The sequence below is a fragment of the Klebsiella sp. YJ genome, assembly GCF_002108615.1.
Classification (GTDB): Bacteria; Pseudomonadota; Gammaproteobacteria; order Enterobacterales; family Enterobacteriaceae; genus Klebsiella; species Klebsiella planticola.
The window spans coordinates 56767-112321 of the sequence record NZ_MTEG01000021.1 but is presented as its reverse complement, the minus strand read 5'-3'; the positions used below and the strand labels follow the sequence as shown (position 1 = coordinate 112321).

The 55555-nt window shown below is 57.2% G+C and carries 55 protein-coding genes, 5 tRNA genes and 2 pseudogenes (1 of these 62 cut by a window edge); 29 read left to right on the top strand and 33 right to left on the bottom strand.

The window, feature by feature from the left end; translation table 11 throughout:
• Positions 1 to 639: 639 nt before the first annotated feature.
• Positions 640 to 2064, bottom strand: coding sequence for a 6-phospho-beta-glucosidase (locus BV390_RS21080; protein WP_032696777.1), 1425 nt, complete (start codon positions 2062 to 2064; stop codon positions 640 to 642).
• A gap of 29 nt (positions 2065 to 2093) precedes the next feature.
• Positions 2094 to 3536, bottom strand: a complete 1443-nt coding sequence (ascF, locus tag BV390_RS21075; protein ID WP_085397310.1) for a PTS cellobiose/arbutin/salicin transporter subunit IIBC — start codon at positions 3534 to 3536, stop codon at positions 2094 to 2096.
• 266 nt (positions 3537 to 3802) lie between these two features.
• Here ascF and BV390_RS21070 point away from each other — a divergent pair, with 266 nt between their 5' ends.
• The 4 genes from BV390_RS21070 to BV390_RS21055 all read left to right on the top strand — a co-directional run bounded on the left by BV390_RS21070 (position 3803) and on the right by BV390_RS21055 (position 8745).
• Positions 3803 to 4816, top strand: a complete 1014-nt coding sequence (locus tag BV390_RS21070) for a LacI family DNA-binding transcriptional regulator (RefSeq protein WP_047663408.1) — start codon at positions 3803 to 3805, stop codon at positions 4814 to 4816.
• Between the two features lie 147 nt (positions 4817 to 4963).
• Complete coding sequence (gene hydN, locus BV390_RS21065; protein ID WP_032690996.1) at positions 4964 to 5491, top strand: electron transport protein HydN; 528 nt, start codon at positions 4964 to 4966, stop codon at positions 5489 to 5491.
• Between the two features lie 9 nt (positions 5492 to 5500).
• Positions 5501 to 7735 (top strand): carbamoyltransferase HypF, encoded by a 2235-nt coding sequence (gene hypF, locus BV390_RS21060; protein ID WP_085397309.1) that lies wholly within the window; start codon positions 5501 to 5503, stop codon positions 7733 to 7735.
• Positions 7732 to 8745 (top strand): HoxN/HupN/NixA family nickel/cobalt transporter, encoded by a 1014-nt coding sequence (locus BV390_RS21055; protein WP_085397308.1) that lies wholly within the window; start codon positions 7732 to 7734, stop codon positions 8743 to 8745. The genes hypF and BV390_RS21055 overlap by 4 nt, the downstream gene beginning before the upstream one ends.
• Positions 8746 to 8963: 218 nt before the next feature.
• Here BV390_RS21055 and BV390_RS31965 read toward each other — a convergent pair.
• The 3 genes and pseudogenes from BV390_RS31965 to norV all read right to left on the bottom strand — a co-directional run.
• Positions 8964 to 9038, bottom strand: a pseudogene (locus BV390_RS31965) (hypothetical protein); the annotation flags it as partial.
• A 161-nt stretch (positions 9039 to 9199) separates the two neighbouring features.
• Entirely contained in the window at positions 9200 to 10333 is a 1134-nt protein-coding gene (norW, locus tag BV390_RS21050; protein ID WP_085397307.1) for an NADH:flavorubredoxin reductase NorW, read from the bottom strand.
• Positions 10330 to 11778 carry an anaerobic nitric oxide reductase flavorubredoxin gene (gene norV, locus BV390_RS21045; RefSeq protein WP_047663404.1) on the bottom strand — a complete coding sequence of 483 codons (1449 nt, stop codon included), beginning with the start codon at positions 11776 to 11778 and terminating at the stop codon, positions 10330 to 10332. The genes norW and norV overlap by 4 nt, the downstream gene beginning before the upstream one ends.
• A 187-nt stretch (positions 11779 to 11965) precedes the next feature.
• Here norV and norR point away from each other — a divergent pair, with 187 nt between their 5' ends.
• Positions 11966 to 13510, top strand: coding sequence for a nitric oxide reductase transcriptional regulator NorR (norR, locus tag BV390_RS21035; RefSeq protein WP_085397306.1), 1545 nt, complete (start codon positions 11966 to 11968; stop codon positions 13508 to 13510).
• On the opposite strand, the gene gutQ is transcribed toward norR, so the two are convergent.
• The 7 genes from gutQ to srlA form a co-directional block, all read right to left on the bottom strand.
• On the bottom strand, positions 13473 to 14438 hold the full coding sequence (gene gutQ, locus BV390_RS21030) for an arabinose-5-phosphate isomerase GutQ (protein ID WP_015585883.1): 966 nt from the start codon (positions 14436 to 14438) through the stop codon (positions 13473 to 13475). The genes norR and gutQ overlap by 38 nt on opposite strands.
• A complete protein-coding gene (gene srlR, locus BV390_RS21025) occupies positions 14431 to 15204 on the bottom strand; it encodes a glucitol operon DNA-binding transcriptional repressor SrlR (protein WP_032691003.1) in 774 nt (257 codons plus the stop codon). The genes gutQ and srlR overlap by 8 nt, the downstream gene beginning before the upstream one ends.
• 71 nt (positions 15205 to 15275) lie before the next feature.
• Positions 15276 to 15635 carry a transcriptional regulator GutM gene (gutM, locus tag BV390_RS21020; protein ID WP_032691004.1) on the bottom strand — a complete coding sequence of 120 codons (360 nt, stop codon included), beginning with the start codon at positions 15633 to 15635 and terminating at the stop codon, positions 15276 to 15278.
• Positions 15636 to 15791: 156 nt separating this feature from the next.
• Entirely contained in the window at positions 15792 to 16571 is a 780-nt protein-coding gene (srlD, locus tag BV390_RS21015; protein ID WP_032691005.1) for a sorbitol-6-phosphate dehydrogenase, read from the bottom strand.
• Between the two features lie 17 nt (positions 16572 to 16588).
• Positions 16589 to 16951 (bottom strand): PTS glucitol/sorbitol transporter subunit IIA, encoded by a 363-nt coding sequence (srlB, locus tag BV390_RS21010; RefSeq protein WP_085397305.1) that lies wholly within the window; start codon positions 16949 to 16951, stop codon positions 16589 to 16591.
• A gap of 13 nt (positions 16952 to 16964) precedes the next feature.
• On the bottom strand, positions 16965 to 17942 hold the full coding sequence (gene srlE / locus BV390_RS21005) for a PTS glucitol/sorbitol transporter subunit IIB (protein WP_032691007.1): 978 nt from the start codon (positions 17940 to 17942) through the stop codon (positions 16965 to 16967).
• The gene (srlA, locus tag BV390_RS21000) at positions 17939 to 18502 is read right to left on the bottom strand and encodes a PTS glucitol/sorbitol transporter subunit IIC (RefSeq protein WP_085397304.1); all 564 of its coding nucleotides are present in this window, start codon (positions 18500 to 18502) and stop codon (positions 17939 to 17941) included. Before srlA ends, srlE begins: the two co-directional genes overlap by 4 nt.
• A gap of 298 nt (positions 18503 to 18800) precedes the next feature.
• Between srlA and mltB the strand changes: the two genes are divergently transcribed.
• The 20 genes from mltB to BV390_RS20895 all read left to right on the top strand — a co-directional run bounded on the left by mltB (position 18801) and on the right by BV390_RS20895 (position 34510).
• A complete protein-coding gene (mltB, locus tag BV390_RS20995; RefSeq protein WP_004866842.1) occupies positions 18801 to 19874 on the top strand; it encodes a lytic murein transglycosylase B in 1074 nt (357 codons plus the stop codon).
• A gap of 201 nt (positions 19875 to 20075) precedes the next feature.
• Positions 20076 to 20786, top strand: coding sequence for a metal ABC transporter ATP-binding protein (locus BV390_RS20990; RefSeq protein WP_163922884.1), 711 nt, complete (start codon positions 20076 to 20078; stop codon positions 20784 to 20786).
• Positions 20783 to 21646 (top strand): metal ABC transporter permease, encoded by an 864-nt coding sequence (locus BV390_RS20985; RefSeq protein ID WP_032696784.1) that lies wholly within the window; start codon positions 20783 to 20785, stop codon positions 21644 to 21646. The genes BV390_RS20990 and BV390_RS20985 overlap by 4 nt, the downstream gene beginning before the upstream one ends.
• Positions 21647 to 21655: 9 nt before the next feature.
• Positions 21656 to 22534, top strand: a complete 879-nt coding sequence (locus BV390_RS20980) for a metal ABC transporter substrate-binding protein (RefSeq protein ID WP_032691011.1) — start codon at positions 21656 to 21658, stop codon at positions 22532 to 22534.
• A gap of 138 nt (positions 22535 to 22672) precedes the next feature.
• The gene (pncC, locus tag BV390_RS20975; RefSeq protein ID WP_032691012.1) at positions 22673 to 23170 is read left to right on the top strand and encodes a nicotinamide-nucleotide amidase; all 498 of its coding nucleotides are present in this window, start codon (positions 22673 to 22675) and stop codon (positions 23168 to 23170) included.
• A gap of 80 nt (positions 23171 to 23250) precedes the next feature.
• Positions 23251 to 24315 carry a recombinase RecA gene (recA, locus tag BV390_RS20970; RefSeq protein ID WP_032691013.1) on the top strand — a complete coding sequence of 355 codons (1065 nt, stop codon included), beginning with the start codon at positions 23251 to 23253 and terminating at the stop codon, positions 24313 to 24315.
• A gap of 68 nt (positions 24316 to 24383) precedes the next feature.
• Positions 24384 to 24884: a recombination regulator RecX gene (recX, locus tag BV390_RS20965; protein ID WP_032691082.1), complete on the top strand. Its 501-nt coding sequence runs from the start codon at positions 24384 to 24386 to the stop codon at positions 24882 to 24884.
• 254 nt (positions 24885 to 25138) lie between these two features.
• Positions 25139 to 27766 (top strand): alanine--tRNA ligase, encoded by a 2628-nt coding sequence (gene alaS, locus BV390_RS20960; protein WP_032691014.1) that lies wholly within the window; start codon positions 25139 to 25141, stop codon positions 27764 to 27766.
• Between the two features lie 238 nt (positions 27767 to 28004).
• Positions 28005 to 28190 (top strand): carbon storage regulator CsrA, encoded by a 186-nt coding sequence (gene csrA / locus BV390_RS20955; RefSeq protein WP_000906486.1) that lies wholly within the window; start codon positions 28005 to 28007, stop codon positions 28188 to 28190.
• A gap of 325 nt (positions 28191 to 28515) precedes the next feature.
• Positions 28516 to 28608, top strand: a tRNA-Ser gene (locus BV390_RS20950).
• Positions 28609 to 28612: 4 nt separating this feature from the next.
• Positions 28613 to 28689, top strand: a tRNA-Arg gene (locus BV390_RS20945).
• Between the two features lie 198 nt (positions 28690 to 28887).
• Positions 28888 to 28964: transfer RNA gene (locus tag BV390_RS20940), tRNA-Arg, on the top strand.
• A 94-nt stretch (positions 28965 to 29058) separates the two neighbouring features.
• Positions 29059 to 29135, top strand: a tRNA-Arg gene (locus tag BV390_RS20935).
• A 225-nt stretch (positions 29136 to 29360) separates the two neighbouring features.
• Positions 29361 to 29437: transfer RNA gene (locus BV390_RS20930), tRNA-Arg, on the top strand.
• Between the two features lie 392 nt (positions 29438 to 29829).
• A complete protein-coding gene (locus BV390_RS20920; protein ID WP_004866826.1) occupies positions 29830 to 30144 on the top strand; it encodes a BON domain-containing protein in 315 nt (104 codons plus the stop codon).
• Positions 30145 to 30265: 121 nt separating this feature from the next.
• Complete coding sequence (yqaB, locus tag BV390_RS20915; RefSeq protein ID WP_032691016.1) at positions 30266 to 30832, top strand: fructose-1-phosphate/6-phosphogluconate phosphatase; 567 nt, start codon at positions 30266 to 30268, stop codon at positions 30830 to 30832.
• A complete protein-coding gene (locus tag BV390_RS20910; RefSeq protein ID WP_004866820.1) occupies positions 30829 to 31257 on the top strand; it encodes a YqaA family protein in 429 nt (142 codons plus the stop codon). The genes yqaB and BV390_RS20910 overlap by 4 nt, the downstream gene beginning before the upstream one ends.
• Before the next feature lie 198 nt (positions 31258 to 31455).
• Positions 31456 to 33012, top strand: a complete 1557-nt coding sequence (gshA, locus tag BV390_RS20905; RefSeq protein ID WP_032691083.1) for a glutamate--cysteine ligase — start codon at positions 31456 to 31458, stop codon at positions 33010 to 33012.
• A 163-nt stretch (positions 33013 to 33175) separates the two neighbouring features.
• The gene (gene luxS, locus BV390_RS20900; RefSeq protein ID WP_004866815.1) at positions 33176 to 33691 is read left to right on the top strand and encodes an S-ribosylhomocysteine lyase; all 516 of its coding nucleotides are present in this window, start codon (positions 33176 to 33178) and stop codon (positions 33689 to 33691) included.
• Between the two features lie 51 nt (positions 33692 to 33742).
• Positions 33743 to 34510, top strand: a complete 768-nt coding sequence (locus BV390_RS20895; protein ID WP_032696786.1) for an AraC family transcriptional regulator — start codon at positions 33743 to 33745, stop codon at positions 34508 to 34510.
• On the opposite strand, the gene leuA is transcribed toward BV390_RS20895, so the two are convergent.
• The 14 genes from leuA to BV390_RS20825 form a co-directional block, all read right to left on the bottom strand.
• Positions 34489 to 36165, bottom strand: a complete 1677-nt coding sequence (leuA, locus tag BV390_RS20890; RefSeq protein ID WP_032691018.1) for a 2-isopropylmalate synthase — start codon at positions 36163 to 36165, stop codon at positions 34489 to 34491. The genes BV390_RS20895 and leuA overlap by 22 nt on opposite strands.
• Positions 36166 to 36311: 146 nt before the next feature.
• Positions 36312 to 37850: a multidrug efflux MFS transporter permease subunit EmrB gene (gene emrB, locus BV390_RS20885; protein ID WP_032691019.1), complete on the bottom strand. Its 1539-nt coding sequence runs from the start codon at positions 37848 to 37850 to the stop codon at positions 36312 to 36314.
• Between the two features lie 15 nt (positions 37851 to 37865).
• On the bottom strand, positions 37866 to 39038 hold the full coding sequence (gene emrA / locus BV390_RS20880; protein ID WP_032691020.1) for a multidrug efflux MFS transporter periplasmic adaptor subunit EmrA: 1173 nt from the start codon (positions 39036 to 39038) through the stop codon (positions 37866 to 37868).
• A 130-nt stretch (positions 39039 to 39168) separates the two neighbouring features.
• Entirely contained in the window at positions 39169 to 39699 is a 531-nt protein-coding gene (gene mprA, locus BV390_RS20875) for a transcriptional repressor MprA (RefSeq protein ID WP_004866799.1), read from the bottom strand.
• 84 nt (positions 39700 to 39783) lie between these two features.
• Positions 39784 to 40125: an L-valine transporter subunit YgaH gene (gene ygaH / locus BV390_RS20870; RefSeq protein ID WP_032696787.1), complete on the bottom strand. Its 342-nt coding sequence runs from the start codon at positions 40123 to 40125 to the stop codon at positions 39784 to 39786.
• Positions 40115 to 40843 (bottom strand): AzlC family ABC transporter permease, encoded by a 729-nt coding sequence (locus BV390_RS20865; RefSeq protein ID WP_085397302.1) that lies wholly within the window; start codon positions 40841 to 40843, stop codon positions 40115 to 40117. The genes ygaH and BV390_RS20865 overlap by 11 nt, the downstream gene beginning before the upstream one ends.
• 209 nt (positions 40844 to 41052) lie before the next feature.
• The gene (gene proX, locus BV390_RS20860; RefSeq protein ID WP_032698963.1) at positions 41053 to 42051 is read right to left on the bottom strand and encodes a glycine betaine/L-proline ABC transporter substrate-binding protein ProX; all 999 of its coding nucleotides are present in this window, start codon (positions 42049 to 42051) and stop codon (positions 41053 to 41055) included.
• A gap of 71 nt (positions 42052 to 42122) precedes the next feature.
• Positions 42123 to 43187, bottom strand: a complete 1065-nt coding sequence (proW, locus tag BV390_RS20855; RefSeq protein WP_032691023.1) for a glycine betaine/L-proline ABC transporter permease ProW — start codon at positions 43185 to 43187, stop codon at positions 42123 to 42125.
• Positions 43180 to 44382, bottom strand: coding sequence for a glycine betaine/L-proline ABC transporter ATP-binding protein ProV (gene proV / locus BV390_RS20850; RefSeq protein ID WP_004866784.1), 1203 nt, complete (start codon positions 44380 to 44382; stop codon positions 43180 to 43182). Before proV ends, proW begins: the two co-directional genes overlap by 8 nt.
• A 356-nt stretch (positions 44383 to 44738) precedes the next feature.
• On the bottom strand, positions 44739 to 45701 hold the full coding sequence (gene nrdF / locus BV390_RS20845) for a class 1b ribonucleoside-diphosphate reductase subunit beta (protein WP_032691024.1): 963 nt from the start codon (positions 45699 to 45701) through the stop codon (positions 44739 to 44741).
• 10 nt (positions 45702 to 45711) lie between these two features.
• Entirely contained in the window at positions 45712 to 47856 is a 2145-nt protein-coding gene (gene nrdE / locus BV390_RS20840) for a class 1b ribonucleoside-diphosphate reductase subunit alpha (protein ID WP_085397301.1), read from the bottom strand.
• On the bottom strand, positions 47829 to 48239 hold the full coding sequence (nrdI, locus tag BV390_RS20835) for a class Ib ribonucleoside-diphosphate reductase assembly flavoprotein NrdI (RefSeq protein ID WP_032691026.1): 411 nt from the start codon (positions 48237 to 48239) through the stop codon (positions 47829 to 47831). Before nrdI ends, nrdE begins: the two co-directional genes overlap by 28 nt.
• Complete coding sequence (gene nrdH / locus BV390_RS20830; protein ID WP_004866773.1) at positions 48236 to 48478, bottom strand: glutaredoxin-like protein NrdH; 243 nt, start codon at positions 48476 to 48478, stop codon at positions 48236 to 48238. Before nrdH ends, nrdI begins: the two co-directional genes overlap by 4 nt.
• 184 nt (positions 48479 to 48662) lie before the next feature.
• The gene (locus tag BV390_RS20825; RefSeq protein WP_032691027.1) at positions 48663 to 49094 is read right to left on the bottom strand and encodes a carboxymuconolactone decarboxylase family protein; all 432 of its coding nucleotides are present in this window, start codon (positions 49092 to 49094) and stop codon (positions 48663 to 48665) included.
• A 111-nt stretch (positions 49095 to 49205) separates the two neighbouring features.
• Here BV390_RS20825 and pdxR point away from each other — a divergent pair, with 111 nt between their 5' ends.
• Positions 49206 to 50576: a MocR-like pyridoxine biosynthesis transcription factor PdxR gene (gene pdxR, locus BV390_RS20820; protein ID WP_085397300.1), complete on the top strand. Its 1371-nt coding sequence runs from the start codon at positions 49206 to 49208 to the stop codon at positions 50574 to 50576.
• Between the two features lie 124 nt (positions 50577 to 50700).
• On the opposite strand, the gene BV390_RS20815 is transcribed toward pdxR, so the two are convergent.
• Entirely contained in the window at positions 50701 to 51027 is a 327-nt protein-coding gene (locus BV390_RS20815; RefSeq protein ID WP_004866763.1) for a DUF883 family protein, read from the bottom strand.
• Between the two features lie 150 nt (positions 51028 to 51177).
• On the opposite strand from BV390_RS20815, the gene BV390_RS20810 reads away from it, so the two are divergent.
• Positions 51178 to 51540, top strand: a complete 363-nt coding sequence (locus BV390_RS20810; protein ID WP_032691029.1) for a DUF2002 family protein — start codon at positions 51178 to 51180, stop codon at positions 51538 to 51540.
• 86 nt (positions 51541 to 51626) lie between these two features.
• Here the strand turns inward: BV390_RS20810 and alaE are convergent, their stop codons facing one another.
• On the bottom strand, positions 51627 to 52076 hold the full coding sequence (alaE, locus tag BV390_RS20805; protein ID WP_032691030.1) for an L-alanine exporter AlaE: 450 nt from the start codon (positions 52074 to 52076) through the stop codon (positions 51627 to 51629).
• A gap of 715 nt (positions 52077 to 52791) precedes the next feature.
• Between alaE and stpA the strand changes: the two genes are divergently transcribed.
• Entirely contained in the window at positions 52792 to 53193 is a 402-nt protein-coding gene (gene stpA / locus BV390_RS20795; RefSeq protein WP_032696790.1) for a DNA-binding protein StpA, read from the top strand.
• A gap of 84 nt (positions 53194 to 53277) precedes the next feature.
• Here stpA and BV390_RS20790 read toward each other — a convergent pair whose 3' ends face one another.
• From BV390_RS20790 to BV390_RS20775, 4 genes and pseudogenes are all read right to left on the bottom strand, one after another.
• Positions 53278 to 53457 carry a hypothetical protein gene (locus tag BV390_RS20790; protein WP_015585895.1) on the bottom strand — a complete coding sequence of 60 codons (180 nt, stop codon included), beginning with the start codon at positions 53455 to 53457 and terminating at the stop codon, positions 53278 to 53280.
• A 93-nt stretch (positions 53458 to 53550) separates the two neighbouring features.
• On the bottom strand, positions 53551 to 54072 hold the full coding sequence (locus tag BV390_RS20785) for a rhodanese family protein (RefSeq protein WP_032691035.1): 522 nt from the start codon (positions 54070 to 54072) through the stop codon (positions 53551 to 53553).
• A gap of 9 nt (positions 54073 to 54081) precedes the next feature.
• The gene (locus tag BV390_RS20780) at positions 54082 to 54381 is read right to left on the bottom strand and encodes an ArsR/SmtB family transcription factor (protein WP_046853534.1); all 300 of its coding nucleotides are present in this window, start codon (positions 54379 to 54381) and stop codon (positions 54082 to 54084) included.
• Between the two features lie 78 nt (positions 54382 to 54459).
• Positions 54460 to 54744: pseudogene (locus BV390_RS20775) on the bottom strand (NAD(P)H-dependent oxidoreductase); the annotation flags it as partial.
• 202 nt (positions 54745 to 54946) lie between these two features.
• On the opposite strand from BV390_RS20775, the gene BV390_RS20770 reads away from it, so the two are divergent.
• Positions 54947 to 55543 carry an undecaprenyl-diphosphatase gene (locus tag BV390_RS20770; protein WP_032698969.1) on the top strand — a complete coding sequence of 199 codons (597 nt, stop codon included), beginning with the start codon at positions 54947 to 54949 and terminating at the stop codon, positions 55541 to 55543.
• 7 nt (positions 55544 to 55550) lie between these two features.
• Here the strand turns inward: BV390_RS20770 and BV390_RS20765 are convergent, their stop codons facing one another.
• Positions 55551 to 55555: the end of a sigma-54-dependent Fis family transcriptional regulator gene (locus BV390_RS20765; RefSeq protein ID WP_085397299.1), read on the bottom strand. Its footprint extends 1792 nt past the window's final position; the window shows 5 of its 1797 coding nt (coding positions 1793–1797); the start codon falls outside the window, past its right edge; the stop codon is at positions 55551 to 55553.

Sequence of the window (55555 nt, the reverse complement as noted above, 5' to 3'; positions counted from 1 at the left end):
AGGCGGTGGCGCGCATCTGCCCGGGCACTGGCTTACCGGGCCTACGGTCTTGTAGGCCGGTGCAAGCGCAGCGCCGCCCGGCGAGTTCCCGCAGGCGGTGCCGTGCACCTGTCCGGGCTCCTGGCTTACCGGGCCTACGGTCTTGTAGGCTGCTGCAAGCGCAGCGCCCCCGGCGAGTTCCCGCAGGCGGTGCCGCGCACCTGTCCGGGCACTGGCTTACCGGGCCTACGGTCTTGTAGGCCGGAGCAAGCGCAGCGCCGCCCGGCGAGTTCCCGCAGGCGGTGCCGCGCACCTGCCCGGGTACTGGCTTACCGGGTCTACGGTCTTGTAGGCCGGAGCAAGCGCAGCGCCGTCCGGCGAGTTCCCGCAGGCGGTGCCGCGCACCTGCCCGGGCACTGGCTTACCGGGCCTACGGTCTTGTAGGCCGTTGCAAGCGCAGCGCCGTCCGGCGAGTTCCCGCAGGAGGTGCCGCGCACCTGCCCGGGCACTGGCTTACCGAGCCTACGGTCTTGTAGGCTGCTGCAAGCGCAGCGCCCCGGGAATTCCTGCAGGCGGTGCCGCGCACCTGCCGGGCTCCTGGCTTACCGGGCCTACGGTCTTGTAGGCCGGAGCAAGCGCAGCGCCGCCCGGCAATACGCGCTACTCGAGGTCTTCGCCGTTGCTGGCAATCACCTTCTTGTACCACCAGAACGATTTTTTACGCTTGCGCTCAAGCGTGCCGTTGCCGGCATCATCGCGATCGACATAGACAAAGCCGTAGCGCTTGCTCATCTCGCCGGTTGAGGCAGAAACCAGATCGATACAGCCCCAGCTGGTGTAGCCCATTACCGGGATCCCGTCCTCGATAGCATCGCGCATCGCTTTGATATGCTCGCGCAAATAGCTGATGCGATAGTCATCGTGAATCTCGCCGTTGCCATCAATCTCGTCGCGGGCGCCGAGGCCGTTTTCCACCAGGAACAGCGGCTTCTGATAGCGGTCATACATCATATTCATCGTGATGCGCAGGCCGAGCGGGTCAATGCCCCAGCCCCATTCACTGGCCTGAATATGCGGGTTCTTCAGTGATTTAACGATATTGGCAGCGTTGGTGTTATGCGCATTCATCTCTGCTGAGGCACAGCGCGAGGCGTAATAGCTGAAAGAGACAAAATCCACGGTATGCTTGAGAATCTCGTCATCGCCCGGCTCTTTGGCGATCACGACCCCCTTTTCGCGGAATACCCGCGCTGCCCATACCGGGTAGGCGCCGCGCGCCTGAACATCGATAAAGAACAGGTTCTCCCGGTCCTTTTCCAGCGCCATCCACACATCTTCCGGCTTACAGGACCAGGGATAAAAATTGCCGCCCGCCAGCATACAGCCGACCTGGTTGAGCGGGTTAACCTCGTGGGCGATTTGGGTGGCCAGCGCGCTGGCCACCAGCTCGTGGTGAGCCGCCTGGTACTTCACCTGCTCCTGGTTCTCTCCCTCTTCAAACACCAACCCGGCGCCGGAGTAGGGACTATGGAGCATGATGTTGATTTCGTTGAAGGTGAGCCAGTATTTCACCAGCCCGTCGAAGGCTTCAAAGCAGGTGCGGGCGTAGCGGGTAAAGAACTCCACCATTTTACGATTGCGCCATGAACCGTATTCAATGACCAGATGCATCGGCACATCGAAGTGGCAAAGGGTTACCAGCGGCTCAATCCCGTACTTTTTGCACTCTTCAAACAGCGAGCGATAAAAGGCGATCCCTTCTTGATTCGGCTCCAGCTCATCGCCGTTGGGATACAGGCGGCTCCAGGCAATTGAGGTGCGAAAGACGCTAAAGCCCATCTCCGCCATCAGGGCGATATCTTCTTTGTAGCGATGATAAAAATCGATGGCCTCGTGGCTCGGGTAAAATTCATCGTCACGCAGCTGAAAACGCTTCTCCAGCCCGAGCTTAACCGGCATGCGGTTCGCGCCGTGGGGCAGCGTATCCACGGTGGTCAGCCCTTTGCCGCCCTCGAGATACCCCCCTTCAGACTGGTTTGCGGCCAGCGCGCCGCCCCATAAAAACCCGTGTGGAAAAGTCGACATGCGTTACCTCGCTTGCAAAAAAATAGTGTTCAGACGTGTGATGGTCGGGTCGTGGTCTGGCGCGCTCTGGCATCGGCTGCGGCCTTTTCTACCGGGATATCTTCAAAGCCGAGCAGCAGCGTCAGTACGAATGAGAGCACCACCGCCAGCGCCATCACGCCGAAGACCCAGACGATAGACATCGGGTTAGCCGGGTCAAAGAACTGGACGCTGGTGAACAGGCCCGGCGCCGCCATCGAGTGGCTGGCAAGCCCGGCAATACCGGCCACCGCACCGCAGATGAAACCGCTGATCAGGCTGGCGATGAGCGGACGTTTGAGCCGCACCGCGACACCGTACAGCGCCGGTTCGGAGATACCGGCCAGAATGGCGGAGGCCGCGGCCGCCAGCGCAGTCTGGCGCAGCTCCGGATTTTTAGTTTTCCAGGCTACCGCCAGCGATGAGCCGCCCAGCGACAGGTTGGCGCCGATTTCTGACGGCATCACCATCCCTTCTTTACCGGTTTCCGCAATGGTCTGAATAATGGTCGGGGTGAAAACGCGGTGCATCCCGGTCATCACCAGCAGCGGCCACAGGGCGCCCATAATGGCCACCGACAGCCAGCCCAGATAGCTATGAATGGTGTACACCAGCGCGGAGATGGCGCTGCCGATCCAGATCCCGAGCGGCCCTATCAGCAGGATCGCCAGCGGAGCGGCGATCAGCACGATCAGCATCGGCTTGAGGAAGTTTTTCGTCACCGCCGGAGTAATGCGATCGACCCAGCGTTCGATATATGACAGGCACCAGGTCATCACCAGCGCCGGAATGACGGTATAGGTGTATTTCACCGCCGTCACCGGAATAAAGGCGAACTCGACGTGCTCACCCTGGGCCGCTTTTGCCATCAGCTCAATAAAGCTCGGATGGACCAGCACCCCGGCAATGGCAATCGCCAGCGACATATTGGTTTTGAATTTTACCGCCGCAGAGGCGGCGACCATCAGCGGCAGGAAGAAAAAGGCGCCGTCGCCGATAACGGTCAAAATGGTCAGCGTGGGCGAACCTTTAGGCAGGACGCCGCTCATCTCGAGGATCATCGCCAGCAGTTTGACCATCGATCCGCCGATGATGGCAGGGATCAGCGGTGACATGGTGCCGATCAGCGCATCGAGGATCCCGGCGCCGATACGTTTTAACGTCAGCGGCGGTTTTCCCTGAGGTTCCGCGGGGCGCATATTGTCCGGCAGCAGATTGACTACTTCGCGAAACGCCTGCGATACCGTATTGCCGATGATCACCTGACACTGATTGTCGCTGCGCACCACGCCAAGCACGCCTTTCAGGCTTTTCAGCGCGGCGCTGTCCACCCGCGCATCATCTTTGACCACAAAACGCAGACGGGTCATACAGTGGGTGACTGCCGTGATGTTATCCGCCCCGCCTGTTGCCGTCAGAATTTGCTTTGCCAGGGCTGCGTAATTTTTAGACATCGGATTTTATCCTGTTTAATCAATAGGGTACTGGCTGGTTATCGCACCTGAGGATCGTGCGCTATCAGGGATATATAGGAAACCGGTTCCACAAAATCATGATGAGTTTCATTTGTTCTAACAAGATCTAAAAAAATCATTTTTAAGTTTTGTGATTTTGATCGCTATGTGAAATGAAAAAGAATCTGCGCTGCGCGCGAGTCAAAGCTGTAAAACGGCGAGGCGTGCAGTACACTGCGGGCATCTTTTGCAACAGGAAGAACAACATGGCAACGATGCTGGAGGTGGCGAAACGCGCGGGAGTATCGAAGGCGACCGTTTCCCGGGTACTGTCGGGCAACGGCTATGTCAGCCAGGAAACGAAAGATCGCGTATTTCAGGCCGTAGCGGAAAGCGGCTACCGGCCCAATCTGCTGGCGCGTAATCTGGCTACCAAAAAGAGCCAGACGCTGGGGCTGGTGGTAACCAACACCCTTTATCACGGGGTCTATTTTAGCGAGTTGTTGTTTCACGTTGCGCGGATGACGGAAGACAAGGGACGGCAGCTGATTCTGGCCGACGGCAAGCACAGCGCGGAAGAAGAGCGCGAGGCGATCCAGTACCTGCTCGACCTGCGCTGCGATGCCATTATCATCTATCCGCGTTTTCTCAGCGTTGATGAAATGGATGAAATCGTAGAAAACCAGCCGCAGCCGATTATGGTGCTCAACCGCCGACTGCGGCGCAACGCCAGCCACTGCGTCTGGTCCGATCAAAAAGCCTCGGCGTTTACGGCGGTCGAAAAACTGATTGCCCACGGCCATCGTGATATCGCATTTATCACCGGCTCGCTGGATTCGCCTACCGGGATTGAACGCCTTTCCGGCTATAAAGATGCGCTGACGAAACACGGGATTTCGCTGCATAATGATCTGATCGTTGAGGGCAAATGGACCCCGGAAAGCGGCGCTGCTGGCGTAGAGACGCTGCGTCAGCGCGATGCCCGTTACAGTGCGCTGGTGGCGAGCAATGACGACATGGCAATTGGCGCGATGAAGCAGCTACATCAGCAGGGCGTGCGGATTCCGCAACAGGTCTCGGTCATCGGCTTCGATGATATCGTGTTGGCGCCGTATATGGTTCCGGCGCTCTCCAGCGTCAAGATACCGGTGACGGAGATGATCAAGGAGAGCATTAACCGACTGATCTTTATGCTCGACGGCGGTGATTTAAAATATCAGCAAACCTTCCCCGGCGAGCTGCTTGAACGTGACTCTATTGCCCCGGGACCGTTCGCCTGACGTCGTCATCTGTCATCGTCAGATGTGACGATGACAGAATCTGTTCCCCGCCTATATGTGATTCATTTCCTTTATTATCAGTGCGATAAAAGTTGGAACGTATTATGCATACTCCGCCGCGTAACCTTCTTACTGCTGGAGAAATGGATGAACCGTTTCATTATTGCCGACGCGAGCAAATGCATCGGCTGCCGCACCTGTGAAGTGGCCTGCGTGGTCTCTCATCAGGAAAATCAGGACTGCGCCGCGCTGACGCCAAAATCCTTCTTACCGCGTATCCATGTGATCAAAGGCGTCAACGTCTCGACGGCGACCGCCTGCCGCCAATGTGAAGACGCGCCGTGCGCCAACGTCTGTCCGAACGGCGCGATCGCCAGGGATAAAGGCTTTATTCACGTGATGCAGGAGCGCTGCATCGGCTGCAAAACCTGCGTGGTGGCCTGTCCGTACGGCGCGATGGAGGTGGTGGTGCGTCCGGTGATTCGTCATAGCGGTGCCGGGCTGAACGTGATGGCGGAAAAAGCGGAAGCCAATAAATGCGATCTTTGCCATCACCGGGAGGAGGGCCCCGCCTGTATAGAGGCCTGCCCGACGCATGCGCTGATTTGCGTGGACCGCAATAAGCTTGAGCAGATGAATATCGAAAAACGTCGTCGTACGGCGCTGGCCTGGTAAGGCGGCACGATGAACGGGGTGCAGATTCGCATTCGCGGTAAAGTGCAGGGGGTGGGCTTCCGCCCCTTTGTCTGGCAGCTGGCGCAGCAGTCAGCTCGCTGCGGCGACGTATGTAACGACGGTGACGGCGTACTGGTGCGCCTGTTGGGCGATGAGGCGGCGTTTCTCGCCGCGCTGACCCGCCGCTGCCCGCCGCTGGCGCGTATCGACAGCGTGGAAACCCGGCCGTTTCACTGGCGTACGCCGCCGCAGGATTTCGCCATCCGCGAAAGCGGCGGCGGAAGTATGCGTACCCAGATTGTGCCCGATGCGGCCACCTGCCCGGCGTGCCTGGCGGAGATGAACAATCCGCAGGAGCGCCGCTATCGCTACCCGTTTATTAACTGTACTCACTGTGGGCCGCGTTTCACCATTATTCGCGCGATGCCCTATGACCGCCCCTTTACCTCGATGGCTCCTTTTCCGCTCTGTCCGCGCTGCGAGGCCGAGTACCGCCACCCTGGCGACCGACGTTTTCATGCTCAGCCGGTAGCCTGCGCCGACTGCGGCCCGCGTCTGGAGTGGCGCGCGGAAGGCGAGTCGCTGGTCGGAGAAGCGGCATTGCAGGCAGCGATTCATCAGCTACAGGCCGGGCAGATTGTCGCCATCAAGGGCGTGGGCGGTTTTCATCTGGTGTGCGATGCCGGCAATCCGCGCGCGGTGGCGGCGTTACGCGCACGCAAACATCGTCCGGCAAAGCCGCTGGCGGTGATGCTGCCGGCGGCGGATGGCCTGGCGGAAGCGGCGCAGGCGTTACTGACTTCACCCGCGGCGCCCATCGTATTGATAGAGAAATCGCAGGTCGATGGCCTGTGTGACGACATTGCGCCAGCGCTGAATGAAGTGGGGGTGATGCTGCCATCTAATCCGTTGCAGCATCTGGTTTTGCAGGCGTTGGCGCGCCCTCTGGTGATGACCTCCGGCAACCTGAGCGGGCGGCCGCCGGCGATCGCCAACGCCGATGCTCTGCGCGATTTGGCCGGGATTGCCGATGGCTTTCTGCTGCACAACCGCGACATCGTGCAGCGGATGGACGACTCTGTGATGCGGCAAAGTGGTGAAATGCTACGGCGTTCGCGGGGCTATGTGCCTGACGCAATGCCGTTACCGCCGGGGTTTCACGACGTGCCGCCGCTGCTGTGCCTCGGCGCCGATATGAAAAATACCTTTTGTCTGGCGCGCGGAGAGCAGGCGGTAGTGAGTCAGCACTTCGGCGACCTCGGCGATGAGGGCGTAGAACAGCAGTGGCATCAGGCGCGGCGTCTGATGCAGGCGGTTTATGGCTTTACCCCCAGTCTGGTGGTCAGCGATGCGCATCCGGGCTACCGTTCGACGCAGTGGGCGGCCTCGTTGGCGCTGCCGGTTGAGCGCGTCCTGCATCACCATGCTCATGCCGCCGCCTGCCTGGCGGAACACGGCTGGCCGCTGGATGGCGGCGATGTGATTGCCGTGGTCCTCGACGGTATCGGCATGGGGGAAAACGGCGCGCTGTGGGGCGGCGAGTGCCTGCGGGTGAATTACCGGCAGTGCGAACGCCTGGGCGGACTGCCGGCGGTGGCGCTCCCCGGCGGCGATCTGGCTGCTCGTCAACCGTGGCGTAATTTGCTGGCCCACTGCCTGGCCTACGTTGACGACTGGCAAAACGATGCGCAAACCGCGGCGCTGCGCCAGCACAACTGGCCGCTGCTGGCGCGGGCTATTGAGCGGGGAATGAATGCGCCGAAGGCGTCATCCTGCGGGCGCCTGTTCGATGCGGTGGCCTGCGCGCTGGGCTGCGCGCCGGATAGCCTGAGCTATGAGGGGGAGGCGGCCTGCCGGCTGGAGGCGTTGGCCACCGCCTGCGATGGCGTTGCGCATCCTGTTCGCCTGCCGTGGCAGGCGGGGGAGCTGGATCTGGCCGCGTTCTGGCCGCAGTGGCTGGGGTGGCGGGCGAGCCGTGAACAAAAAGCCTGGGCTTTTCACGATGCGCTGGCCCGCGGAGTGGCAGAGATGGCGCGCGATTGTGCAACGTCGCGCGGGATGACTACGTTGGCATTCAGCGGCGGCGTGTTGCATAACCGGCTGCTGGTCTCACGATTGACCTTTTATCTGGCGGATTTTACTCTGCTGTTTCCGCAGCAGCTACCTGCCGGAGATGGGGCAATCGCGTTTGGTCAGGCGGTCGTGGCCGCGGCCCGTCGGCAGGCTCACAGGATATCATCATGATCGTGACAATTTTACGCCAGCAGCCGCGTGCCGCTGCGCTGGTGCTGGGACTGATTGTGGCAAATCTGCTCGCCTGGGGTTGGGCCTGGCAGGCGTTTGGCGATAGCGGCTCGCTGATGGCGGCGAGTCTGCTGGCCTGGGGGTACGGATTGCGCCATGCGGTCGATGCCGACCATATCGCGGCGATCGACAGCGTCACCCGCAAAATGATGCAACAGGGGCGGCGGCCTTTTGCCGTCGGAGCCTGGTTCTCGTTTGGCCACTCGTCGATTGTGGTGCTGGCTTCGGCGGCGATTGCCGCGACCGCCACCGCTTTCGGCCAGCAGATGAACTGGCTTCACGATACCGGCAGCGTGATTGGTACAGCGATCTCGGCGCTGTTTTTATTGCTGATGGCGTTTATCAACCTGGTGATTTTACGCAGCGTCTGGCGCAGTTTTCGCGCGTGGAAGAGAGGCGGCAAGGTGAGCGATGAGGTGGCGGCCGGCGGCGGCATGATGAGCTGGCTGTTCGGTAAAACCTTCCGCCTGATTAGTCGCAGCTGGCAGATGTACCTGGTGGGCTTTTTGTTCGGCCTCGGTTTTGATACCGCGACAGAGATCGGCGTACTGGGGATTTCTGCCGCCAGCGCGTCAAGCGGCATGTCCATCTGGTCGATCATGGTCTTTCCGGCGCTGTTTGCCAGCGGCATGGCGCTGGTGGATACCCTCGATAATGTGCTGATGGTCGGCGCCTACGGCTGGGCGTTTAGCAAACCGCAGCGCAAGCTCTATTACAATATGACCATTACCGGTACGTCGGTGGTGGTGGCGTTATTTATCGGTGGTCTGGAAGCGCTGGGGCTGCTGATGGACAAGTTTTCGCTCAGCGGCGGGCTATGGCGCTGGGTCGGCGCGCTGAACGATAATCTCGGCGACGCCGGTTTTGTGGTTATCGGGCTGTTTGTCGCCTGCTGGGTGCTGTCGGTGCTCAATTACCGCTGGCGCGGATACGATAACCTGGCGCAGTAGGTCGGGGATATCGTCCCGGCTCGCGCTGCGCTTAACTGGGCTACCTGAGGTCGGATGGCATGCTGCCCGGCGGCGCTGCGCTTGCGCGGGCCTACGGGACAAATGCCGAACGGCAGGTCGGGTAAGCGTCGCGGCACCCGGCGAAATACCGGCGTAGAATCTGTAGCCCGGGTAAGGCGTTTACGCCGCCACCCGGGAATAACGCCCGTTCGGGCAGCTTAACGTACCAATTGTTTGAGCAATGCAAAGGCCTCTTTCATTCGCTCCTTGCTGACCACAAAAGCACGCAGCTGGCATGCTGCCCGGCGGCGCTGCGCTTGCGCGGGCCTACGGGACAAATGCCAAACGGCAGGCCGGGTAAGCGTCGTGCCACCCGGCAAAATACCGGTGCAGAATCTGTAGCCCGGGTAAGGCGTTTACGCCGCCACCCGGGAATAACGCCCGTTCGGGCAGCTTAACGTACCAATTGTTTGAGCAATGCAAAGGCCTCCTTCATTCGCTCCTCGCTGACCACAAAAGCACGCAGCTGGTTTTCCGCATCCACGCCTTTAGCCACCAGGCCGTCGTTGGCGGCAACGATATTCCATGTTAGGTCTTCGCGCCGCGTATCTCCGGCCAGATGCAGCGGCAGATCCGGGGTTTTCACCTTCACCAGCATCGGCGGCAGCGTCAGTTCGCTCGCCTGCGACAGCAGGTTTTTAGCGAGGCACATCGCGCTCAGTAAAATCGGCTGCAGAAATGGCAGGACGCTGCCATTGATTTCCGCGCAGTCGCCGAGGGCGTAAATTGCCGGATCGCTGGTTTGCAGCCGGCTATTCACCACCACGCCACGACGAATCAGCAACCCGGCATGGCGCGCCAGCGCCGTTTCCGGGCGTAGACCGGCGGCGGCGACCACCGCATCGACGGTGACGCTGCGCTGGCGGTCGAGGCTGACGCGAATGCCGTCGGCGGTTTGCTCCAGCCCTGCAAGCTGGGTTTTCAGCATCAGGTGCACGCCTATATCGGTTAACCGATGCTGCAGGCGGCTGCTGACCTCCGGCGGCATCAACGCTGAGAGCACGCTGGCGGAGTTATCGACTACCGTCACCGCCTTTCCGGCGCGGCAGAAGTCCATCGCCAGCTCGCAGCCAATCAGGCCGCCGCCGACGATCAGCACGCGTTGCGCATCGTGGAGCTGACTCTGCGCGGCGCCGTATTCGCGTTGGCTGTTGAGGGTCAGCATCAGCTCATGCCCGGGTACCGGCGGAATAAACGGCGCGGCGCCGGTCGCCAGCACCAGCTTGTCGTAGCGCCACTCGCGATCCTGGCTTTTGACCACTTTGGCCTCGGCGTCGATATTGCTCACCCGGACGTGGGGGAACAGGCGCAGGTTATACTGTTCGGCAAACTCCCCGGCGGTTTGCAGGGTCAGATCCTCGGCATTCTGACCGCGGCTGATGACGTGGCTGAGATCCGGTTTGTTGTACTCATCCATGCTGTCGGCGGCGATCAGCGTCAGCGGAATGTGCGTATCCTGCTTACGAATATTTTTCACCAGTTGACGGGCCGCAAAGCCCGAGCCGATGATCACGATACCATCGCTCATACCGCCTCCGTTGCCAGGACATCAAATACCTCTTTACCGAGAGAGCATTCCGGGCACAGGAAGTTATCCGGGACCTCGCTCCACGGCGTCCCCGGCTGGACATCCTGGTTCGGCTCGCCTGTCGCCGGATCGTAAACCCACTGGCAGACGCTGCACTGCATCGACGGGCCGAGATCGGCTGCCGCAGCGGCGGCACAAGCGCAGTTTTCCTGTTCCGGCCCGCTCTGTGCTGCGGCGACCGGCAGCGGCGAGAGCGCCCACTGGCGGGCAATTTCACGGCCGTGTTCGCGGCACAGCTCCAGCGCGTCGAGGTCCGGGCGCCATTTGGCCTTCAGGCTCAGCGACATTTCAAAACCGGCATCCTGTAAACGGGTGGACAGGCGATCGACCGCACCGCCGCTCCAGCCGTGAGAGCCGAAGGCGCTGGCGCGCTTATTGCGAAAACGCAGGCCGGTCATCTCCTCCACCAGGCCGGCGATTTTCGGCATCATCACGTTATTCATGGTCGAGGTGCCCACTAACACCCCTTTTGAGCGGAAGACGTTGGTCAGAATTTCGTTTTTGTCGCTGCGGGCGACGTTAAAGATTTTTACCGCTACGCGCGGGTCCACGTCGGTAATTCCCTGGGCGATGGCATCGGCCATCATGCGGGTGTTGTTGGACATGGTGTCGTAGAAGAGAGTGATGCGATCTTCCTGATAATCCGCCGCCCATTTCAGGTACAGCTCGACGATTTGCGTCGGATTGTCGCGCCAGACCACGCCGTGGGAGGTGGCTATCATGTCGACCGGCAGGTTGAAGCCGAGGATTTCGGTGATTTTTGGCGTCACCAGGCGGCTGAACGGCGTCAGGATATTGGCGTAGTAACGCTGGCACTGTTCGAACAGCTCGGTCTGATCGACTTCGTCATTAAACAGGTGCTCGTCGCAGTAGTGTTGGCCGAAGGCGTCGTTGCTGAACAGTACCGCGTCGCCGGTCATGTAGGTCATCATGCTGTCCGGCCAGTGCAACATTGGCGTTTCGACGAAGATCAGCTGCTTGCCATTGCCGATGTCGAGGCTGTCGCCGGTTTTCACCACGTTAAAGTTCCACTCCGGGTGATGGTGATGGCCGGTTATGGAGTCAATGGCGTTGGCGGTGCAGTAAATCGGAGTATCCGGGATACTGTTCATCAGCTCGGTTAGCGCACCGGCATGGTCTTCTTCCGCGTGGTTAATCACGATGTAGTCAATATCGGCAAGATCGATCTCGCTACGCAGGTTCTGCACGAACTCGCGGCTGAATTTATGATCGACGGTATCAATCAGCACATTTTTCTCTTCACGGATGAGATAGCTGTTATAGCTGCTGCCGCGCAGCGTTTTGTATTCGGTGCCGTGAAAATCACGCACTTCCCAGTCACGTTGGCCAACCCAATGAATATTATTTTTAACCAGAATAGACATAGCAACCTCAATTAATTCAGCGTGTTCAAATAAGATGAGTTGCTTATATCAAGTTACGTGCCAACTTTTTAATTGGTTGATTTTAAATATATTATGTGTTTTTGCTTAAACTGATTGCTGTCAAAATGACAATGGTTAAAATAGTCGTTATGACAATAATTACTGTCAAAACGACAATGAGGCTGCAATGAGCTTTTCCGTAGAGGTACTGGCGAAAATCGCCATTGATTTACAAAGCGATATTGGTCACGCCGATCGATTCTCGCGTCTGATAGCCACCCTGCGGCAGGTGCTGGGATGCGATGCCTCGGCGCTGCTGCGCTACGACGCTCATCAGTTTGTGCCGCTGGCTATCGACGGACTGGCGCAGGATGTGCTGGGGCGACGCTTTGCGCTGGCCGGGCACCCGCGGCTGGAGGCGATTGCTCGCGCGGGGGATGTCGTCCGCTTCCCGGCGGACAGCGATCTGCCCGACCCTTATGACGGGCTGATTCCCGGCCAGGAGAGCCTCAAGGTCCACGCCTGCGTGGGGCTGCCGCTGTTTGCCGGACAAACCCTGATAGGCGCATTGACCCTCGACGGTATGGACGCCGACCGTTTCGATAGCTTCAGCGATGAGGAGCTACGGCTGATTGCCGCGCTGGTGGCAGGAGCGCTGAATAACGCGCTGCTCATTGCCCGCCTCGAAAATCAGAACGTGCTGCCGGAGGCGAGCGCGAGCTATACGCCCCCCGACCGCCAGGAGATTATCGGCCTGTCGGCGCCGATACAGCAGCTGAAAAAAGAGATTGATATCGTCGCCGCGTCGGATTTGAACGTGCTGATTAGCGGCGAAACAGGCACCGGCAAAGAGCTGGTGGCGAAAGCGGTCCACCAGGGGTCGCCGCGGGCGGCCAATCCGCTGATCTATCTGAACTGTGCGGCGCTGCCGGAGAGCGTGGCCGAAAGCGAGCTGTTCGGACATGTGAAAGGGGCGTTTACCGGGGCTATCAGCCACCGCAGCGGCAAGTTTGAAATGGCCGATAACGGGACCCTGTTTCTTGATGAGATTGGCGAGCTGTCGCTGGCGCTGCAGGCCAAGCTGCTGCGCGTATTGCAGTATGGCGATATCCAACGCGTGGGCGACGATCGCAGCCTGAGGGTTGACGTGCGGGTACTGGCGGCCACCAACCGCGATCTGCGCCAGGAGGTGATTGCCGGCCGTTTTCGCGCCGATCTCTATCATCGCCTGAGCGTGTTTCCGCTCTCGGTGCCGGCGCTGCGCGATCGTGACGATGACGTGGTGCTGTTAGCTGGATATTTCTGCGAACAGTGTCGTTTGCGGATGGGGCTGGCGCAGGTGGTGTTGAGCGACGCCACGCGGGCAAGTCTGCGCAGTTGGCCGTGGCCAGGCAACGTGCGCGAGCTGGAACATGCGATTCATCGCGCGGTAGTGCTGGCGCGGGCGACGCAGGCTGGCGACGAGGTGCGGCTGGAGCCGACGCATTTTCAGTTTGCCGTCGACGCGCCCGGACTGCCCGCCGCGACATCGGCGGTGCCGATGCAGGCGATCAATCTGCGCGCGGCGACCGAGGCATTCCAGCGCGAGGCGATTTCCCGCGCGTTAGCGGATAACCATCGCAACTGGGCCGCTGCCGCCCGCGCGCTGGCGCTTGATGTCGCCAACCTGCACCGGCTGGCGAAACGTCTGGGGCTTAAAGAATCCCGGCCTGATAGAAGTTCTGCAGGTTAATCGCTCCAACCAGAAGGCCGTTTTCGTCGACCACCGGGGCGGCGCTGATTTTGTGCTTCATCAGCCGCTCTTTGGCTTCGACCGCGCGGCTTTCCGCCTGCAGGGTGACGCCGTTGCGGGTCATCGCCTGGGCAACGGCATCGTTGAGCGTCCCGCCGCCGACCAGCCAGCGGCGCAGGTCGCCATCGGTGAAGACGCCCTGCACGCGGTTTTGCGCATCGCAGACCGCGACCAGACCCAGCCCGGTACGACTTAACTCCAGCATCGCGTCCATCACGCGGGTATCAAGGTCGACGCGTGGGACATCGTCATCGCGGCGCATCAGATGGTGAACTTTGTTCAGCAGCCGCGCGCCGAGGGCGCCGGCGGGGTGTGAACGGGCGAAGTCTTCTTCATTGAAACCGCGGGCCTGCATGACCGCCATTGCCAGCGCGTCGCCGAGCATCAGGGTGTTGACGGTGCTGGAGGTGGGGGCCAGATGCATCGGGCAGGCTTCGCGTTCGACGGCGATATCCAGTACCGCTTTTGCCGCCAGCGCCAGCGGGGATTGCGATTTTCCGGTCATCGCCAGCAGCGGGATCCCTTTTTCTTCCAGACGCGGGACGATGAGATCCAGCTCTTTGGCGCTGCCGGAGTAGGAGATAAACAACATCACGTCACGACCATCAAGCATCCCGAGGTCGCCGTGCAGCGCTTCCGCCGGATGGACGAAAAAGGCCGGGGTGCCGGTACTGGCGAAAGTGGCCGCCAGTTTTTTGCCAATATGGCCTGATTTACCGATACCGGAGACCACCAGTTTCCCTTCGCAGTGGATGATGGTTTCCGCCGCGCGGATGAAGTCGTCGCCCAGGCGTTCAGGCAGGCGGCTGGCCTCCTGTAGCTCCAGCATCAGGGTCTGGCGTCCGGCTTCTAACAGAAAGTTACTCATGTTCTTCTCCAGTAATAATCACTTCGATGCCTTTCTTTTCCAGCGCCCGCTGGAATGTCGGGTCAATACCGGCATCGGTAATCAGCTTATCCACGCGCTCGAGGCCGCAGACGATGTTCGGGCTCTTACGGCCAAACTTTGATGAGTCGGCCATCAGGATCACTTCTCTGGCGGCATTGCACATCGCTTTACTGACGGTATAAACCTCGTTGAAGGTCGTCACGCCGGCGTTCAGGTCGATGCCGTCGGTACCCATAAACAGTTTGTCGAAGCTGAACTGCTCGAAGGCGTTTTCCGCCAGCTGTCCGTGAAAGGAGGCCGATTTTTTACGGAAGGTGCCGCCGGGCATCAGGATCGTTTGTTCATTATCCAGTTCGGAGAGGGCGTTGACGATATGCAGGCTGTTGGTCATGACCGTGATGTTATTGAAGCGGCTGAGCAGCGGCACCATCTGCAGCACCGTGCTGCCGGCATCGAGGATGATCGAATCGCCATCGTGGATGTAGTGCACCGCTGTTTCGGCGATCAGCGCTTTTTTATGGGTGTTAATGAGCGTCTTATGATCGATGGGTGGGTCGGGCTCATCTTTGTTGAGGACCACGCCACCGTAGGTGCGAATAACGGTGCCGGCATTTTCGAGGATCACCAGATCCTTGCGTATGGTGGTGCCGGTGGTGTCGAAGTGTTGCGCCAGCTCTTCAACCGAGCATTTACCCTGCGCTTGCAGATGCTCAACAATGGCTGCCTGGCGCTGACGTGGTTTCATAGCGGTAGTATCCTATCCTGCGTTAAGTTTCGAAGTGATAATTTCGCAAGATATTTACTTTTACAACGAAATTATACATGTTTCGGTTTAAGCGCTAATGATAGTGCATTCTGACAGAGCGGATCCTGGGGAAAGATCATATCTGGTCGCAATTCCTCACGATATTGCCCCTTTATCGCGGGGATTTTTTGCGGGCGGGCGAAGACGGTCACTCCTCGCATCAGCAGCGTATCGCTGACGCGATCGTGGTCGTCAAAGGCGATGGCGACGATCGCGCGCGGTTTGAAGCGGCCCGATGAACGCCCGACGCCGACCCGCCCCTGCTGGCAAAGTCGGTCAAAGGCGCGATTAAACTGGCGAATCTGCCAGCCGCCAAGCGCCAGTTGTGCCAGCCAGGCGATCGCGGCGACGGTAATCAGTGCACTAACCATAAAAGTCTCCTGAGGGGGGGCGGTTCGGGTCAATTCTCCCGGAGGCGACGCGTTGCGCCTGACCGGGCTACGGACCTGCAGATCTCTGCGGGCGTGTAGCCCGGTCAGCGCAGCGCTACCGGGGAACAAACGGCATCCGGTCCGGTTGCGCCGGGTTTAAAACATGACCTGACCGCCGGTGATGTTAATCGACTGTCCGGTGCAGTAAGACGCCTGCGGGCTGGCATAAAACATCAGTACGTTCAGGACATCCTGATAGTCGCAGCCGCGTTTCAGCGGCACCTTGTCGATGTAATACTGCTCGACTTCGTCCTCGGCAATACCCAGTTTGCTGGCATATTGCGGCAGCAGCGACTGGAACATCGGCGATTTCAGCAGGTTGCCCAGCATCAATGCGTGAACGGTAATGCCGTATTCCGCCAGATCCAGCGCCAGCGACTGGGTCAGCCCGACGCCGCCAAACTTCGCTGCGCTATAGCCGGAATTATGCTTGCTGCCGACTTTGCCGGATTTGGAGTTGATCTGAATAATACGCCCCTTGATCCCATCGCGAATCATCAGCCGTGAAAATTCGCGAGCGCAGAGGAAGTAGCCCACCAGATTCACCTGCAGCGAGCGGTCAAAATCACCGAGCGCGAAATCGCTGATAAAGGCCGCTTTGGCGATCCCGGCGCTATACACCAACAGATCCACCCGCGCGAATATTTCATCCACGCCGCGGGCGAGGGCCATCACGCTGGCCTCGCTGGTGGCATCGGCGCCAAAGCCGTATGCCATTCCTTCTCCATATTCGTCGTTGATAGCCTGCGCGACGCGCGTGGCTTTATCGCTTTGGATATCCACAACGGCAACCCGATACCCCTGAGCGGCAAGGCCCCTGCTCAGAAACTCGCCTAAGGTTTGTCCACCGCCGATGACAACAGCAACCTGATTCATAGTCTTCTCCTGACAACTCATGCAACAAATTTCAATATACAGCCGGGTGCGATCGCGTCCGGCACGGGGCCAGACACGTGGACCGTCCCCGGAAACTCTGCTTCGCTATGGCCATCAAAGCGCAGCGTGATATGGCCAAGCTCACGCAGATTCTGTTCGGCGACATCGCCGACGGCGGTCACCGGATAGCGTTGTTCGCCAAGCTGAAGCTCCGCGCCCGGCATCAGCGTGCCGGACAGCTCGCCGTGATTGTGAATAAAGCAATATTCCTCGATATCCGCCGGCGCGCCTTCGCGAAAGGTAATCAGCATCTCCTCATCCAGTGCCAGCGTAGCGCTGGCGCCGATGCGCATAATCGTGGTCTGGTAAATCACGGTCATCTTCAGGAACCTCTTATTGGTAAATAAATCCGGACACAAACCAGGCGATCAGCACCGTTGGCGCACCGGTCAGAAAACGTCCCACCAGCACCGAAGGAACGCCGACGCGTACCGTGTCCTGACGGGCTTCGGCAAGCGACAGGCCAACCGGAATAAAATCGCAGGCGGCCTGGGCGTTAATGGCGAACAGCGCGGGGAGCGCAAGGTGCGGGGGAATATTGCCGAGGCCAATCTGCACGCCGATCAGCACGCCAATGACCTGAGCGATAACCGCACCAGGGCCGAGGAACGGCGACAGCAGCGGGAAGGAGCAGATCAGGGCCAGCGTGACCAGGCCAAGAGGATGGCTGGCGAGCGGGGCCAGACCGTGGGCAATCCAGTCACCGATGCCGGAGGCCATGATGATGCCGATCAGCGCCGAGACGAAAGCCATAAACGGCAGGATGGTTTTCAGTACCGTGTCGATGGTGTCGCGCCCGGACTGGAACAGCACGGCCACCACGGAGCCCATTCCCATGCCGACCTTCGCCAGCAGGCCATCGCTCTGCTCGGTAATTTTTTTGCTGGTATCGTAATCCCGCGGGGCTGACTGGCCCGGCTTCGCTTCTGGCGCCGCTGTGCCGTCGCGGGTCAACAGGCGAATGTTCTCTTCTTTCACCCCGGAGACGTAAATATCTTCGACGATATATTGCGCCAGCGGGCCGGATTTGCCGGTGGCGTGGATATTGACGGTCGGGATACGACGTTTCGGGTAAAGGCCGCAGCGTAAGGTGCCGCCGCAGTCGATAATGGCAACGCCGATCTCCTCTTCCGGCGGCTCGCCTTCTTTAAACCCGTCGACGGCCTGCCAGCCGGTCAGACTGGCGATCTTGTCGACGATTGCCGGGCGGGTACCGGCGGTAATGTAGACGATCTTTTTACCGGCAACGGCGTCCAGCTCAAGAGGGCCGCCCCAGCCGCTGGCGCCTTTTTCAATACGAATACGGGTCATGAGGTTGCTCCGGAAAGATGGACTTTTTGCTCAAGCTGGATGCCCATTTTTTTCTCAAAAATCGAGGTGGTCAGATCGGTGATCCAACCGCGGAAGAAGTTGGTGACCAGGCCCACCAGCAGATAGCTCACTGCCAGCGGACCTAACGGCAGGCCAAGCGTGGTCAGGCTGCTGGCAATCCCGAGATAGACAAACAGCTCGCCGGGGTTGATATGGGGAAACAGGCCATTCATAGAGTGACAGCTGTAAGAGGCTGCCGCGTAGTAGCTGGGCTTGTACTTCTCGGGCATAAAGCGCCCGAGGCTCAGGGTCATGGGGTTACAGAACACAAAGGTGCCGATGCAGGGCAGCAGCAGATAGCGTGAGATCGGATTGCCGGCGCAGCGTTGCGCCAGCTTTTCGATCCGCTGCTGACCGATAAAGTTGATCAGCGCGTTCATGATCACCAGCAGACTGATCAGCAGGGGCAGGATCCCGGTGACCATACCGGTAAACACCTCGCCTCCCTTCTGAAACAGGCCGATAAACCATTCGGCGCCGTGGGTAATGACTTCAATCATTGTTCTCTCCTTCAGAGTGTTATTTTTCTTGCTAACTGGCAGCTCATTTTAATCACTTTGAAAGATTTAAAAGTGTTAAATTGATCGCAAAATGAAAGGTAAATATTTTATTTTGAAAGTTTGTGCGCGCTCAGAGGGGGGGAAGCCGAGGCCAGGGGGAGATGAACGGACGGATAATGAACCGGAAAGGGCGGTGCTGTCGGGACTATTTTGTCCGCAAATACATTGCCGCTTCCTTGTTGACGGCCGCATGCTTTACCATAATTATCCTTTGCCAAATTTGTTAAACGGATGTCCCATGTTGAAGCGTCGCTATCTGGCTTTACTTCCCCTGTGTGTTCTCCTCGCTGCCTGTAGCAGCAAACCTAAAACCACCGCAGAACCCCAGACGGCGGGAGGCGGCGGTTTTTTGCTGGAGCCGCAGCATAATGTGATGGAGATGGGGGGCGATTTCGCTAACAACCCGGCGGCGGAGCAGTTCATCGATAAAATGGTGAGCAAGCATGGCTTCGACAGACAGCAACTGCATGAGATCCTCTCGCAGGCGAAACGCCTGGATTACGTCCTGCGCCTGATGGACCGCCAGGCGCCGAGCGGACTGCCGCCGTCAGGGCCTAACGGCGCCTGGCTGCGTTACAAAAAACAGTTTATTACTCCGGATAACGTGCAGAACGGTGTCGTATTCTGGAACCAGTATCAGGATGCGCTGAACCGCGCCTGGCAGGTGTACGGCGTGCCGCCGGAAATTATTGTCGGGATTATTGGCGTAGAAACCCGCTGGGGTCGCGTGATGGGCAAAACCCGCATTCTCGACGCCCTGGCGACGCTGTCGTTTAGCTACCCGCGTCGCGCCGACTATTTTTCTGGTGAGCTGGAAACCTTCCTGCTGATGGCGCGCAGCGAGCAAGATGATCCGTTAAACCTGAAAGGTTCTTTCGCCGGAGCAATGGGCTACGGTCAGTTTATGCCATCTTCTTATAAACAGTATGCGGTGGACTTCAATGGCGACGGGCACATTAACCTGTGGGATCCGGTGGACGCGATCGGCAGCGTGGCGAACTATTTCAAACAGCACGGCTGGGTGAGCGGCGATCAGGTTGCGGTACAGGCGCTGGGTCAGGCGCCGGGCCTGGAGAATGGCTTCAAAACCAACTACAGCATTTCGCAGCTTACGGCGGCAGGCTTGACGCCGACGCAACCGCTGGGCAACCATCAGCAGGCCAGCCTGCTGCGTCTGGATATCGGTACCGGTTACCAGTACTGGTATGGTCTGCCGAACTTCTACACCATTACCCGCTATAACCACAGTACCCACTACGCGATGGCCGTCTGGCAGCTCGGTCTGGCCGTTTCTCAGGCCCGCGGACAGTAACTTTTCCCCGATACTCCCCTCGTCATGAGGGGAGTTCCGTTACATTTTGCAGCATTTCCCGCCGTTGACGCTGATTTACATTTTTCCGTCAATCTAATATTGTTACGTTATAACATATTGATTGGGTAAGACTGTGACTTCTCTTTTTATGACATCCGCAGCGGTACGCGCAGGAATCGCCTGTGTGCTGCTGGCGCTCCTGTGGCTGGCGACCTGGTGGGCGGTAACCCTGCCATGATTGAACTCGATCATCTGGTAGCCGGTTACGAAGAGCTGGCTATTACGCCGGCCCTCAGCGGCGTAATAGCGACAGGCAGTATGACGGCCATTGTCGGCCTGAACGGCTGCGGTAAATCAACGCTGTTGAAAACGCTGGCCGGCTTTATTCCTCCGGTCAGCGGCAGGTTGCGCTGGACGGTATCGCGTCCGGTGATTGGCTGGCTGGCGCAGCGCCATGCCCTCGAATCGCAGTTTCCGCTGACGGTACAGGACGTGGTGAGTCAGGGCGCCTGGCCGCATGTCTCTTTGCTGGGGGGGATCCGTAGCGAGTTCCGGCGGCGTATCGGCGCCGCGCTGGAGCGCGTGGGGCTGACATCGATGGCGAAAACGCCGATTGAGGCGCTCTCCGGCGGGCAGTTCCAGCGAATGCTGTTTGCCAGAGTCATCGTGCAACAGGCGCCGCTGGTTATGCTGGATGAACCCTTTACCGGCATTGATGAAGCTACCAGCCGCGAGCTGATGGGGCTGATCCTTGAGATGCATCAGCAGGGGCAGACGGTACTGGCGGTGTTGCATGATAACCAGCGCGTCGCTGAATACTTCCCGGAAACGCTGCTGCTGGAACCGCAGCGCGCCCGCTGGGGTAATACGGACGACGTGCTGCCCGCTTTCGGCTCTGCGAGGCTGGCATGATCTGGCATACCTTTTTCCAGCCCTTCATTGAATTCGGCTTTATGCGCCGCGCGCTGCTGGTGTGCCTCGCGCTCTCTCTGAGCACGACCATGCTTGGCGTCTTCTTACTGCTGCGACGCATGAGTCTGATGGGCGATGCGCTGTCGCACGCCATTTTACCCGGCGTGGCGGTGGGCTACCTGGTGAGCGGCATGTCGCTGCTGGCCATGACTATCGGCGGTTTTATCGCCGGAATTGCCGTGGCGCTGGTGGCGGGCTGGGTCAGCCGACGCACGCCGCTGAAAGAGGATGCCAGCTTTGCCGGGTTTTACCTCGGGTCGCTGGCGCTGGGAGTGACGCTGGTGTCGCTTCGCGGCTCCAGCGTTGATCTGCTGCATCTGCTGTTTGGCTCGATTCTGGCGGTGGATAACGACGCGGCGCTGTTTGTCAGCGGGGTCGCCAGCCTGACGCTGCTCTGCATCGCGCTGCTTTATCGTGGGTTGGTTAGCGAAGCCTTTGATAGCGCCTGGCTGCAGGTGAACCATCCGCGGCTCCCGGCCCTGCTGCACGGTCTGTTCCTGGCGCTGCTGGTGCTCAATCTGGTCGCTGGATTCCAGGTGCTGGGGACGCTGATGGCGGTTGGCGTGATGATGCTGCCGGCGGTAGCGGCGTGCTGCTGGGCGCGAACCTTGCCCGGTACCTTGCTGCTGGCGGCGCTGATGGGCGGCTTTTGCGCCTGGATGGGGTTAAGCCTGTCGTGGACGGCGAATTTACCGGCCGGGCCGTCCATCGTGTTGACCGCCAGCGGGCTCTTTTTTATTTCGGTGTTCTTTGGCACGCGCAGCCGACTGGTCGTCAGCTGGCGTAAATTAATGGGGTAAGGAAATATGATGAAACGTACCGCAGTCATTCTGGCGCTGGCGCTAGGCCTCGCAACGCAGGGTGCGATGGCGAAAACGCTCAACGTGGTGAGTAGTTTTTCCGTGCTGGGCGATATGGTGCAGCAGGTGGGGGGCGAACATGTCCATGTTGATACGCTGGTGGGACCGGACGGCGATCCGCATACCTTTGAACCTTCACCGCAGGATAGCGCCTTGCTGAGCAAAGCCGATGTGGTGGTGGTTAATGGTCTGGGACTGGAAGGCTGGGTCGACAGATTAATCAAAGCTTCGGGTTTTAAAGGCGAACTGGTGGTGGCGTCTACCGGCGTAAAAACGCACACGCTCAATGAGGAGGGGAAAACGGTTACCGATCCTCATGCGTGGAACAGCGCCGCTAACGGCGCGCTTTACGCGCAAAATATTCTCAACGGCCTGATCAAAGCCGATCCGCAGGATAAGGCTGCGCTGGAGACATCCGGGCAACGCTATATCGGCCAACTGACTGAAATCGACGGTTGGGCAAAAAAACAGTTTACGGCAATTCCGCTGGCAAAACGCAAAGTGCTCACCAGCCATGATGCGTTTGGCTACTTTGGCCGCGCCTATGGCGTGACCTTCCTGGCACCACAGGGGCTGTCGTCAGAAAGCGAAGCCAGCGCGGCGCAGGTGGCGGCGTTGATTCAACAAATTAAAGCCGACGGCGTCCATACCTGGTTTATGGAAAACCAGCTCGATCCGCGTCTGGTGAAACAAATTGCGGCCGCTACTGGCGCGCAGCCGGGGGGAGAGCTCTATCCGGAAGCGCTCTCGAAACCCGGCGGCGTGGCGGATAGCTACGTGAAAATGTTACGTCATAACGTCGAACTGATCGCCGCCAGTATGAAGTAACCCGCGCGTTGACGGTCCCGACGTCGTCGGGGCCGCTCATTTTCGGAAGCCCCCTCGTAAATTCATGACCTCATCCCCATATCTGTGCTGAAAGTGCTATCTTTGATGGCCTCTTTATCTGGCTTAAACGGGGCGATAATGACAGATTCTGAATTAAAGCAACTGAGTGAGCAGGTCGGGCTGGCATTAAAAGCTCGCGGTGCGACGGTGACCACGGCGGAGTCCTGTACCGGCGGTTGGGTCGCGAAAGTGCTCACCGACATCGCCGGCAGTTCAGCGTGGTTTGAACGAGGGTTCGTGACCTACAGCAATGAAGCCAAATCGCAGATGATCGGCGTCAGCGAGGTCACGCTCCTCGGCCATGGCGCGGTAAGCGAGCCGGTGGTAGTTGAGATGGCCGTTGGCGCGCTGCGTGCGGCGCGTGCCACCTATGCTATTTCGGTAAGCGGCATCGCCGGGCCGGATGGTGGCAGTGCGGAAAAACCTGTCGGAACGGTGTGGTTTGGCGTGGCCTGCGCGAACGGGCAGGGCGTTACCCGGCGTGAATGTTTTGCCGGAGACCGGGAGGCGGTGCGTCGTCAGGCAACGGCTTATGCGCTAAATCTCCTCTGGCAACAATTTCTACAAAATACTTGATACTGTATGACTATACAGTATAATTGCCTCAACAGAACAGAATTCACCACCCGGTTTCACCCGGCATGACAGGAGTAAAAATGGCTATCGACGAAAACAAACAGAAAGCGTTGGCGGCAGCACTGGGCCAGATTGAAAAACAGTTCGGCAAAGGCTCCATCATGCGCCTGGGTGAAGACCGTTCCATGGATGTGGAAACTATCTCCACCGGTTCGCTTTCACTGGATATCGCCCTGGGCGCCGGCGGTTTGCCGATGGGCCGTATCGTCGAAATCTACGGGCCTGAATCGTCCGGTAAAACGACACTGACCCTGCAGGTTATCGCCGCCGCGCAGCGTGAAGGTAAAACCTGTGCATTTATCGATGCAGAGCACGCGCTGGATCCTGTTTATGCGCGTAAGCTGGGCGTCGACATCGACAACCTGCTGTGCTCTCAGCCGGACACCGGCGAACAGGCGCTGGAAATCTGTGACGCGCTGGCGCGTTCTGGCGCCGTAGACGTTATCGTTGTCGACTCCGTGGCGGCGCTGACGCCGAAAGCGGAAATCGAAGGCGAAATCGGCGACTCTCACATGGGCCTCGCGGCGCGTATGATGAGTCAGGCGATGCGTAAGCTGGCCGGTAACCTGAAGCAGTCCAATACGCTGCTGATCTTCATCAACCAGATTCGTATGAAAATTGGCGTGATGTTCGGTAACCCGGAAACCACCACCGGTGGTAACGCGCTGAAATTCTACGCCTCTGTGCGTCTCGATATCCGTCGTATCGGTGCGGTAAAAGATGGCGATAACGTCATCGGCAGCGAAACTCGCGTCAAAGTCGTGAAAAACAAAATCGCCGCGCCGTTCAAACAGGCTGAGTTCCAGATTCTTTACGGCGAAGGTATCAACTTCTATGGCGAGCTGGTTGACCTGGGCGTGAAAGAGAAGCTGATCGAGAAAGCGGGTGCATGGTACAGCTACAACGGCGATAAGATCGGCCAGGGTAAAGCAAATGCTATCTCGTGGCTGAAAGATAACCCGGCGGCGGCAAAAGAGATTGAGAAAAAAGTGCGTGAGCTGCTGCTGAGTAACCAGGACTCCACACCGGACTTCGTGGTTGACGGTAACGGCGCGGGTGCAGAAGAAACCCACGAAGATTTCTGATAATCTCATTAAAAGATAACGAAGGGCTGCGGATGCAGCCCTTTTGCTTTTTGATTGTCGAGGTGCCCGTGACTGAACCTTCATCCCGCCGTTCCGGCTATGCCCGCCTGCTGGACCGCGCAATCCGCATCCTGGCGATGCGCGACCATAGCGAACAGGAGCTGCGGCGTAAACTCGCTGCTCCGGTACTGGGCAAAAATGGCCCGGAGACGCTGGACGTCACGCCGGAAGAGGTAGACACCGTTGTCGCCTGGTGCATTGAGAACCGTTACCTGGACGACGGTCGCTTTGTTCGCCAGTTTATTGGCAGCCGTAGCCGCAAAGGATATGGCCCGGCGCGTATCCGCCAGGAGCTCAATCAGAAAGGTATTCCCCGCGACGTCAGCGAAAGCGCGATGCGCGAGTGTGATATTGACTGGGCCGCGCTGGCGAAAGAGCAGGCGCAGCGCAAATATGGCGAACCGCTCCCGACGGCATTTGCTGATAAAGTCAAAATCCAGCGGTTTTTGCTGTACCGTGGCTACCTGATGGAAGATATTCAGGAAATCTGGCGAAATTTTGCAGATTGACCCATCGGGTATTTTACTTCCCAGTAAAGAAAACTTATCTTATTCCCACTTTATTCCGTCCGGTCGCTGGCTGTTAACAGGCAATCAGCGCCCACGACGATTATTCCTTATACACAAAATCATTCGCGCTGCGTCAAGGCAGCAGGGGAGTGAGTCACCTGGATCGTACAGAGGTACGTGGCCGAGGTGAACGAGCGCAGCCCGCGTAGAGGCAGCGTGAAAGGTGAAGTGTATAGCTTGATTTCAGGATAATTATGAGCAAGAGCACTGCTGAGATCCGTCAGGCGTTTCTCGATTTTTTCCATAGCAAGGGACACCAGGTCGTTGCGAGCAGCTCCCTGGTGCCGCACAACGACCCGACCCTGCTGTTTACCAACGCCGGGATGAACCAGTTCAAGGATGTTTTCCTGGGTCTCGACAAACGCCATTATTCTCGCGCGACGACCGCGCAGCGTTGCGTTCGTGCGGGTGGTAAACACAACGATCTGGAAAACGTCGGTTACACCGCGCGTCACCATACCTTCTTTGAAATGCTGGGTAACTTCAGCTTCGGCGATTACTTCAAGCAGGATGCCATCAAATACGCATGGGAACTGCTGACCGGGGAAAACTGGTTCGCGCTGCCGAAAGATAAACTGTGGGTTACCGTCTACGAAACCGATGACGAAGCCTTCGATATCTGGGCGAATGAGGTCGGCGTTCCACGTGAGCGTATTATCCGCATTGGCGATAATAAAGGCGCGGCGTTCGCTTCTGACAACTTCTGGCAGATGGGCGATACCGGTCCGTGCGGTCCGTGTACCGAAATCTTCTTCGACCATGGCGACCACATCTGGGGCGGTCCTCCGGGAAGCCCGGAAGAAGATGGCGATCGCTACATTGAGATCTGGAACATCGTCTTCATGCAGTTTAACCGTCAGGCCGACGGCACCATGGAGCCGCTGCCGAAGCCATCCGTCGACACCGGTATGGGCCTGGAGCGTATTGCTGCCGTTCTGCAGCACGTCAACTCCAACTATGATATCGACCTGTTCCGCACTCTGATTGAGAACGTCGCGAAAGTCACCGGCGCAACCGACCTGACGAACAAATCGCTGCGCGTTATCGCTGACCATATTCGTTCCTGCGCATTCCTGATTGCCGATGGCGTCATCCCGTCGAATGAAAACCGTGGCTACGTGCTGCGTCGTATCATTCGTCGTGCCGTGCGTCATGGCAACATGCTGGGCGCGAAAGAGACCTTCTTCTGGAAACTGGTTGCTCCGCTGATTGAGGTGATGGGCGCCGCCGGTGAAGAGCTGAAGCAGCAGCAGGCTCAGGTTGAGCATGTGCTGAAAACCGAAGAAGAGCAGTTCGCGCGTACGCTGGAGCGCGGTCTGGCGCTGCTGGATGAAGAGCTGAGCAAGCTGAAGGGCGACACGCTGGATGGCGAAACCGCTTTCCGCCTGTACGATACCTATGGTTTCCCGGTTGACCTGACCGCTGACGTTTGCCGCGAGCGCAATATTAAAGTCGACGAAGCCGGCTTTGAAGCCGCAATGGAAGAGCAGCGTCGTCGTGCGCGCGAGTCCAGCGGCTTTGGCGCAGACTACAATGCGATGATTCGCGTTGACGGCGCTTCTGAATTTAAAGGCTATGACCACCTGGAACTGAACGCGAAAGTGACCGCGCTGTTCATCGACGGCAAAGCCGTTGATAGCGTAACGGCGGGCCAGGAAGCGGTTGTCATTCTGGATCAAACGCCGTTCTACGCAGAATCCGGTGGCCAGGTGGGCGATAAAGGCGAACTGAAAGGCGCTGGCTTCTCCTTCGCGGTCAACGATACGCAGAAATACGGCCAGGCCATTGGTCATATCGGTAAACTGACCCATGGCGCGCTGAAAGTGGGCGATGCGCTGGAGGCTGATGTCGATCGGGCTCGCCGTCAGCGTATTCGTCTGAACCACTCGGCGACTCACCTGATGCATGCGGCATTACGTCAGGTTCTGGGTACGCATGTGGCGCAGAAGGGCTCGCTGGTGAATGACAAAGCGCTGCGCTTTGACTTTTCTCACTTCGAAGCCATGAAGCCGGAAGAGATTCGCGCGGTGGAAGATCTGGTCAACGCGCAGATCCGTCGCAACCTGCCGGTTGAAACCAACATTATGGATATCGATGCGGCACGAGAGTCCGGCGCGATGGCGCTGTTCGGCGAGAAATATGACGATCGCGTTCGCGTACTGAGCATGGGCGATTTCTCCACCGAGCTGTGCGGCGGTACTCACGCCTCACGTACCGGTGATATTGGCCTGTTCCGTATTACCTCTGAATCCGGTACCGCTGCCGGCGTTCGCCGTATTGAGGCGGTGACTGGCGAAGGCGCAATTGCGTATCTGCACGCGCAGAGCGATCTGCTGGGCGATATTGCACAGTTGCTGAAGGGCGACAGCCATAACCTTGGCGATAAAGTGCGTGCCGCGCTGGAACGTACTCGCCTACTGGAAAAAGAGCTGCAGCAGCTGAAAGAGCAGGCTGCGGCGCAGGAGAGCGCAAACCTCTCCAGCAAAGCAGAAGAGATTAACGGCGTCAAATTGCTGGTCAGCGAGCTGGCCGGCGTTGAACCGAAAATGCTGCGTACCATGGTTGATGACCTGAAAAACCAACTGGGTTCTACGGTCGTTGTGTTAGCCACGGTGGCGGATGGTAAGGTTTCTCTGATTGCCGGTGTGTCTAAGGATGTGACAGATCGCGTGAAAGCAGGGGAGCTGGTTGGTATGGTCGCCCAGCAGGTGGGTGGCAAAGGGGGCGGTCGTCCGGATATGGCTCAGGCCGGCGGTACCGATGCGTCTGCTCTCCCTGCAGCGTTAGCCAGTGTGAAAGGCTGGGTCAGCGCAAAACTGTAATAACTATAAATGCATAGCTACCGTTATCCTCGGATAACGGTAGCTTGCGAGAGAAGCACTGATAACGATAAAGTCGGGTTGAAGTTGTGTATATCGGCTAAACTTAGGTTTAACAGAATGTGATGCCGTGACTGCTTACACCGTAAGGTGTTTGTCATCGCTTACTTTTTGGCGTTATATGATGGATAATGCCGGGATACGAGAGACCCGACTCTTTTAATCTTTCAAGGAGCAAAGAATGCTGATTCTGACTCGTCGAGTTGGTGAGACCCTCATGATTGGAGATGAGGTCACTGTGACAGTTTTAGGGGTTAAGGGTAACCAGGTACGTATTGGCGTTAATGCCCCTAAAGAAGTCTCCGTGCATCGTGAAGAGATCTACCAGCGTATCCAGGCTGAAAAATCCCAGCAGTCCAGTTACTAAGGTTTTCGCGCCTCGCGATTCCGTGAGGCGCACCCCCCCAGCTCCCGTTTTTCTTTCTGACTTTTCTTCTTCTGCTACCTTGTTTTTTGTTTATAGCCCATCGTTCGCAACATTTATCTTTTGCCTGCCGCTGGCCGAAACCCCTGAATTCCTGTTGATAAAACACTCTTTTTGCCGTTTTTGCAGGCTAATTGCGCGGTAAGTGTGCAAACGGAAAAAGGTCTCGAAAAATTGTTTGACTTATAAGTACCAGAAAGTAATATGTGCGCCATCGCAGCGACGAAGAGCAGAAACAAGTTCTTCGAAGCACTCGTAAGAGGCGTGTGGTGAGGTGGCCGAGAGGCTGAAGGCGCTCCCCTGCTAAGGGAGTATGCGGTCAAAAGCTGCATCCGGGGTTCGAATCCCCGCCTCACCGCCATTTTGCATCCGTAGCTCAGCTGGATAGAGTACTCGGCTACGAACCGAGCGGTCGGAGGTTCGAATCCTCCCGGATGCACCATATTTTTCCATTTCTTCAGCGATGAAGGGGTGGTTGAGGTAGCGGTAATAACCGCAAGCACCAGGAAGGATAACGTTGCATTAGCAACGGCCCGTAGGGCGAGGCGAAAGCCGAGTCATCCTCCCGGATGCACCATCTTACTCAGTGTGGCAAGTGTTAGATGTGACACTGACGCGTAGTAAAGCAGTTCTCCCTGATGCATCCGTAGCTCAGCTGGATAGAGTACTCGGCTACGAACCGAGCGGTCGGAGGTTCGAATCCTCCCGGATGCACCATCTTCTCCGAAATGACAGCCGAACTGTTGTTTCACGGTCTGCGAGATAATCGTCAGTACCAGCGAAGATAATTAGTAAAGCAGTTCTCCCTGATGCATCCGTAGCTCAGCTGGATAGAGTACTCGGCTACGAACCGAGCGGTCGGAGGTTCGAATCCTCCCGGATGCACCATCTTCTCCGAAATGACAGCGGAACTGTTGTTTCACGGTCTGCGAGATAATCGCCAGTACCAGGGAGGATAACGTTGCGTAAGCAACGGCCCGTAGGGCGAGCGAAGTGAGTCATCCTCCCGGATGCACCATCTTCTCCGAAATGACAGCCGAACTGTTGTTTCACGGTCTACGAGATAATCGTCAGTACCAGGGAAGATAATGTAGTAAAGCAGTTCTCCCTGATGCATCCGTAGCTCAGCTGGATAGAGTACTCGGCTACGAACCGAGCGGTCGGAGGTTCGAATCCTCCCGGATGCACCATCTTCTCCAGATTCACATCAACTTTGTCGCTTCATGGTCTGCGAAATTATCGCCAGCACCAGGGAGGATAACGTTGCGTAAGCAACGGCCCGTAGGGCGAGTAAAACGAGTCATCCTCCCGGATGCACCATCTTCTTCAGATCCTCCTTTTTCGTAAAACCCCAAACCCCAAACCCCAAACCCCAAACCCCAAACCCCAAACCCCAAACCCCAAACCATTTATCCGTTCCTTGTCTGCCTTTTCTGGCAAAAGCTGCTTAGACCATTCCGGCGGCGGCTCTCTTTCAACGCCGCTTAGTGAACTTTTTTTATTGGCAAGTGACTCTTTCCACTATAATTTACCCGTATGTATCGATCTGATTTGGGTGAGATGAGTGCAAGGAGAGAAATCCATGAAATGGTTCAAAGCAATACCTGCGTTTTGTGCGACGCTTCTGGTAGCCGTATCGTTAGCTGGCTGTGCGGGATCGCCCACAAAGGAAAGTACCGGTGGCTATATTGATGATACCGTCGTCACCACGAAGGTTAAAACGGCGCTGTTTAACGAAAAAGACATTAAGTCTTCTGAAATTAGCGTACAGACCTTTAAAGGACGTGTTCAGCTGAGTGGTTTTGTCTCATCAGCGAAGGATGCCAGCCGCGCGGTAGAAGTCACCCGCAGAGTGCAGGGCGTTCGTTTGGTTGAGAATGATTTAAAAATCAAATAAATCACGATGTGAGTCATATAAAGGCGCCCCGAAGGCGCCTTTATTGCCTGAGGCGCTGGCCGCGACAACATGCGCCTTTTGCGATAAAGTAACGTTTTCTTACCCGGTTTGTGAGAACACGATGTACGAACGTTACGCAGGACTGATCTTTGATATGGATGGCACCATCCTTGATACCGAACCGACGCATCGTAAGGCGTGGCACGAGGTTCTGGGTCGATACGGAATGCGTTTCGACGAGCAGGCGATGGTCGCGCTCAATGGTTCTCCGACCTGGCGTATAGCCCAGGCGATTATCGAACTGAATCACGCTGATTTAGATCCCCACCGCCTGGCGGAGGAAAAAACCGTGGCCGTGAAGGCCATGCTGCTGGATAGCGTGCGTCCCTTACCGCTGATAGAGGTGGTGAAGGCATGGCACGGGCGCCGTCCGATGTCGGTCGGTACCGGCAGCGAAAGCGCGGTAGCTGAGGCGCTGTTGGCGCACCTCGGCCTGCGTCATTACTTTGCGGCGGTGATTGCCGCCGATCATGTCCAGAATCATAAACCCGCGCCCGATACCTTTCTGCTTTGCGCGGAGCGCATGGGTGTCGCGCCGGAAACATGCGTCGTTTTTGAAGATGCTGATTTTGGTCTGCAGGCGGCGAAGCGTGCGGGGATGGATGCCGTGGACGTGCGCTTGTTGTGAGCGACGCACTGTCGCTGATCTCGCTGTTTGCCAGTAGTTTTTTGAGCGCCACCTTACTTCCCGGCAATTCGGAAGTTGTGCTGGTTGCTATGCTACTTACGGGGGCAAGCCAACCGTGGGCCCTGGTATTAATAGCAACAATCGGCAATAGCCTTGGAGGGGTAACTAACGTTATTCTGGGGCGCCTGTTTCCGCTGCGCAAAACATCGCGCTGGCAGGAAAAAGCAACCGGCTGGTTAAAGCGCTACGGCGCGGTCACATTATTATTAAGCTGGGCGCCGGTTATCGGCGATTTACTGTGTCTGCTGGCGGGATGGATGCGCATCTCCTGGGGGCCGGTACTTTTTTTCTTATGCCTTGGCAAAGCGTTACGCTATATCGTCATTGCGGTGGTAACGCTTCAGGGCATGACGTGGTGGCACTAATTGTGGAACTAAGACTATCCCGGCAGGCCGTGTTAGCGGTTATTTTGCACCTGGGCTGTGCCCGAAATCCGCACGTACTGCCAGTGCGCTCCGGTTTTCGTGCGCGGAACCGGCAACAGTAACGTCTTCTGGGATAACCTGTATGGTCACCATTACAATTATGCTTATTCAAACGATTTCGACAGGCGGGAGGTCAAATTGATCCCGGATGTATCACAGGCGCTGGCCTGGCTGGAAAAAAATCCACAGGCTCTTCAGGGTATCCAACGTGGTCTTGAGCGTGAAACGCTGCGCGTCAATGCCGATGGTTCACTGGCGACGACCGGTCACCCTCAGGCCCTTGGCTCGGCGCTGACCCATAAATGGATTACTACCGACTTTGCTGAAGCGCTGCTGGAGTTTATTACGCCGGTTGATGGCGACATTCAGCATATGCTCACCATTATGCGCGATGTTCATCGCTATACCGCTCGCCAGCTGGGCGATGAGCGGATGTGGCCACTGAGCATGCCTTGCTACATTGCTCCTGGTCAGGACATCGAACTGGCGCAGTATGGCACCTCGAATATTGGCCGTCTGAAAACGCTGTACCGCGAGGGGTTGAAGAACCGCTATGGCGCGCTGATGCAAACTATCTCCGGCGTGCACTATAACTTCTCGCTGCCGATGGCTTTCTGGCAGGCGAAGTGCGGCGTTGACGATGCGGAGAGCGGCAAAGAGGCGATTTCCGCCGGCTATTTCCGTTCAATTCGTAACTATTACCGCTTTGGCTGGGTGATCCCATACCTGTTCGGCGCCTCCCCGGCCATCTGTTCTTCGTTCCTGCAGGGCAAACCGACGACGCTGCCGTTTGAGAAAGCGGAAAATGGCATGTACTACCTGCCTTATGCGACCTCGCTGCGCCTGAGCGATCTGGGTTATACCAATAAGTCGCAAAGCAATCTCGGGATTACGTTTAACGATCTCCACGAGTATGTGGCAGGATTGAAGCGGGCGATTAAAACGCCGTCGGAAGAGTATGCCCGGATTGGCCTCGAGAAAGACGGCAAGCATCTGCAAATCAACAGCAATATTCTGCAGATTGAGAACGAACTCTACGCGCCAATTCGGCCGAAGCGTGTGACCCGCAGCGGTGAGACCCCTTCCGATGCGCTGCTGCGCGGCGGTATTGAATATATCGAAGTCCGCTCGCTGGATATCAACCCGTTCTCGCCGATTGGCGTTGACGAGCAGCAGGTCCGTTTCCTCGACCTGTTTATGGTCTGGTGCGTGCTGGCCGATGCGCCGGAAATGAGCAGCGATGAGCTGCTGTGCACGCGCACCAACTGGAATCGCGTGATTCTGGAAGGCCGTAAGCCGGGTCTGACGCTGGGTATCGGCTGCGAAAGCGCGCAGTTCCCGCTGGCTAAAGTGGGTAAAGATCTGTTCCGTGATTTGCGTCGCGTGGCGCAGACGTTAGATAGCATCCACGGTGGCGAAGCCTACCAGCAGGTGTGTGACGAGCTGGTTGCCAGCTTCGACGATCCGGAATTAACTTTCTCAGCCCGCATTCTGCGTTCTATGCTTGAAGAAGGGATTGGCGGCACCGGTAGGGAGCTGGCCGATCAATATCGTACGATGCTGCGGGAAGAGCCGCTGGAAATTTTACGTGAAGACGATTTTATCGCTGAACGTGAAGCTTCAGTGAAGCGCCAGCAGAAGGTGGAAGCGGAAGATAGCGAGCCGTTTGAAGCCCTGTTAGCAAGACACGCGTAGCAAAAAGCGGTACAAAAGAAAAAGGCCACATCAATGTGGCCAAACTTTCATCTCTGATTCAGGGATGATGATGATAATAAATGCGCGTCTTTCATATACTCAGACTCGCGGGTGTAAGAAGAGTTCATTTTATTTTAAAAAAAATCACTATCGGAGGTGAAGAATGCCGTTGTTAGATAGTTTCACAGTCGACCATACCCGCATGGAAGCACCGGCGGTGCGCGTTGCGAAGAAAATGAACACGCCGCACGGCGATGAAATTACCGTTTTCGATCTGCGTTTTTGCGTACCAAACCAGGAAGTGATGCCGGAAAGAGGGATCCATACTCTTGAGCACCTGTTCGCGGGCTTTATGCGCGACCACCTGAACGGCAATGGTGTGGAAATTATCGACATCTCTCCGATGGGCTGCCGTACGGGCTTCTATATGAGCCTGATTGGTACGCCGGATGAGCAGCGCGTAGCCGACGCCTGGAAAGCGGCGATGGCCGATGTGCTGAAAGTGAAAGATCAGAAGCAGATCCCGGAACTGAACGTCTACCAGTGCGGTACCTATACCATGCACTCGCTGGAAGAAGCTCAGGAGATCGCACGCCATATCATCGAGCGCGATGTGCGCATCAACAGCAACGATGAGCTGGCCCTGCCGAAAGAAACCCTGCAAGAACTGCACATTTAGTTCTGCTTGTCGGTCCGGCGATTTCCGCCGGGCCGCTCTTCCTGCGCCGCTATGTCGACGACCTTAACCTTCTCGTTTCAATACCGCGCCCTGGTGCCGTTTGCCCATGATTACGCTCACGGTGATAGCGAACCGTGGCATCAGCATGACTGCGCCCAGCTGCTGCATATCCTCAGCGGCGTGGTGCGGGTTGATACGCCGGTGGGCTACTGGGTCGTCCCGCCCGGACGCGGCGTCTGGCTGCCGGCAGGTACGCCCCACGCGCTGCGTATCACCGGGCAGGTCGCGGCCCGCACGCTGTTTATCGATCCGCTCGCCCGGGCCGATCTACCGTCCTCGTGCCAGATCGTGCAGATCACGCCGCTGCTGCGTGAGCTGATCGTCTCCTCGCTGGCTCTGGCGGAGCGCTATGAACCCGGCAGTCGCGACGAGCGCATTTATGAACTCATTCTCGATGAGATTCGCGGTATGACGGTGCTGCCGTTTGGCCTGCTGGAGCCCCGGAGCGAGGCGCTGCGCCGTTTATGTCACAAGGTGCGGGAAATGCCAGGGGAAGTCTGGAGCAGCCAGCAGGCGGCGAAAGAGAGCAATATGAGCGAACGCACGCTCAACCGCCATTTCCAGCAGCAGACCACGCTCACCTGGAGTGAATGGGTGCGCCGGGCGAAGCTGATGGAAGCGCTGGTTCGCCTGGCGCAGGGACAATCGGTGCTGCGGGTGGCGCTGGATTTGGGCTATGGCAGCCATAGCGCTTTCAGCGCGATGTTTCGTCGGGTGATGGGCGTCGCCCCCAGCGATTACTTCCGTCCGCCGGCTTGAGCATCTGCGCCGACCGCATGACACAGCGCCTGCAATGAGGCGCGCGCCACATCATTATCGATTCCAACGCCCCAGCGGCTGTCGCCATTGGGGAAAATACAGCGAATATAGGCCACTGAGCGGCTGTCGCTGCGTTCACCGAGCGTATGCTCGTGATAGTCCTTAATGACGAACGCTTGCTTCAGCAGCGCGCTGAGGCCGCTGGCGGCCGCGGAGAGCAGGCCATTACCGTGAGCCTGAAGACGACGCGTCTCACCGTTGACCCGTAGCGTCCCCTGCAACGCAAGCTGGCCGTCCTGTCGGCTGTCGGTTTTATACTCCAGCAGCGCCAGCGGCGGTTGCGCAACCAGCCCGTAACGGGAACGGAACAGCTGCCAGAGGGCATTCTGCGTCATCTCTTTGCCATGTGTATCGGTCTCTCGCTGAACGTGCAGGCTGAAATCTTGCTGCAGCGCACGGGGCAGCTTCAATCCGTGATTCTGTTCGATTAACCAGGCGCTGCCGCTCTTACCGGACTGGCTGTTGACGCGGATAACCGCTTCATAGCTACAGCCGATGTCCTGCGGGTCGACAGGCAGGTAGGGCATCTCCCAGCGATCGCCGGGCTGACGGGCATCGAATCCCTTCTTAATGGCATCCTGATGAGAACCGGAAAAGGCGGTGTAGGCGAGGCTGCCGGCCCACGGATGGCGGGGGTGAACCGGCAGCTGATTGCAATTCTCCACCACTTCGACTACCCGTTTCATCTCCGGGAAGCTGAGCCGCGGCGTAATCCCCTGGCTGTAGAGATTCATGGCCAGGGTGACCAGACAGACGTTGCCGGTACGCTCGCCGTTACCGAACAGACAGCCTTCTACGCGGTCGGCGCCGGCCATCACCGCCAGCTCCGCGCTGGCAACGCCGGTCCCCCGGTCATTATGCGGATGAACGCTGATGCAGACATCGGCCCGGCGGGAGAAATGGCGGCAGAAAAACTCAATCTGGTCAGCGTAAACGTTCGGGGTACTGACCTCGACGGTGGCGGGCAGGTTGATAATCATCGGTCGTTGTGCGCAGGGCTGCCAGATATCCGCTACCGCCTCGCAGATAGCCAGGGCAAATTCCGGCTCGGTAAAGCAGAAGGTTTCCGGGGAGTATTCATACTGCCAGCGGGTCTGCGGCTGCTCTTCGCACTGCTGGCGAATCAAGCGAGTGGCGCGGGTGGCCAGCTCAATGACCTGTGATTTATCCATCCCGAAAACCAGCTTGCGGAACAGCGGAGCGGTGGCGTTGTACAGATGGACGGTGGCGCAATGGGCGCCGCGCAGCGATTCAAAGGTCCGCAGGATAAGATCTTCTCGCGCCTGGGTCAGCACCTGGATGGTGACATCTTCTGGAATGCGCCGTTCCTCAATCAGCTGACGGACGAAGTTGAAGTCGGTCTGCGATGCCGAGGGGAAGGCGACTTCAATCTCTTTAAATCCGCACTCCAGCAGAAGCTCCCAAAACTGCAGCTTACGTGCGCTGTCCATCGGTTCGGCTAGCGCCTGATTGCCGTCGCGCAGGTCGGTAGAGAGCCAGCGCGGTGCGTGGGTTATCGGGTTGTCCGGCCAGCGGCGGTCGGGCAGGGAAATGGGCGGCCAGGGGCGATATTTTTCACCGGGATTTGTCAGCATAGTTCTCTCCTTGTGTCGGATCTTTATCCTGCCGAAGCGCAGAGCGGGCTGCTTTAGCAAACTGGACAGAAACTAGCGAGAACTGGACAAGGTTGGCGTAGAACCGGCAATAAAAAAGGGATCCGCAGATCCCTTCAGGTCAAACCTTAGTGCGCGCCGCCGCCGCCGCCCCCGGCGCTAAACGGCGGTCTGGCAAACCACACCAGCCCCAGCAGAAGGATAAATATCGCCGCCGAGAACCAGAAAATTTCGTTGGCGGAGATAATCAGCCCCTGGTTAGTTATCTGCTGCGCTATCCAGCCGGACGCCTGCTGTTGAGTCATCCCTAATCCCTGCAGCTGGTCATACATCTGCTGGGCGTTGGGATTATAGGGCGTCACCGACTCGGTGAGCTGCGCATGGTGCAGCGCCTCGCGGTTAGTCCACATGGTGGTGGTAATCGAGGTGCCTATTGACCCTGCCAGCGTACGGGTGAAGTTCGACAGGCTTGATGCCGCCGCCAGCCGTTCCGGCGGCAGGCCGGACAGGGTGATGGTGGTCAGCGGCATAAAGAAGCAGGCCACCGCAAAGCCCTGGATAAACTGCGGCCACGCCGAGGCGCCGAAGTCCATGCCAGGCTCGAAGGTCCAGGCGCGCCAGTAGAAGCACACTGCGTACATGATGAAGCTGAAGGTCACCAGCCGGCGCATATCGAGCTTATGGGCAAAGCGACCGATAATCGGCGACAGGATCACCGGAATAACCCCCACCGGCGCGGAAGCCAGACCGGCCCAGGTGGCGGTATAGCCGTAGACCTCCTGCAGCAGCTGCGGCAGCAGCACGATAGCGCCGAAGTAGAGCATATAGGCGAGGCTGATACACAGGCAGCCAATGGTGAAATTTCGCGACTTAAAGAGCGAGAGGTCGACGATGGGGTTGTCGTCGGTCAGCTCCCAGACGATCAGGAAACTGATGGCGATCACCGCCACGATTGTCAGCACGATAATCTCGTTGGAGGCGAACCAGTCCAGCTCTTTACCGCGGTCAAGCATCACCTGCAGGCTGCCGATACCGATCACCAACAGCGCCAGGCCAACGCCGTCAATCCGCCGCTGTTCGGTACGGGTTTCGCGGCTGCGCAGGGTTTGCAGCGTCATCACCACGACCGCAATGCCGATCGGCACGTTGATGAAGAAGATCCAGCCCCAGTGGTAGTTGTCGCTGATATAGCCGCCGAGAATAGGGCCACAAATCGGCGCGACGATCACCGTCATCGACCACAGCGCCAGCGCGATAGAGCGTTTGGCCGGCGGATAGTTGCTGAGCAGCAGACTTTGCGACAGCGGGATCAGCGGACCGGCGACGATCCCCTGAATCACGCGGAAGAAAATCAGCATCGTCAGGCTGTTGGACATCCCGCAGGCCCAGGAGGCGATGGCGAACGCCACCGTCGACCACAGGAACAGCTTCACTTCCCCGACGCGTTTTGCCAGCCAGCCGGTGATCGGAATTGAGATGGCATTCGCCACCCCGAAGGAGGTGATAACCCAGGTCCCCTGGCTCAACGATGAGCCAAGGTTCCCGGCAATGGTCGGAATGGCCACGTTGGCGATAGTGGAGTCCAGCACCTGCATGAAGGTCGCAAGCGACAGCGCAATGGTCATGATGACCAGCTGCGCGCCTTCCAGCGGTTTTTGCTGTTGCATTACGCTCACTCCGAATTATCCCGCGTTAGCCTGGATGATACCGTCGATCAGTTTGTTCACCGGCTCAAGGGCGATTTCACGGGCATTGCTTTCATAAACCGGAGATTTGCGCGTCTGGTTAGCCAGCATTTCGCCGTCGCGGTTGGTGGTGTTCACCTCAACCAGCGTTGAAAGCCCAATACGCAGCGGATGTTCAGCCAGCTGTTTGGCATCGAGCTCAATACGTACCGGCAGACGCTGGACCACTTTGATCCAGTTACCGGTGGCATTTTGTGCCGGCAGCAGTGAGAACGCGCTGCCGGTCCCCATATCCAGCCCGACGACCTTGCCGGTGTACTTCACATCATCGCCGTAAATATCACTGATGACGGTCGCTTCCTGGCCGATGCGCATATGCGCCAGCTGGGTCTCTTTAAAGTTGGCGTCGATCCACAGATTGGTGGCCGGCACCACCGCCATCAGCGGCGTGGTCGGGCTAATCTGGGCGCCGGGCTGCACGGCACGACGGGAAACGTAGCCGCTAATCGGGCTGACGATTTGCGTACGCTGCAGCGCAAGCCAGGCGTTACGGACATCCGTCGCCGCCTGCAGAACCGCCGGCTGTTGCTCCAGGCGGGTATTCAGCACGATAGCCTGGTTGGCGTTGAATTGCTGAATGGCGACATCCAGCTCGGCCTGGGCGCTGGCGACGGTATCACGAGCGTGCTGCAGCTCTTCGCGGCCAATCAGGTTGGCGGCGCCCAGCGGGATACGACGGTTGAGGTCGGTCTGTGCCTGAGAGAGCGCGGTTTTCTTGACGTCGATATTCGCCTGCAGCTGTTTGCTGTTGATCATCTGCTGACGCGTCTGGCGAACGCTGGCGGCCAGTTGGGTTTTCGCTTTTTCAAATGCCTGCTGGGCATCGGTCTGGTCAAGAGTGACCAGCGGATCGCCTTGCTGCACGAAATCGGTGTTGTCGGCCCAGACTTTCGTCACGCTGCCGGACACCTGCGCCATGATTTGCACCTGGTTCCCTGCCACGTAAGCGTCATCGGTTTCTTCATAATGACGCAGTACCAAAAACCAATAAATTCCGTATGCCACGGCAATAATAATAAAGAGCAATGTCAGTAGCAGAAGGGCGCCTTTGCGTTTGCCCTTCTTGCTGTCCGGTTGCTGCGGGGTTTGGCTCTCCGCATTTGCGCTCATGTTATTCTCCACGATCTTATTATTTCACATCGGCTGAGCCGACCTGTTTATCAGACAGGCCAGCAGATGATCTGCTGGCCTGTCTGTTTTTCCTTGTCAATCCAGAAAAAGTTTTGAGCAGTTCCCGCGCTTAGCGCAGCGACTCCGCCAGTACGCCATCCTCTTCCATCTGGTCAAGGCGGCTAAGCAGTTTGCGGGTGATGTGCTCGAGTTGGTCTTTCTCGCTGGTACTCAGGGAAGACCAGAGCTGATGCAGGCAGTTGTGCTGCGGCGGTAAAACTTCGCGTAAAAACTGATGACCTTTGTCGGTGAGTTGCAGATGCAGGCAGCGACGATCGTTGTCGCTTTCGCGACGCTCAATCCAGCCGCGTTTTTCCAGTTCATCGGCAATACGGGTTGCGTTGGTGCGTGACGATCCCAGCGCGCAGCTCAGCTCGGAGGGCTGAATGCTGTGGTTTTCCTGAGACTCCAGGGTGATCAGCGCCATAAATAATGTCTCGTTAATCCCCTGCGCTTTCAGCATCTTATTGCGGTTTTCCAGTAGCTTACCTTGCATGTGCATACAGAGGCGGGTGAGCAGAATCTCCTGGAAAGGGAAATCTTCGTGACGGCTGGCGCGGAACTTGAGCATTTGCTCAATGGGAGTAAACGAACTATCCATTTGGGTATGACCTCATTAATTACAGCCGATATAATAACTATTGTGACAAATAAATCAAATCAATTATTGACTAAAATTGATACTTTAAAAGTATAAAAAAGTGGTGATTTTCCATGCTATTCCATAGGCCAACGCGCTCAGCAGCGTGGGCATAATAATGCTGCGCGTCTTCCAGAACGCCAGTCCCAGCGCCGTGAATCCAACCAACGTAGGCAGCAGCCGTCTGGAATCGCTGAGGATTTCCGGCACGCTGGAGACGATCAGCAGGGCGCAGATAGAAGCGATGCCGATGGTATCGAGCAGCACGCTGAGCGGACCGCGACGCGTCGGGCGCGCGTTTCCTGCGCGCAGGCGCAGCGGCAGATAGCGAAACAGATAGTTCACGCAGCCGACCACTATCCCGATAATCAGCACGTTATTGTTCATCGGGCATCCCCTGAATGCTGGCCTGAATCAGCGCGGCCAGACAGCCGCAGACAATCCCGGCGAGGATGGCCGCTGGAATAGAGAACAGAATAATGCCGCCCAGCGCACCCGCCAGGGCGGCCGTCACGCTAAGAGACTGTTTACGCTGGAACGAGGCCAGTAAGAAGCTCATAAACAGCGCGGGTAGCATAAAGCTCAGCGCGGCCTCCACCGCCGGAAAATCGACCAGCAGGCCGCTACCGGAGTAGGCGCCGATCAGCGTGCCGAACACCCATGATATCCAGGAGGTGAAAGCGATGCCGAGCATCCAGTTTTCGCTCCAGCGGCGGTTGTCGCGAACCAGCCTGGCGGTGGCCGCCGCGAAAACTTCGTCGGTCAGACCAAAAGCCCAGAGCGCGGTTTTTCGTTTATCCAGCGCGCGATGAATGCGGCTACGGAGCGAAGGGCCGTACAGAACGTGACGCACATCCATCGCCATCACGGTGAGGGCCGCCACCCACAGCGAGCTGCCTGCGGCGAGCATCGCGGTGATGACGAACTGGCTGGCGCCGGCGTAGATGATGCAGGAAAAGAACAGGCCTTCCAGCGGCGTGAAGCCGAGTCGGGTGGCGTTCAGGCCAAAGGCGAAGGCTACGGGAAGGTAGCTAATCACAATCGGCAGACTGTCTTTAATCCCTTCAGACAGCGTGGCCTCACTGGCAGGGGCAGGTTTTTCCATAGCGCGTTATTTATTGATAATTCACGTGAATATCACATGATTGAACAGGTGAGGTTACCTTAGCAGAGAGCGGGGCGCTTTGACACCTTGTTAAGCGGTGCTCGCCGGGAGAACGGGACTGGCTGAAAGTTGCCCCGGCCGGCGCCGGGGCAACAGAGTGGCCAATCAGGCACCCGGACTGCACGTCGCTATCCGGGGCTGAGGGAAGGTTACTTCTGCGCGGCCAGCGCTTCTTTCACCCAGCCGTCAAACTGCTGCTGGTGGGCTTTGATCCAGCCATCAACGTGACCCTGAATATCCGCTTCTGAGGCGTGACCTTCATGCATCATGGCGTTTTCGGCGTTAATGTCGGCAATCGGCAGCTTCATGATGCTAAACAGTTTTGCCGCCGCCGGGTTTTTCTCAGCCCAGGCTTTGTTCGCTACGATGTGCATCGTGCTGACCGGGAAGCCATAGTTCGCGCCGTTCGCCAGTTTGGTATCGATATTTTTCTGCACGCCCGGCAGAGAGGAGAACGGAACCTGCAGCCAGACCACATCTTTGCCCGGCTTCAGCACGTCGCTGACCCAGTACGGCGTCCAGGTGTAGTAGATAACCGGCTTACCTTCTTTAAAGCGGGCAATGGTATCGGCCATCATCGCCGCATAATTCCCCTGGTTGTGCACCACCGTTTTGCTCAGGCCATAAGCATCAATCTGATGATTAATCACCGCTTCACAGCCCCAGCCCGGCGTACAGCCAGTGAGATCGGCTTTACCGTCGCCGTTGGTATCAAACAGTTTGGCGATTTTCGGATCTTTCAGCTGATCGATGGATTTGATGTGGTACTGTTCGGCGGTTTTTTTGTCGATCAGGTAGCCCTGCGCCGCGCCGTTAACAAAAACGCCTTCGCGGTAGAAGCTTTTATCACCACCGGCGGCAGCGTACATATCGTCGTGCAGCGGCTGCCAGTTGACGGCGGTGAAGGTCGCGTCGCCGGAGGCAAGCGAGGTATAGCCAACGTTGTAGTCCACTTCGCTGGGCTTATCGACGGTGTAGCCCAGTTTTTCCAGCGCGCGGCTTACCAGCAGGGTCTGGAAGGTCTCTTCCGTAATGGTGCTTTGAATCGGTTTGACAGTGATGCCTTTTCCCGGCAGGTCGGCTGCCCAGGCAGCGCTGGTGGTGAGCAGAGTGGCAAACGTTGTGGCAATAATCGTGTTATGTCGCATCGTTATTCCTTATCAATGAGAAGGGAGAGCTGCGGGCCCGGCAGGTGCAGTGCCGCCGGGCGATGAGAAGTCTATTTACAGAAAGGGCGGGTAATGAGCCCCAGAGGACCGGTTGCGTACCAGCGACGGTTGCCGCGGCTACGGGAATCGCGGCCAACGGCCTGGGTCAGACGGTCGAGAATAATCGCCAGAATGACGATCCCGACGCCGCCGACGCTCGCCAGCCCCATATCGAGGCGGCCGATCCCGCGCAGGACCATCTGACCAAGGCCGCCCACGGCGATCATCGAGGCGATCACCACCATTGACAGCGCCAGCATCAGCGTCTGGTTAACCCCGGCCATGATGGTCGGCATCGCCAGCGGGAGCTGCACTTTAAAGAGCAGCTGACGCGGGCTGGCGCCGAATGAGCGCGAAGCCTCAATCAGGTCCGCGGGCACCTGGTTAATCCCGAGGATGGTCAAACGGACGATAGGCGGCAGGGCGAAGATAATGGTCACCACCACGCCTGGAACGTTACCAATCCCGAACAGCATGACAATCGGCACCAGGTAGACGAACGCCGGCGTTGTCTGCATGGCATCCAGCAGCGGGCGGATAATTTTCGCCGCCCGTGGGCTACGCGCCAGCCAGATCCCCAGCGGCAGGCCGATCAGCATACAGAACAGCAGTGCGGTCAGGACCAGTGCCAGGGTCACCATCGCCTGCGACCAGGCGCCGATAGCGCCGATCGCAACCAGCGAGATCAGCGTTGCCACGCCCATCCCCACGCTGGAAATTTGCCAGGCGATAAGGGCAAACAGCACAATGGCAACCGGTGCCGGCATGCCTAATAACAGCTGCTGGAAAGCGCTGAGGATATAGTCCACCGGCACACGGATGCCCTGGAACAGCGGGCGGAAGTGCACCACGATCCAGTCGATACCGTGCGTTACCCAGCTGTCGAGCGGGATCAGCGTTTTATGAAACGGATCCATGATGTTGAAATGTTCCGCCTGCGGCGCCGGCGCGCTGTTTAGCCAGTCCGCACCGCCGCCATCGGTCGGTGCGGATGCCGGAGTGCCCCAGGCATCGGCAGATTGTGCAGCGCTATCCGCCGCCGGCGCGGTATCCCACGGGTTAGATTGATCAGCCATTGTTTGCCCCCTCGCGATCTAAAGCCTTCAGCAGCATTCCTTTAGAAATAATGCCGATGTACTGGTGCCCTTCATCCACAACCGGAACCGCGCACGGTGCCTGGCCGACGTGGGAGAGCAGGTCGCTGAGCGACGTTTGCGCATCTACCGCCTGCGGGGATGCGAGTAACGCCGCATCAATTCCCTGACCTTCGCTCAAGGCGGATTTCAGTGAATCAATAGAGACAATACCGACAAACTTATTACCACGTTCAATCACATAACCATATTCGCGGTCTTCGTCCTGCAATAATTTCAATGCCGAACGCGGGCCGAAACCTGGCGTTTTACGAATTAAGCCCACCGGGCTTCGACGGGCAATATCTTTAGCGCTGAACACCTGGCTAATATCGACACCGCGGAAGAAGGTTTTGACATAATCATTGGCGGGATTATTCAGTATTTCATCCGGGGTACCAACCTGAATCACTTCGCCATTTTGCATGATGGCAATCCGATCGCCAATGCGCATGGCTTCATCAAGATCGTGGGAAATAAAGACCACGGTACGCTGATGTTTCGCCTGTAATTTTGTCAGCTCATCCTGCATTTCGGTACGAATTAATGGGTCAAGGGCGGAGAAGGCTTCGTCCATTAATAGGATATCAGGGTTGATGGCCAGCGCGCGGGCGAGGCCGACGCGCTGGCGCATTCCGCCGGAGAGCTCATCCGGGTAAGCATGCGCGTAATTCTCCAGGCCGACCTGACGCAGCGCCTCCAGCGCTTTCTGCTGGCGCTCCTGGGTCGACATACCCGCCAGCTCCATACCAAAGGCGGCATTGTCGAGCACGGTCATATGCGGCATCAGCGCAAATGACTGAAATACCATAGCGATCTTTTTTCTGCGCACCTCACGCAGCTCGGCTTCTGAGATTTTGGCGATATCGACGCCATCTATCAGCACCTGCCCGCGGGTGGGTTCAATCAGGCGATTGAGAAGGCGAACCATGGTGGATTTTCCTGAGCCGGAAAGCCCCATGATGACGAATATCTCGCCTTCTTCAATGGTCAGACTGGCGTCTTTTACGCCAAGCGAAAGTCCCGTTTTTTCCAGTAGTTGTTCTTTGGTAAATCCTTTTTCAATATATTTGAACGCTCGCTGTGGATGCTCGCCAAATATCTTATAGAGATTCTTAATTTCTAATTTAATTGCCATGCAATAGAGAGTTTCCTGTTATTTGTATTATGTCAATATAGTACCTGGTGGAGATAATTACCTTTTTACACCCTAACATACTCAGATTCTGTGACAACCCTCAATGTCCCATTGGCATCGAAATGAGAGGAGGGCACTGCGGCGTATTCCCCATGATAGAAGGGCTGAGCGTTGATGATCAGCAGGTAATATTTTTTACAGATGACAGGGGAATAATTGGTGAGCCACGCGATTCTTGCTTAATATTCCGGCAGAATGTCAGTGAAATATCATGTGGTTTTTTTTGTGTGATAAAAGTTAATAATGTGAAATAGATCACCAGGAAACCGGGCAATATTTTCCTGGTGAAAGTAAGGTTAAAAATCCCAATCGTCGTCGGCGGTTTCTTCCGTTTTGCCCATCACATACGAGGAACCGGAGCCGGAGAAAAAGTCATGATTTTCATCGGCGTTTGGCGAAAGCGCCGCCAGAATCGCCGGGTTGACCGCCGCCATCTCTGCCGGAAACAGCGCCTCGTAGCCCAGGTTCATCAGCGCTTTGTTGGCGTTGTAACACAGGAAGGCGTTCACCTCCTCAATCCAGCCGCTGTCGGCGTACAGATCCCGGGTGTAGGCCAGTTCGTTATCGTATAAATCCATCAGCAGATCGAGGGCGAAATTCTTCAGCTGTTCCCGCTCGTCGGCCGCGATGTTTTCCAGCCCCTTTTGGTACTTGTAGCCGATGTAATACCCGTGCACCGCTTCATCGCGGATAATCAAGCGAATCAGGTCGGCGGTATTGGTCATTTTACCGCGGCTTGAGAAATACATCGGCAGCCAGAATCCGGAATAGAAGAGGAAGGATTCGAGAAACACGCTGGCGATTTTCTTCTTCAGCGGATTATCCGCCTGATAATACTCCAGCATCAGCCGGGCTTTGTGCTGGAGCGGTGCGTTCTCTTCGCTCCATGCATAGGCGGCATCGACATCTTTGCTCTGGCACAAGGTGGAGAAAATTGAGCTGTAGGAGCGGGCATGCACCGCCTCCATAAAGCTGATGTTGGAGAGCACCGCCTCTTCGTGCGCGGTCAGCGCATCCGCCATCAGCGCCGGCGCGCCGATGGTGTTCTGAATCGTATCGAGCAGCGTCAGTCCGGTGAACACGCGAATGGTGAGCTGCTGTTCCACTGCCGTCAGCGTCTGCCAGGCGGGAATGTCGTTGGACAGCGGTACTTTCTCCGGCAGCCAGAAGTTGCTGGTCAGACGATTCCAGACCTCCAGATCCTTATCGTCCTCAATGTTGTTCCAGTTAATAGCGCGAATACGCGTTAAATGGGTCATCCTGTTCTCCTTACAGCGCGCAGGACACGCAGCCTTCGATTTCGGTACCTTCCAGCGCCAGCTGGCGCAGACGGATGTAATACAGCGTCTTGATGCCCTTCTTCCACGCGTAGATTTGCGCCTTATTGATATCGCGGGTGGTGGCGGTATCGGGGAAAAAGAGCGTCAGCGATAGCCCCTGATCGACGTGCCGCGTGGCTTCGGCATAGGTGTCGATAATCTTTTGCGGGCCGATTTCCCAGGCATCCTGATAGAGCGCCAGATTGTCATTGGTCATAAATGGCGCGGGGTAGTAAACCCGCCCGGTTTTTCCCTCTTTACGGATCTCTATCTTTGAGACAATCGGGTGGATGCTCGAGGTCGCATGGTTGATATAGGAGATAGATCCGGTAGGCGGGATGGCCTGCAAATTACGGTTATAGATACCGTAGCGCATGACGTCAGCGCGGAGCTTCAGCCACATGTCGCGGTCGGGCAGGCGGATGCCGGCGTGGGCGAAGAGCGCGCGGACTTTTGCCGTTTTCGGCTGCCAGTCACCCTGCAAATAGCGTTCGAAGTATTCGCCGCTGGCATAGCGCGATTGTTCAAATCCGGCAAAATGCTCACCGCGCTCGCGGGCTATCTGCATCGAGGTGTGCAGCGCGTGCCAGGTGACGGTATAAAAATAGAAGTTGGTAAAGTCCAGCCCTTCCGGACTGCCGTAGGCGATGCCTTCCCGGGCCAGATAGCCGTGCAGGTTCATCTGGCCAAGACCGATGGCATGGGAGGCGGCATTGCCCGCCGCCACCGATGGCACCGAGCGAATGTCGCTCATGTCAGAGACTGCCGTCAGGCCGCGCACCGCCACCTCGACCGTGCGGGCAAAATCTGGCGAATCCATGGTATGAGCAATGTTCAGCGACCCCAGGTTGCAGGAGATATCCTGGCCTACGCTGGCATAATCCAGATTTTCATCAAAGGTCGACGGGGTGTTGACCTGCAAAATTTCCGAGCACAGGTTACTCATGTTAATGCGCCCGGCAATCGGGTTGGCGCGGTTGACGGTATCTTCAAACATGATGTAGGGATAGCCGGATTCGAACTGAATTTCCGCCAGCCGCTGGAACAGATCGCGGGCGCGGATCCAGCGTTTGCGGACCCGCTCGTCGGCGACCAGTTGCGCATACATCTCGCTGATGGCGATATCGCCAAACGGCTTACCGTACAGGCGCTCGACGTCATAGGGTGAGAACAGCGCCATCTGGGCGTCGTCTTTTGCCAGCTGGAAGGTAATGTCCGCGATGACGACCCCAAGCGACAGGGTTTTGATGCGAATTTTCTCGTCGGCGTTTTCCCGTTTGGTGTCCAGAAAACGCAGAATATCCGGGTGATGGGCGTGCAGGTAGACCGCCCCGGCCCCCTGGCGCGCACCAAGCTGATTGGCGTAGGAGAAAGCATCCTCGAGCATCTTCATCACCGGCACTACGCCGGAAGATTGATTTTCAATGCGCTTAATCGGGGCGCCGGCTTCACGCAGATTAGAGAGCAAAAACGCCACGCCGCCGCCGCGTTTTGACAGCTGTAATGCCGAGTTTACCGCCCGACCGATCGATTCCATATTGTCTTCGATACGCAACAGGAAGCAGGAGACCAGCTCGCCGCGCTGCTGCTTCCCGGCATTGAGGAAGGTGGGGGTCGCCGGCTGGAAGCGCCCGCTGAGGATCTCATCGGTCAACTGCCGGGCCAGGGTTTCATCCCCCTGCGCGAGGGTGAGGGCGACCATACAGGTGCGATCGGCAAAATGCTCAAGGTAGCGTTTGCCGTCAAAGGTCTTCAGCGTATAGCTGGTATAGAATTTCCAGGCGCCGAGAAAGGTTCGGAAGCGGAACGGGTCGCCGTGCGCGTGGTCAAACAGCGCCAGCACAAAACGACGATCGTAGCGTGCCAGCACGCTGGCATCGTAATAGCCTTCGGCGATCAGCCATTCCAGTTTTTCATTCTGCGTGGTGAAAGAGACGGTATGGGGCAGCACGTGCGTCGCCATAAAGGCGTCTACCGCCTGGTGGTCTTTTTCAAACGGAATACGGCCATTGCTGTCGTACAAATTCAGCATCGCGTTGAGGGCGTGGAAATCCGCCGCTCCGGTGGTTAGACGTTCTGCGGTTGTCGTTGCCAAAATTCGCTTACTCCTTTACGCACGTTATCGACATCGGTTGGGGTGCCCATCAGCTCAAAGCGATACAGATACGGTACGCCGCACTTTTGTGCGATGACGTCGCCGGCCCGGCCGTAGGCGTCGCCGAAGTTACGGTTACCGGCGGCAATCACGCCGCGTATCCGCTGGCGGTTATGCGGGTCGTTTAAAAAGCGGATCGCCTGCCGGGGCACCGCGCCAGCGGTGCCGCCGCCGCCGTAGCTGGGGACAATGAGAATGTAGGGGGCGTCTACCTGGATGCGCTCCCGCTCGTTAAGCGGAATGCGCACCGCGGGCAGCCCCAGACGCTGGACGAACCGATGCGTATTTTCGGAACTGCTGGAGAAGTAGACGATCAGGCTCATGCGTTGGCCACCGGTTCGGGGCGCAGACGGTTAATCATATCCGGGCGAAAACCGGACCAGCGGGTTTCACCGGCTATCACGACCGGCAGCTGACGAAAGCCCTGTTCGCGCAGCATGTCAGCGGCGTCCGGATGATGCTCGACATTCACCATCTCGAAGGCAAATCCGCGGCTTTCCATTGCCCGCTTGGTGGCATGGCACTGGACGCAGTCATTTTTAGTGTAAATAGTAATGCGCATGATTCGTATTTCCATTATAAGATAACAGGACGGCGCAAAAAAGTGCGACGGCCGCTATCGGTTAACTGTTCAGGAAATACTAGATGTAGTTATCTAAAAGTTCAACCACGCAATATATAGCGTTTTTAGATAAGTGATGCCCTCACCGGCCAATCCGGCGAGGGGGAAGGCGCGTGGTCTGAAATTACTGACGCATGCTGACGGCAAGGCGGTTAAAGGCGTTCATCAGGCTGATGGCGAAGGTCAAATCGCTGATCTGACGGGCGCTGAAATGCTCCAGCAGCGGCAGGTAAACGTCATCTTCTGCATGGGTGCTGGCAATATGCGTCACCGATTCCGCCCAGGCCAGCGCCGCCTGTTCCGCGGCGCTGAAATGCCCGCTTACCCGCCAGCCGGCCAGCGCATCCAGTTTAGTCTGCGCCACGCCGGATTTACGCAGCGCTTTACTGTGCATTTCCAGACAGAAAGCGCAGCCATTAATCTGTGATACCCGCAGGTAAACCAGTTCCAGCAGGGCGCCGTCCAGCTCACTTTTTTCCAGCGCAATCTTGGCCTGCACCAGCGCGTTATAGACTTCCGGACTCAGTTCGTTATAGGGCTGACGGAGTGTGCTCATGATGTTTTCCTCAATGATGAACCGCGGGGAATGGGTTCTAAGACCGCAGCAAAATAGCACTATAATGGACTGCAAAAGATAGCCATATTTTAATGAAAAAAGCAGACCATAATGGAAATCAAAAAAGTCCCCCACTATCAGCGCATTGCCAGACAGCTCAAGTCTGCGATTGAACACGGCGAACTCGCGCCCGGTAGCCGCCTGCCCGCCAGCCGGGTTTATGCCCAGGAGCTGGGCGTCTCCCGCGCAACCGTGGAGAATGCCTGGGGTGAGCTGGTGGCCCAGGGCTGGCTGGAGCGACGAGGGCAGGCGGGCACCTTTGTCAGCGAGCGTCTGAGTCCGCTGCGGGGGGAACCGGCGCGTCGCCCGACGGACATTGCGCCGACGGCGCCGCAGCCGTTTCAGCTGGGGCTGCCGGCGCTGGATCTTTTTCCCCGCGGCCTGTGGGCGCGGGTGATGGGGCGGCGACTACGAACGCAAACGCGTTTTGACCTGGCGCCAGGCGATCCGTGCGGCGAGATGATCCTGCGTCAGGCCATTGTCGATTATCTGCGTCTTTCCCGCAGTATTGAATGCCTGCCCGAACAGGTGCTGGTGACCGGCAACTATGCTGCTTCCATGCGGCTGCTGCTCCGCACTCTGGCGCAGCCAGGTCAGCATATGTGGATGGAGGATCCTGGTTTCCCGCTGATTCGACCGGTGATAACCGGGGAAGGAGGGGTTATCGATCCGGTTCCCGTCGATGAAGAGGGGATGGATGTGGCGTGGGCGCAACGCCATTACCCCGATGCGCATTTCGCGCTTCTGACTCCCGCGCACCAGAGTCCGCTGGGCGTTGCGCTGTCGCTGTCCCGACGCAGGCAGCTGCTGGCATGGGCTGCCCGACACGACGCCTGGATTATTGAAGATGATTACGATAGCGAATTTCGCTATCGCGGGAAGCCGCTGCCGCCGCTGAAAAGTCTTGATGCCCCGCAGCGGGTGATTTACGCCGGCAGCTTCAGTAAATCGCTGTTTCCGGCATTACGCGCCGCCTGGCTGGTGGTACCGCTCCCGCAGGTCGCTGCCTTTCGCCAGCAGGCCGAATTGATGAGCTGTAGCGTACCGACGCTGTGGCAGCAGACGCTGGCTGACTTTATCCACGAAGGCCATTTCTGGCGTCATCTGAAGAAAATGCGTACCTGCTATGCGCAGCGCCGGCAGTGGCTGGAGTCCGCGCTGTTGGCGCAGGGGTTTAGCGTCGTCCCTCAGCTGGGGGGTATTCAGCTGGTTATTACGGTGAACGGTGACGATCGGGCGCTGGCTGTGAAAGCCCGACAGGCCGGACTGTCGGTACAGGCGCTGAGCGACTGGCGTATGCAAAGCCGCGGCGAAGGGGGACTGCTGGTGAGCTTTACCAATCTGACATCGATGGCGATGGCAACGGAGGCGGTGCGTCTACTCAAAGTAGCGCTGTTTTCGGCTGATAGATACAGCCGCTGACTGAGGATTCAGGTCATCCCTAAAGTAGCGATTCACGTCAATATGCGCTAAGACAACAAAAAGCCCCTGGGCCAGAGGCACACAGGGGCAGACGCGTATTTGTTATCTTCATTTATCGTTTATATTATCGACGTAAATTCAATAATACGCCAATAAATAGTCCAACTGCGGCAGCGGCCCCGACGCTCTGCCACGGTTTATCCCGCACATAGCTATCGGCACAGCCTGCGGCATCGCGAGCGGCCTGCTGCACACGGTTGTTCCCGTTCAGACGGGCACGCGTCTCTTTCAGCAGCGCCTGGGCTTTTTTCCGTGCGGCATCAGCCTCATCTTTCGCATCGCTGCCCCATGATTTCAGCACTTCTTCCAGCGTATCCGCTAATTGGCTGACATCGTTATGAATATCTTCAGCGCTTTCATCGACATTGTTGCGGTTCAGACGGTTAGCCATCGATTTCTCCCTTAATTCCATTGAGTCATTAAGTGTAGAACAAGATTTTGAATTATGCTTTTGCAGTGCCATTTCTGGAATTTTCCGAAAGCACTATCAAAGATGAATAAGGTAAGGTAAATGTGCGGTAAAAGATAAAGAGGAATGAGTATGTATTTAAGACCCGATGAGGTGGCGCGTGTTCTTGAAAAAGCCGGCTTCACCATGGATGTTGTGACGCAAAAAGCGTACGGCTATCGCCGTGGCGATAATTATGTTTATGTGAACCGCGAAGCGCGCATGGGGCGGACCGCTTTAATTATTCATCCGGCGCTAAAAGAGCGCAGTAATTCGCTGGCGGAACCCGCCTCGGATATCAAAACCTGCGATCATTATGAACAGTTTCCGCTGTATTTGGCCGGAGATGCGCAGCAGCATTATGGTATTCCACACGGCTTCAGTTCGCGCATGGCGCTTGAGCGTTTTTTACAGGGATTATATGGCGAAGCGCAGCCGAGCCTGTCGCATAACTAACCGTATGATGATTTGTGCCGGGATGTGAAGCGGGGAAACAGACGAGCAGGCGACTGACAGCGGTCAGTCGCAGGTTGTGTTGAAACTCAGGCTTTAGCCTGCTGGTAAGCGCTGACGCGGAACAGTCGGCGGCAGTAATCGAGGAAGTAGCCGTAAACCGCCCCCATCATCATTGATACCGCAATATTTGAACTCACCGCCGCGGCAATTTGATGCCAGTCGGCACCGACGGAAAATAAAATAGCAACATACACCGGCGACTGAAATGTCACATAAGCCACAACATCGGCAATACTCTTCATCCAGGCGGAAGGGCTGAGGTGACGTGCCAGGCGCATGGCGCGGTCGCGGTAAAATCCGTACGGCACGGCAATAATAATGTTCACCGGAATCGCCACCAGGCGTGAAGATAACGACTGCTCAAAGGTCATTCCGGAGAGAAAAATTTCGATCAACATGTTCACAACGGTGCAGTAAACCACCATCGCAAAGGTGTCTGCTACCGCATGACGCAAGCGGGACTGCGCAGAGAACATCGGTGTGCTCCTCGAAAATGAAGTCTGATACGCCACAAAATGCGCTCTTCTACAGCGTTTTGGGTTGCCTGTTTTGATGTGCGTAGATTATCTCTCTGCATCGAAAGAGACAACTAGCTGTAAATTTTTATTTAATGGCTTTTTGTCGATAAAATACTCTGCGAAAGGTAGTTTTGTCTTCTCTGCGCTACTTTTGTCCTGATGCTTTATTTTTTGTTTATTTATTAATGTCTTATGTTTTTTTTGCGGGCGGGCGTGAGGATCGCACCAGGCCACGATTGTGCCGACTACCGCCTGAAGTCAGGTTTCAGTGTGATTTCCGTCACTTTTAGAATAATTTATGCCACAAAGGCGCTTTAAATAGCATTAGATTCTGTTTTCTGTCGTTGGTGCGTATTCGTTTTTCATGCATGTTCATTCACTTGCGGGTCGTTGTGACATCCTCTATCCATCGGACATATCCCGCTAACCTGCTGACCATGCAGGTAATATACGGACTGATGATATTTTTGTGGCTTTTTTACCCTATTCAAATTATCGCTGAATTAATTCCGGGTATTGACTGGATAGCCGCTGTGGTTATTTTAAATAAAAATTTAAGATTGTGGTCTGAATATATTTATCAAACATCATTAAAGGTGGTAATAAATGGCTTCATATATTAAAGTACCCGGTGCTATTGTCTTATATGCAATTTAGGAACGTTTAATAATTTATGTCTTTAATGTTACAGAAGTTGAATAATATCCGTTCACTGCGGGCAATGTCGCGTGAATTCTCCATTGACGTACTTGAAGAAATGCTGGAAAAACTCAGGGTCGTCACTGAAGAAAAACGGTCAGAGCAGCAGTCTGCCCTGCAACAGCAGGCAGAATACCAGGAAAAAATTAATACCTGGCTGGAACTGATGATTGCCGACGGCATAACGCCTGATGAGCTGGTCACGCAGAATGCAGGCCCGTCGAAGGAGGCGAAAAAACGCCAGCCGCGTCCGGCAAAATATCGGTTTACCGATTTTTCCGGAGCCCAAAAAACCTGGACCGGCCAGGGGCGTATGCCGAAGCCGATCGCCCGTGCGATTGCGGCCGGTGCGACGCTGGAAAGTTTTCTGATTTAAGCGTTAGCGAAAATGATATTCGGCAGGAGTTAAGGCTGCTGTCGGATAGCGAAAAAATAACGGTGGGGAATCCCACCGTGTGTATTAGCAAACGCCAAAATCACCTTCTTCTTTATAAGGTGTGACGTCTGCGGGCTTCAGCGTATATTTCTCACCCTGTTCATTACTGGCCTGCACGGCGACAATATGATCTTCACCGACGGCCACAATCTTGAGTTTGGGTCCGCCCATACGAGGCTGAACCAGATCACCTACTGAATACATCGTTTATCTCCTCTGGCATGGATAAATGCCGCTGTTCGCCTTCACTTTAGCGTAGCTGGATATCCGCATACAACAGGCCTGATGCCGCAGGCGTCAGCGTCGGTTCCAGGGCATGACGGCCAACAGGCGCGCCATTCCGCAAAAACCGGTGATACCGGCGAAGGTTAAGCCGGCGCCGACAAAAGCGCTGAGCAGGAAAAATCCGCTACTGACGCTATAGCCCAGCGCCACGCCCAACAGAATGAGTACGCCCGCGGCGATTTGCACCTGGCGCATTAACGGCAGCGGCTGGGTTTTATCCTCTTTGACGGGCAATCCCGCTGCTTTCCAGGCCTGAATGCCGCCAGCCAGCAGTTTCACCTGGGCCGGAGCCGCCGCAGCCAGCAGACGAATGGCATTATTTTGTGTACGCGATCCCGCCTGACAATGAAAAATGACCGTTTCGTCCGCGGCGGTGTGCAGCGTTGCGCCGTTATTCAGGGCCGCCAGCGGCACCAGCTCGGCATCGGGGATGTGCTCGCGGGCGTATTCATCGGCATCGCGAATATCGATTAATCTGGCCCCTTGCGCGATTTGCGCCCGGGCCTCTTCAGGAGAAAGAGTGACGATAGTCATGACGGCTCCTTATGGGCAATAAATGGTCTTCAGCGTGGTAATGATTTGCTGAACCGCAGGGTGGGTGATGAAGTAGTGGATACGTTGCGCCTCGCGCTCACTGCCGATCAGGCCTTCATCGCGCATGCGCGCCAGATGCTGAGAGGTGGCCGAAGGGCTCATGCCGGTGACCCGTGCCAGTTCGCCGGCGCTGGCGCGCGGCGTCTCGCACAGCATGCACAGAATCATCAGCCGGTTCGGATTGCTCATGGCTTTCAACAGGGCGGCGGCTTCTCCGGCGCTGGACTGCAGCTGTTCTGGTGTATTCATTTATTTTAGTCTTTTCTAAATTTAGATAAGTCTAAAATAAAAAACGCCGCGGCGCCAGCGCAGAAAATGCCGTCGCGGTCAGGCCGCTTGTGTCAGCCGGATAAGCTGTTCTCTGGCCTGGGCAATGCCGGCATCGCGGCCGTGAGGCTGGATACCCAGACCTTCGGCATAGATAAATGCCACTTCGCTAATGCCCATCAGACCCAGTACCGAACGGAGATAGGGGGTGACGGCATCGCTATCCTGCCCGCAATGTACGCCGCCGCGGAAGCTGATCACCACCGCGCGTACACCCTCGACCAACCCCTGAGGCCAGCTCTCGGTGTAGCGGAAGGTTTCGCGGGCCCTGGCGACCAGATCAAACTACAGGCGCATCCGGCACCCGCGACTCTCCCTGAACTGGCCGGACACCAGACCATCGGCTACCTGCTCGCCGGATTGCCGCAGGCGATCCGCCAGACCGGAGGCCAGCAATAAAACGAGTCACCACTTCGCCGCGGGGTTAAGCGTAACTTAAGAGAGAGTTGCGATAATGACAGTAATATGACTGGCATGGACCCTTGCAATGAACGTACTCGAAACGGTTAACCAAAGCGCTTTTCTGGCGCTGAATGCTCAGCCGGGGACGTCGGATACCCTTCTGGCGTTGGCCCGCTTCTGCGCAAGCGGAATGATCTTTATCGTTCCGGCTATTCTGCTCGGTCTGTGGTTTTTAGGCGGTCGCCAGGGGCACCGGCAGGCGCTGTTTTGCACGCTGAGTATTCTGATGGCGCTTGCGTTGGGCTATCTGTGCGGCTCGCTGTGGTTCCACCCCCGGCCGTTTATGATGCCGCTGGGCCATACCTGGATCAGTCATCCGGCGGATAACGGCTTCCCGAGCGATCACGGTCTGGTGATGTTCAGTGCGGCGTTTGCGTTGCTTTCTCTGCGTCTACGCAGCCTGGGGCTGTTTGTCCTGCTCGCATCGCTGCCGGTGGCGTGGTCACGCATTTTCCTCGGGGTCCATTTCCCGCTGGATATGGTGGGCGCAGCGGCGGTAGCGGTGGTTGCCGTCTGGGTGAGTAAAGGGGTCTGGCAGGCCTTTGGGCCGGCAATGGTGCGGATTTGCGAAGCCATCAGCCAGCGCATGTTTTCCTGGCTGCCGGCCCGTTTTACGCCGTAGCTCACGTTTAGT

What these genes read in the sequence shown, in the direction of transcription:
- nrdH (WP_004866773.1), bottom strand. Translation starts at nt 48,478, where the DNA reads ATGCGCATTACTATTTACACTAAAAATGACTGCGTCCAGTGCCATGCC.
- srlA (WP_085397304.1), bottom strand. Translation starts at nt 18,502, where the DNA reads ATGATTGAAGTCATTACCCACGGCGCCGAATGGTTTATCGGCCTGTTT.
- pncC (WP_032691012.1), top strand. Translation starts at nt 22,673, where the DNA reads ATGACAGATTCTGAATTAAAGCAACTGAGTGAGCAGGTCGGGCTGGCA.
- BV390_RS21070 (WP_047663408.1), top strand. Translation starts at nt 3,803, where the DNA reads ATGGCAACGATGCTGGAGGTGGCGAAACGCGCGGGAGTATCGAAGGCG.
- BV390_RS20895 (WP_032696786.1), top strand. Translation starts at nt 33,743, where the DNA reads ATGTCGACGACCTTAACCTTCTCGTTTCAATACCGCGCCCTGGTGCCG.
- norW (WP_085397307.1), bottom strand. Translation starts at nt 10,333, where the DNA reads ATGAGCGATGGTATCGTGATCATCGGCTCGGGCTTTGCGGCCCGTCAA.
- gutM (WP_032691004.1), bottom strand. Translation starts at nt 15,635, where the DNA reads ATGGTTAGTGCACTGATTACCGTCGCCGCGATCGCCTGGCTGGCACAA.
- pdxR (WP_085397300.1), top strand. Translation starts at nt 49,206, where the DNA reads ATGGAAATCAAAAAAGTCCCCCACTATCAGCGCATTGCCAGACAGCTC.
- hypF (WP_085397309.1), top strand. Translation starts at nt 5,501, where the DNA reads ATGAACGGGGTGCAGATTCGCATTCGCGGTAAAGTGCAGGGGGTGGGC.
- nrdI (WP_032691026.1), bottom strand. Translation starts at nt 48,239, where the DNA reads ATGAGCCTGATCGTCTACTTCTCCAGCAGTTCCGAAAATACGCATCGG.
- BV390_RS20790 (WP_015585895.1), bottom strand. Translation starts at nt 53,457, where the DNA reads ATGTATTCAGTAGGTGATCTGGTTCAGCCTCGTATGGGCGGACCCAAA.
- nrdF (WP_032691024.1), bottom strand. Translation starts at nt 45,701, where the DNA reads ATGACCCATTTAACGCGTATTCGCGCTATTAACTGGAACAACATTGAG.
- srlD (WP_032691005.1), bottom strand. Translation starts at nt 16,571, where the DNA reads ATGAATCAGGTTGCTGTTGTCATCGGCGGTGGACAAACCTTAGGCGAG.
- norR (WP_085397306.1), top strand. Translation starts at nt 11,966, where the DNA reads ATGAGCTTTTCCGTAGAGGTACTGGCGAAAATCGCCATTGATTTACAA.
- emrB (WP_032691019.1), bottom strand. Translation starts at nt 37,850, where the DNA reads ATGCAACAGCAAAAACCGCTGGAAGGCGCGCAGCTGGTCATCATGACC.
- srlB (WP_085397305.1), bottom strand. Translation starts at nt 16,951, where the DNA reads ATGACCGTGATTTACCAGACCACGATTATGCGCATCGGCGCCAGCGCT.
- BV390_RS20770 (WP_032698969.1), top strand. Translation starts at nt 54,947, where the DNA reads ATGAACGTACTCGAAACGGTTAACCAAAGCGCTTTTCTGGCGCTGAAT.
- stpA (WP_032696790.1), top strand. Translation starts at nt 52,792, where the DNA reads ATGTCTTTAATGTTACAGAAGTTGAATAATATCCGTTCACTGCGGGCA.
- luxS (WP_004866815.1), top strand. Translation starts at nt 33,176, where the DNA reads ATGCCGTTGTTAGATAGTTTCACAGTCGACCATACCCGCATGGAAGCA.
- ygaH (WP_032696787.1), bottom strand. Translation starts at nt 40,125, where the DNA reads ATGAACAATAACGTGCTGATTATCGGGATAGTGGTCGGCTGCGTGAAC.
- BV390_RS21080 (WP_032696777.1), bottom strand. Translation starts at nt 2,064, where the DNA reads ATGTCGACTTTTCCACACGGGTTTTTATGGGGCGGCGCGCTGGCCGCA.
- BV390_RS20920 (WP_004866826.1), top strand. Translation starts at nt 29,830, where the DNA reads ATGAAATGGTTCAAAGCAATACCTGCGTTTTGTGCGACGCTTCTGGTA.
- srlR (WP_032691003.1), bottom strand. Translation starts at nt 15,204, where the DNA reads ATGAAACCACGTCAGCGCCAGGCAGCCATTGTTGAGCATCTGCAAGCG.
- mprA (WP_004866799.1), bottom strand. Translation starts at nt 39,699, where the DNA reads ATGGATAGTTCGTTTACTCCCATTGAGCAAATGCTCAAGTTCCGCGCC.
- BV390_RS20785 (WP_032691035.1), bottom strand. Translation starts at nt 54,072, where the DNA reads ATGACTATCGTCACTCTTTCTCCTGAAGAGGCCCGGGCGCAAATCGCG.
- BV390_RS20980 (WP_032691011.1), top strand. Translation starts at nt 21,656, where the DNA reads ATGAAACGTACCGCAGTCATTCTGGCGCTGGCGCTAGGCCTCGCAACG.
- norV (WP_047663404.1), bottom strand. Translation starts at nt 11,778, where the DNA reads ATGTCTATTCTGGTTAAAAATAATATTCATTGGGTTGGCCAACGTGAC.
- alaS (WP_032691014.1), top strand. Translation starts at nt 25,139, where the DNA reads ATGAGCAAGAGCACTGCTGAGATCCGTCAGGCGTTTCTCGATTTTTTC.
- hydN (WP_032690996.1), top strand. Translation starts at nt 4,964, where the DNA reads ATGAACCGTTTCATTATTGCCGACGCGAGCAAATGCATCGGCTGCCGC.
- proW (WP_032691023.1), bottom strand. Translation starts at nt 43,187, where the DNA reads ATGGCTGATCAATCTAACCCGTGGGATACCGCGCCGGCGGCGGATAGC.
- csrA (WP_000906486.1), top strand. Translation starts at nt 28,005, where the DNA reads ATGCTGATTCTGACTCGTCGAGTTGGTGAGACCCTCATGATTGGAGAT.
- BV390_RS20780 (WP_046853534.1), bottom strand. Translation starts at nt 54,381, where the DNA reads ATGAATACACCAGAACAGCTGCAGTCCAGCGCCGGAGAAGCCGCCGCC.
- ascF (WP_085397310.1), bottom strand. Translation starts at nt 3,536, where the DNA reads ATGTCTAAAAATTACGCAGCCCTGGCAAAGCAAATTCTGACGGCAACA.
- proX (WP_032698963.1), bottom strand. Translation starts at nt 42,051, where the DNA reads ATGCGACATAACACGATTATTGCCACAACGTTTGCCACTCTGCTCACC.
- BV390_RS20985 (WP_032696784.1), top strand. Translation starts at nt 20,783, where the DNA reads ATGATCTGGCATACCTTTTTCCAGCCCTTCATTGAATTCGGCTTTATG.
- BV390_RS20810 (WP_032691029.1), top strand. Translation starts at nt 51,178, where the DNA reads ATGTATTTAAGACCCGATGAGGTGGCGCGTGTTCTTGAAAAAGCCGGC.
- emrA (WP_032691020.1), bottom strand. Translation starts at nt 39,038, where the DNA reads ATGAGCGCAAATGCGGAGAGCCAAACCCCGCAGCAACCGGACAGCAAG.
- gutQ (WP_015585883.1), bottom strand. Translation starts at nt 14,438, where the DNA reads ATGAGTAACTTTCTGTTAGAAGCCGGACGCCAGACCCTGATGCTGGAG.
- BV390_RS20815 (WP_004866763.1), bottom strand. Translation starts at nt 51,027, where the DNA reads ATGGCTAACCGTCTGAACCGCAACAATGTCGATGAAAGCGCTGAAGAT.
- recA (WP_032691013.1), top strand. Translation starts at nt 23,251, where the DNA reads ATGGCTATCGACGAAAACAAACAGAAAGCGTTGGCGGCAGCACTGGGC.
- yqaB (WP_032691016.1), top strand. Translation starts at nt 30,266, where the DNA reads ATGTACGAACGTTACGCAGGACTGATCTTTGATATGGATGGCACCATC.
- alaE (WP_032691030.1), bottom strand. Translation starts at nt 52,076, where the DNA reads ATGTTCTCTGCGCAGTCCCGCTTGCGTCATGCGGTAGCAGACACCTTT.
- srlE (WP_032691007.1), bottom strand. Translation starts at nt 17,942, where the DNA reads ATGACCCGTATTCGTATTGAAAAAGGCGCCAGCGGCTGGGGCGGCCCT.
- proV (WP_004866784.1), bottom strand. Translation starts at nt 44,382, where the DNA reads ATGGCAATTAAATTAGAAATTAAGAATCTCTATAAGATATTTGGCGAG.
- BV390_RS20865 (WP_085397302.1), bottom strand. Translation starts at nt 40,843, where the DNA reads ATGGAAAAACCTGCCCCTGCCAGTGAGGCCACGCTGTCTGAAGGGATT.
- leuA (WP_032691018.1), bottom strand. Translation starts at nt 36,165, where the DNA reads ATGCTGACAAATCCCGGTGAAAAATATCGCCCCTGGCCGCCCATTTCC.
- BV390_RS21055 (WP_085397308.1), top strand. Translation starts at nt 7,732, where the DNA reads ATGATCGTGACAATTTTACGCCAGCAGCCGCGTGCCGCTGCGCTGGTG.
- mltB (WP_004866842.1), top strand. Translation starts at nt 18,801, where the DNA reads ATGTTGAAGCGTCGCTATCTGGCTTTACTTCCCCTGTGTGTTCTCCTC.
- BV390_RS20825 (WP_032691027.1), bottom strand. Translation starts at nt 49,094, where the DNA reads ATGAGCACACTCCGTCAGCCCTATAACGAACTGAGTCCGGAAGTCTAT.